The 57,671-nt window shown below is 56.5% G+C and carries 49 protein-coding genes and 2 tRNA genes (2 of these 51 cut by a window edge); 38 read left to right on the top strand and 13 right to left on the bottom strand.

Annotation, left to right across the window (positions count from 1 at the left end):
• Together D2E25_RS04140 and coaD are read right to left on the bottom strand one after the other, a co-directional pair.
• Positions 1 to 572 carry the 5' portion of an ATP synthase subunit B family protein gene (locus tag D2E25_RS04140; protein WP_420897327.1) on the bottom strand. Its footprint begins 325 nt before the window's first position, so 572 of the gene's 897 nt are visible here — the first part of the coding sequence; its start codon is at positions 570 to 572; the stop codon falls past the left edge of the window.
• Between the two features lie 161 nt (positions 573 to 733).
• Positions 734 to 1,222 carry a pantetheine-phosphate adenylyltransferase gene (gene coaD, locus D2E25_RS04135; RefSeq protein WP_125980080.1) on the bottom strand — a complete coding sequence of 163 codons (489 nt, stop codon included), beginning with the start codon at positions 1,220 to 1,222 and terminating at the stop codon, positions 734 to 736.
• A 138-nt stretch (positions 1,223 to 1,360) separates the two neighbouring features.
• Here coaD and D2E25_RS04130 point away from each other — a divergent pair, with 138 nt between their 5' ends.
• Positions 1,361 to 1,702: a DUF3039 domain-containing protein gene (locus tag D2E25_RS04130; RefSeq protein ID WP_241217003.1), complete on the top strand. Its 342-nt coding sequence runs from the start codon at positions 1,361 to 1,363 to the stop codon at positions 1,700 to 1,702.
• Between the two features lie 156 nt (positions 1,703 to 1,858).
• Here the strand turns inward: D2E25_RS04130 and D2E25_RS04125 are convergent, their stop codons facing one another.
• Positions 1,859 to 3,178, bottom strand: coding sequence for a nicotinate phosphoribosyltransferase (locus tag D2E25_RS04125; protein WP_125980078.1), 1,320 nt, complete (start codon positions 3,176 to 3,178; stop codon positions 1,859 to 1,861).
• A 203-nt stretch (positions 3,179 to 3,381) separates the two neighbouring features.
• On the opposite strand from D2E25_RS04125, the gene rph reads away from it, so the two are divergent.
• Together rph and D2E25_RS04115 are read left to right on the top strand one after the other, a co-directional pair.
• On the top strand, positions 3,382 to 4,146 hold the full coding sequence (rph, locus tag D2E25_RS04120; protein ID WP_125980076.1) for a ribonuclease PH: 765 nt from the start codon (positions 3,382 to 3,384) through the stop codon (positions 4,144 to 4,146).
• 40 nt (positions 4,147 to 4,186) lie between these two features.
• The gene (locus D2E25_RS04115) at positions 4,187 to 4,891 is read left to right on the top strand and encodes a non-canonical purine NTP pyrophosphatase (protein WP_125980074.1); all 705 of its coding nucleotides are present in this window, start codon (positions 4,187 to 4,189) and stop codon (positions 4,889 to 4,891) included.
• Between the two features lie 123 nt (positions 4,892 to 5,014).
• On the opposite strand, the gene D2E25_RS04110 is transcribed toward D2E25_RS04115, so the two are convergent.
• Positions 5,015 to 6,016, bottom strand: a complete 1,002-nt coding sequence (locus D2E25_RS04110) for an AEC family transporter (protein WP_125980072.1) — start codon at positions 6,014 to 6,016, stop codon at positions 5,015 to 5,017.
• A gap of 294 nt (positions 6,017 to 6,310) precedes the next feature.
• On the opposite strand from D2E25_RS04110, the gene D2E25_RS04105 reads away from it, so the two are divergent.
• A complete protein-coding gene (locus D2E25_RS04105; protein ID WP_125980070.1) occupies positions 6,311 to 6,625 on the top strand; it encodes a hypothetical protein in 315 nt (104 codons plus the stop codon).
• A 220-nt stretch (positions 6,626 to 6,845) separates the two neighbouring features.
• Here D2E25_RS04105 and D2E25_RS04100 read toward each other — a convergent pair.
• Positions 6,846 to 6,926: transfer RNA gene (locus tag D2E25_RS04100), tRNA-Leu, on the bottom strand.
• A gap of 91 nt (positions 6,927 to 7,017) precedes the next feature.
• Positions 7,018 to 7,093 (bottom strand) — tRNA-Thr (locus D2E25_RS04095).
• Positions 7,094 to 7,352: 259 nt separating this feature from the next.
• Here D2E25_RS04095 and pgi point away from each other — a divergent pair.
• The 5 genes from pgi (at position 7,353) to D2E25_RS04070 (ending at position 14,205) form a co-directional block, all read left to right on the top strand.
• Positions 7,353 to 9,053 (top strand): glucose-6-phosphate isomerase, encoded by a 1,701-nt coding sequence (gene pgi, locus D2E25_RS04090; RefSeq protein ID WP_125980067.1) that lies wholly within the window; start codon positions 7,353 to 7,355, stop codon positions 9,051 to 9,053.
• Positions 9,054 to 9,357: 304 nt separating this feature from the next.
• On the top strand, positions 9,358 to 10,491 hold the full coding sequence (locus tag D2E25_RS04085) for a hypothetical protein (protein WP_125980065.1): 1,134 nt from the start codon (positions 9,358 to 9,360) through the stop codon (positions 10,489 to 10,491).
• Between the two features lie 16 nt (positions 10,492 to 10,507).
• Positions 10,508 to 11,527, top strand: a complete 1,020-nt coding sequence (locus D2E25_RS04080) for a hypothetical protein (RefSeq protein ID WP_125980062.1) — start codon at positions 10,508 to 10,510, stop codon at positions 11,525 to 11,527.
• Positions 11,528 to 11,884: 357 nt separating this feature from the next.
• Entirely contained in the window at positions 11,885 to 12,844 is a 960-nt protein-coding gene (locus D2E25_RS04075; RefSeq protein ID WP_125980059.1) for an alpha/beta hydrolase, read from the top strand.
• Between the two features lie 35 nt (positions 12,845 to 12,879).
• Entirely contained in the window at positions 12,880 to 14,205 is a 1,326-nt protein-coding gene (locus tag D2E25_RS04070; RefSeq protein ID WP_164514707.1) for a PTS sugar transporter subunit IIC, read from the top strand.
• Between the two features lie 197 nt (positions 14,206 to 14,402).
• On the opposite strand, the gene D2E25_RS04065 is transcribed toward D2E25_RS04070, so the two are convergent.
• Positions 14,403 to 15,521 (bottom strand): ROK family transcriptional regulator, encoded by a 1,119-nt coding sequence (locus tag D2E25_RS04065; RefSeq protein WP_125980054.1) that lies wholly within the window; start codon positions 15,519 to 15,521, stop codon positions 14,403 to 14,405.
• Between D2E25_RS04065 and D2E25_RS04060 the strand changes: the two genes are divergently transcribed.
• The 13 genes from D2E25_RS04060 (at position 15,514) to araA (ending at position 29,175) form a co-directional block, all read left to right on the top strand.
• A complete protein-coding gene (locus D2E25_RS04060; protein WP_125980052.1) occupies positions 15,514 to 15,693 on the top strand; it encodes a hypothetical protein in 180 nt (59 codons plus the stop codon). The genes D2E25_RS04065 and D2E25_RS04060 overlap by 8 nt on opposite strands.
• A 100-nt stretch (positions 15,694 to 15,793) precedes the next feature.
• Positions 15,794 to 16,873: an alcohol dehydrogenase catalytic domain-containing protein gene (locus D2E25_RS04055; RefSeq protein ID WP_125980050.1), complete on the top strand. Its 1,080-nt coding sequence runs from the start codon at positions 15,794 to 15,796 to the stop codon at positions 16,871 to 16,873.
• Between the two features lie 44 nt (positions 16,874 to 16,917).
• Positions 16,918 to 18,558: a xylulokinase gene (locus D2E25_RS04050; RefSeq protein WP_125980488.1), complete on the top strand. Its 1,641-nt coding sequence runs from the start codon at positions 16,918 to 16,920 to the stop codon at positions 18,556 to 18,558.
• Between the two features lie 256 nt (positions 18,559 to 18,814).
• Positions 18,815 to 19,717, top strand: a complete 903-nt coding sequence (locus tag D2E25_RS04045; protein ID WP_241217002.1) for a DUF362 domain-containing protein — start codon at positions 18,815 to 18,817, stop codon at positions 19,715 to 19,717.
• Between the two features lie 64 nt (positions 19,718 to 19,781).
• Complete coding sequence (locus tag D2E25_RS04040; RefSeq protein ID WP_125980048.1) at positions 19,782 to 20,363, top strand: ECF transporter S component; 582 nt, start codon at positions 19,782 to 19,784, stop codon at positions 20,361 to 20,363.
• A complete protein-coding gene (locus tag D2E25_RS04035) occupies positions 20,360 to 20,818 on the top strand; it encodes a DUF1893 domain-containing protein (RefSeq protein ID WP_125980045.1) in 459 nt (152 codons plus the stop codon). The genes D2E25_RS04040 and D2E25_RS04035 overlap by 4 nt, the downstream gene beginning before the upstream one ends.
• Positions 20,819 to 21,096: 278 nt before the next feature.
• The gene (rplS, locus tag D2E25_RS04030; protein WP_125980043.1) at positions 21,097 to 21,465 is read left to right on the top strand and encodes a 50S ribosomal protein L19; all 369 of its coding nucleotides are present in this window, start codon (positions 21,097 to 21,099) and stop codon (positions 21,463 to 21,465) included.
• 121 nt (positions 21,466 to 21,586) lie between these two features.
• On the top strand, positions 21,587 to 22,411 hold the full coding sequence (gene lepB, locus D2E25_RS04025; protein ID WP_420897326.1) for a signal peptidase I: 825 nt from the start codon (positions 21,587 to 21,589) through the stop codon (positions 22,409 to 22,411).
• Between the two features lie 12 nt (positions 22,412 to 22,423).
• Positions 22,424 to 23,128, top strand: coding sequence for a ribonuclease HII (locus D2E25_RS04020; protein WP_125980041.1), 705 nt, complete (start codon positions 22,424 to 22,426; stop codon positions 23,126 to 23,128).
• A 129-nt stretch (positions 23,129 to 23,257) separates the two neighbouring features.
• Complete coding sequence (locus tag D2E25_RS04015; RefSeq protein WP_125980039.1) at positions 23,258 to 24,379, top strand: LacI family DNA-binding transcriptional regulator; 1,122 nt, start codon at positions 23,258 to 23,260, stop codon at positions 24,377 to 24,379.
• A 337-nt stretch (positions 24,380 to 24,716) separates the two neighbouring features.
• Positions 24,717 to 26,357, top strand: a complete 1,641-nt coding sequence (locus D2E25_RS04010) for a xylulokinase (protein WP_125980037.1) — start codon at positions 24,717 to 24,719, stop codon at positions 26,355 to 26,357.
• A 270-nt stretch (positions 26,358 to 26,627) separates the two neighbouring features.
• Positions 26,628 to 27,320: an L-ribulose-5-phosphate 4-epimerase gene (locus D2E25_RS04005; protein WP_125980035.1), complete on the top strand. Its 693-nt coding sequence runs from the start codon at positions 26,628 to 26,630 to the stop codon at positions 27,318 to 27,320.
• Between the two features lie 337 nt (positions 27,321 to 27,657).
• A complete protein-coding gene (gene araA, locus D2E25_RS04000) occupies positions 27,658 to 29,175 on the top strand; it encodes an L-arabinose isomerase (protein WP_125980033.1) in 1,518 nt (505 codons plus the stop codon).
• 187 nt (positions 29,176 to 29,362) lie between these two features.
• Here the strand turns inward: araA and D2E25_RS03995 are convergent, their stop codons facing one another.
• Positions 29,363 to 30,736, bottom strand: coding sequence for a hypothetical protein (locus D2E25_RS03995; protein ID WP_125980031.1), 1,374 nt, complete (start codon positions 30,734 to 30,736; stop codon positions 29,363 to 29,365).
• A gap of 4 nt (positions 30,737 to 30,740) precedes the next feature.
• Positions 30,741 to 31,415 carry a response regulator transcription factor gene (locus D2E25_RS03990; RefSeq protein WP_125980028.1) on the bottom strand — a complete coding sequence of 225 codons (675 nt, stop codon included), beginning with the start codon at positions 31,413 to 31,415 and terminating at the stop codon, positions 30,741 to 30,743.
• A gap of 229 nt (positions 31,416 to 31,644) precedes the next feature.
• Between D2E25_RS03990 and D2E25_RS03985 the strand changes: the two genes are divergently transcribed.
• Positions 31,645 to 32,385: a hypothetical protein gene (locus D2E25_RS03985; protein ID WP_125980026.1), complete on the top strand. Its 741-nt coding sequence runs from the start codon at positions 31,645 to 31,647 to the stop codon at positions 32,383 to 32,385.
• Between the two features lie 114 nt (positions 32,386 to 32,499).
• Here D2E25_RS03985 and D2E25_RS03980 read toward each other — a convergent pair whose 3' ends face one another.
• On the bottom strand, positions 32,500 to 34,365 hold the full coding sequence (locus D2E25_RS03980) for an AMP-dependent synthetase/ligase (RefSeq protein WP_125980024.1): 1,866 nt from the start codon (positions 34,363 to 34,365) through the stop codon (positions 32,500 to 32,502).
• A gap of 435 nt (positions 34,366 to 34,800) precedes the next feature.
• Here D2E25_RS03980 and pdxS point away from each other — a divergent pair, with 435 nt between their 5' ends.
• From pdxS to D2E25_RS03930, 10 genes are all read left to right on the top strand, one after another.
• A complete protein-coding gene (gene pdxS, locus D2E25_RS03975; protein WP_125980022.1) occupies positions 34,801 to 35,676 on the top strand; it encodes a pyridoxal 5'-phosphate synthase lyase subunit PdxS in 876 nt (291 codons plus the stop codon).
• Between the two features lie 84 nt (positions 35,677 to 35,760).
• Positions 35,761 to 36,381 carry a pyridoxal 5'-phosphate synthase glutaminase subunit PdxT gene (gene pdxT, locus D2E25_RS03970; RefSeq protein ID WP_125980480.1) on the top strand — a complete coding sequence of 207 codons (621 nt, stop codon included), beginning with the start codon at positions 35,761 to 35,763 and terminating at the stop codon, positions 36,379 to 36,381.
• Positions 36,382 to 36,725: 344 nt separating this feature from the next.
• Positions 36,726 to 38,060, top strand: coding sequence for an ABC transporter substrate-binding protein (locus tag D2E25_RS03965; protein ID WP_125980020.1), 1,335 nt, complete (start codon positions 36,726 to 36,728; stop codon positions 38,058 to 38,060).
• 201 nt (positions 38,061 to 38,261) lie between these two features.
• Positions 38,262 to 39,203: a carbohydrate ABC transporter permease gene (locus D2E25_RS03960; RefSeq protein ID WP_125980018.1), complete on the top strand. Its 942-nt coding sequence runs from the start codon at positions 38,262 to 38,264 to the stop codon at positions 39,201 to 39,203.
• Positions 39,204 to 39,300: 97 nt separating this feature from the next.
• A complete protein-coding gene (locus D2E25_RS03955) occupies positions 39,301 to 40,278 on the top strand; it encodes a carbohydrate ABC transporter permease (RefSeq protein WP_125980016.1) in 978 nt (325 codons plus the stop codon).
• A gap of 162 nt (positions 40,279 to 40,440) precedes the next feature.
• Positions 40,441 to 42,576: a beta-galactosidase gene (locus D2E25_RS03950; protein WP_125980013.1), complete on the top strand. Its 2,136-nt coding sequence runs from the start codon at positions 40,441 to 40,443 to the stop codon at positions 42,574 to 42,576.
• Between the two features lie 148 nt (positions 42,577 to 42,724).
• Complete coding sequence (locus D2E25_RS03945; RefSeq protein ID WP_125980011.1) at positions 42,725 to 43,783, top strand: LacI family DNA-binding transcriptional regulator; 1,059 nt, start codon at positions 42,725 to 42,727, stop codon at positions 43,781 to 43,783.
• A 184-nt stretch (positions 43,784 to 43,967) separates the two neighbouring features.
• Positions 43,968 to 44,852 carry an aldo/keto reductase gene (locus D2E25_RS03940; RefSeq protein ID WP_125980009.1) on the top strand — a complete coding sequence of 295 codons (885 nt, stop codon included), beginning with the start codon at positions 43,968 to 43,970 and terminating at the stop codon, positions 44,850 to 44,852.
• A 189-nt stretch (positions 44,853 to 45,041) separates the two neighbouring features.
• Positions 45,042 to 45,779 (top strand): HNH endonuclease family protein, encoded by a 738-nt coding sequence (locus D2E25_RS03935; RefSeq protein WP_125980007.1) that lies wholly within the window; start codon positions 45,042 to 45,044, stop codon positions 45,777 to 45,779.
• A 192-nt stretch (positions 45,780 to 45,971) separates the two neighbouring features.
• Positions 45,972 to 47,285 (top strand): Nramp family divalent metal transporter, encoded by a 1,314-nt coding sequence (locus tag D2E25_RS03930; protein WP_125980478.1) that lies wholly within the window; start codon positions 45,972 to 45,974, stop codon positions 47,283 to 47,285.
• A gap of 92 nt (positions 47,286 to 47,377) precedes the next feature.
• Here the strand turns inward: D2E25_RS03930 and D2E25_RS03925 are convergent, their stop codons facing one another.
• Entirely contained in the window at positions 47,378 to 49,018 is a 1,641-nt protein-coding gene (locus tag D2E25_RS03925) for an MDR family MFS transporter (RefSeq protein ID WP_125980005.1), read from the bottom strand.
• 252 nt (positions 49,019 to 49,270) lie between these two features.
• On the opposite strand from D2E25_RS03925, the gene D2E25_RS03920 reads away from it, so the two are divergent.
• Positions 49,271 to 50,725 carry a flagellar basal body-associated FliL family protein gene (locus tag D2E25_RS03920; RefSeq protein WP_125980003.1) on the top strand — a complete coding sequence of 485 codons (1,455 nt, stop codon included), beginning with the start codon at positions 49,271 to 49,273 and terminating at the stop codon, positions 50,723 to 50,725.
• 329 nt (positions 50,726 to 51,054) lie between these two features.
• Here D2E25_RS03920 and D2E25_RS03915 read toward each other — a convergent pair whose 3' ends face one another.
• Positions 51,055 to 52,056, bottom strand: coding sequence for an aggregation-promoting factor C-terminal-like domain-containing protein (locus tag D2E25_RS03915; protein ID WP_125980001.1), 1,002 nt, complete (start codon positions 52,054 to 52,056; stop codon positions 51,055 to 51,057).
• Positions 52,057 to 52,340: 284 nt separating this feature from the next.
• Positions 52,341 to 52,712: a thioredoxin gene (gene trxA, locus D2E25_RS03910; protein ID WP_420897323.1), complete on the bottom strand. Its 372-nt coding sequence runs from the start codon at positions 52,710 to 52,712 to the stop codon at positions 52,341 to 52,343.
• A gap of 161 nt (positions 52,713 to 52,873) precedes the next feature.
• Here trxA and D2E25_RS03905 point away from each other — a divergent pair, with 161 nt between their 5' ends.
• From D2E25_RS03905 to D2E25_RS03890, 4 genes are all read left to right on the top strand, one after another.
• Positions 52,874 to 53,500 carry an NUDIX hydrolase family protein gene (locus D2E25_RS03905; protein ID WP_125979999.1) on the top strand — a complete coding sequence of 209 codons (627 nt, stop codon included), beginning with the start codon at positions 52,874 to 52,876 and terminating at the stop codon, positions 53,498 to 53,500.
• Positions 53,501 to 53,531: 31 nt separating this feature from the next.
• Positions 53,532 to 54,392, top strand: a complete 861-nt coding sequence (locus tag D2E25_RS03900) for an alpha/beta fold hydrolase (RefSeq protein WP_125979997.1) — start codon at positions 53,532 to 53,534, stop codon at positions 54,390 to 54,392.
• A 21-nt stretch (positions 54,393 to 54,413) separates the two neighbouring features.
• Positions 54,414 to 55,511, top strand: a complete 1,098-nt coding sequence (nudC, locus tag D2E25_RS03895; RefSeq protein WP_125979995.1) for an NAD(+) diphosphatase — start codon at positions 54,414 to 54,416, stop codon at positions 55,509 to 55,511.
• 295 nt (positions 55,512 to 55,806) lie between these two features.
• Positions 55,807 to 57,671, top strand: the 5' portion of a protein-coding gene (locus tag D2E25_RS03890) for a L,D-transpeptidase family protein (RefSeq protein ID WP_241217001.1). It continues 232 nt past the right edge of the window; the window shows 1,865 of its 2,097 coding nt (coding positions 1–1,865); the start codon lies at positions 55,807 to 55,809; its stop codon lies beyond the right edge, outside the window.

Raw genomic sequence — 57,671 nt, 5'->3', positions numbered from 1 at the left:
GCGTTCGCCTGCGTTTGCGCGGATTCAAGACGACGCTCAGCTTCACGCATGAGTGCAGAAGCGCGCTCAAGCTGTACCGGTAGCATCTTCTTCAGCTCATCCAACTGGCCCGCGAACTCTTCGCGATCCACGCGCACCATACCCGGCGCAAACAGGCTGGATTTCGCGTTATCCAACGATTCTTCCAGCGAGTCGATAATGTCATACACCGTAGTGAACTCTTCGCGCGACTTCGCCTCCTGCGGGTCCATCGGCGTATCTGGGTCGAGCGTTTCGCGCAAGTCCGGCAGCTGGTTAATCGGGAACGTTGGCTTAGACGGCTTCGCATAGTCGGCAACATCTGCTTCATCCTGCGCGGAAGGAATCGGATGCGCTGATGCAGCTGCTGAAGCTGCCGGCGGATCAGCTGGCGACGCGGGAGCTGCATCATACTGCGAGGCAAACGGCGCGTCAGCAGTCGCTTGCGCCGACTCGCCAGCAGTATTGCCTGCGTTTTCGGAGCTGCTCGCATCATGCAATGCTGCGGCTGCTGCATTCGTAATAGACGGAATATCCAAGCTTGGCACATTCATGTCCCCGCTCGTACCGTTGACGAGCTGCTGCGCTTGCACATACGTGGTGCTGTACGCGTTCGTCTGCTCATCGGTCTGTGCGCTGGTCTGCTCATTGGCCTGCGAAGTTGCAGAATCGTCAGGATTAGTGGTGTTGTTGAAATCTTCCATAATGCTTTCCTCTATCGTTCTTCCTGCAATGCCTGCTGCAGCATTGGTACCACACAGTCGGGCACCATGCCGGTTACGTCGCCGCCGTGGCGCGCTACATCTTTCACAATCGAACTTGAAATATGTTCGAGTACTGGGTCTGCTGGCAGAAACAGCGTCTCTATGCCAGCGAGCTTACGGTTGACAAGCGCCATGCCAAGCTCTGCCTCATAATCACCGTTCTGGCGCAAGCCTTTGACGATAACCGTTGCCCCCACCTGCTTGCAGTAGTCGGTAATCAAACCGGTTGTTGACGACACCTGTACTTGCGGGTATCCGTCGCTGTCGAGTGCGCGGCGAATGACCTCGACGCGTGTAGCGGCGGAGAACATGGGGGTTTTCGCGGCGTTGACGGCCACCACCACATGCACTTCGTCAAAGAAGCGCGCGCAGCGCTCGATGACGTCCAAATGCCCCGCGGTAACGGGGTCGTACGATCCTGGACATACTGCGATAGTCATACGCTCTAGCCTAGCGCGTGACGGCGAAGAGGTGTGAGAAAGCTGGCAAGGGCTCGCCAACAGTCGCATGAGGTCCTATGATGAGGGCTACATAAGTCGTCTCCGCTGTGAGCGGGGCGCGTCGAGAATGGAGTCGATATGTCACTGTCGTCTGTGTCGCCGTTGACTGGCGATGCTATTGAAGCGCACGGAACGTTCGTGGGACTCGCCGACCCGGTGTCGCCGCTGTCCAACCCTGATCACAGCTCTGGAACTGCAGTGCTGGAACGCCCTGAAACGAAAGAGCAAACCAATCGTAGTGATGATGGTGATGCGGATCGTTTCGCACACTACGTATCGCGTGAGCGTATTGCCGAGTCGAAGCTTACGGGCAGGCCGGTCGTCGCATTGTGCGGCAAGGTGTGGGTGCCGAAGCATGATCCTTCCCAGTACCCGGTGTGCCCTGATTGCAAGCGTATTTATGAGGAAATGATGCACTGAGTTGCAAGGCGCTGAGTTGCAACTCACAGCGTGCAGTGTGCTGCAGTAATACGTAAGCGGTGCCGATCGTGTGATCGACACCGCTTACGTATCACTGATGCGTTTGTTGGTGACCGTGCTGGTTTATGCACAGTCGCAGTGCGCTACTTGCAGAACTTATAGAACGGTGATCTCCGTGTTGATTACCGGCTCACCCTTCATCAGGCTTTGCGCAGTTACCGGCAGCTCAGCAAGCGCTTGAGCGCGGTATTCGTGCGCGGCGACGATAGCGTCATGACCCTGATACTGCTTATTGATCTCACCATGATCCACGTAATCAACAAGCAGATCCTTCCAACCATCCTTCGGCTGATAGGCGGCGAGCTGATCTTCTGAACCGGAGACCACGTGCTCGCAATCTGCCAAACCATACTCGTAGGAACGGTAGGCGAGCTTGCGGCCGGGCACGCTCGCCTTGTCCTTCGACTTCTTTGCTACCGGTTGCATTACGCCATTGCTGTTTTCGCGTTCGGTGAGCTTGTACACCATCGCACATGTAGGCGCGCCAGAACCGGTGACCAGCATCGTGCCCACGCCGTACGAGTCAACCGGAGCAGACTGCAATGCGGCCAGCGCGTACTCATCAAGATCATTGGTGACGGTGATCTTCGTATTCGTAGCTCCCAGAGCGTCCAGCTGATTGCGGACGCGCTGAGCCAACGAAGCCAAATCACCGGAGTCAATACGCACGCCGCCAAGCTCAGGGCCGGCCACTGCTACAGCAGTTTTGACCGCTTCTTCAATGTTGTACGTATCTACCAGCAGTGTCGTATTGCGACCGAGTGCATTAATTTGCGAAGTGAATGCGTCACGCTCAGAATCATGCACCAGCGTGAAGCAATGCGCCGCAGTACCGATCGCCTTCAAACCATACATTTGCGCAGCCAGCAGGTTGGCAGTTCCCTTGAAACCGCCGACTACAGCAGCGCGCGCGGCGGCAACCGCAGCCCACTCGTTGGTGCGGCGGCCACCCATATCCATGCACGGGCGGTCTTTGGCTGCGGAAACCATGCGGGAAGCGGCAGAAGCAACCGCTGAATCGTAATTCAGAATGCTCAAAACCAGCGTTTCCAGCAGCGTGCACTCACCGAACGTGCCCTCGACTTGCAGAATCGGCGAGTTCGGGAAGAACATTTCGCCTTCACGGTAGCCTTTAATAGAGCCTGAAAAATGCAGGTTTTCAAGCCACTTAATCGTCTCAGGGCTTACCACGTTGCGATCGGAGAGGAATTTCAGATCCTCATCATCCAAGTGGAAGTGCTCCAAAGCGTCGAGAATACGGCCCACGCCAGCCACAACGCCATAGCGGCGGCCTTCAGGCAGATGACGTGTGTATACCTCAAACACGCATTTGCGGTTAGCGGTGCCGTCGCGCAAGCAAGCGTCGAGCATCGTGTATTCATACATATCGGTCATCAGGGCCGGTGAGTGGTCCATGGAATCTCCCTCGTTTCGTTTGCATACCAGACTACTCGTCGGCGCTCCCCGCGTTGTACGCAACAGGCAGGGGAGTGGCGGTCGTCATATCCGCCACACAATAATAGTCCTTGTGACCATATATCGGCACGCGTTGTTTCGCTGACTATATCTACAGTGCCGCAGACTGTGCAGCTTCGCTAGCTGGTGCTAGGTTGGGGTGCATGGCTCAGATTAAAGATTTGCTTGCTCAGGATACTGTGATTCGCGCGGATGGCCGCGCAGTAGACGAGTTGCGCCCGGTGAAAATCACCCGTCATTTCACCGACGTTCCAGAAGGCTCTGTACTGATTGAATGCGGCAACACGCGTGTGATGTGCACGGCCACGTTCACGCCGGGCGTGCCACGCTGGCGTAAGGATTCCGGCCTTGGTTGGGTAACCGCAGAATACTCAATGTTGCCGCGCGCGACCGCAGAGCGCACCGACCGCGAGTCCGTTAAGGGTAAGATCGGTGGCCGTACGCACGAGATCAGCCGTCTGATCGGCCGCTGCCTGCGCGGTGTTGTTGATATGAAGGCGCTCGGCGAAAACATGGTGCAAATCGACTGCGACGTGCTGCAAGCTGACGGCGGTACGCGCACTGCGTCAATTACCGGCGCATACGTGGCGCTTGTTGACGCGATGCACTGGGCAGAAAAGAACAAACACATCAAGTCCGCTGATCGCGTGCTCAAAGATGTGGTGTCAGCTGTGTCTGTTGGTGTGATCAACGGTACGCCGATGCTTGACCTGCCTTACATTGAAGACAGCCAGGCTATGACCGATATGAATGTTGCAATGACCGGCTCCGGCACGTTCATTGAAATTCAAGGCACTGCTGAACACCGCCCGTTTAGCCGCAGCGAGCTCAACGTACTGCTTGACTTGGCAGAAAAGGGCAATAAAGAGCTGCAGGCTGCTCAGCGCGCGGCGCTCGCTCTGGACTGAAGTAGGACTGAAGGCAACTCAACAAGAAAACGGGATCGTTATGAAACTGATCGTCGCTACGCACAACGAAGGTAAACTCGCTGAGATCCGCCGCATTCTCGCGGCTGACTTAGGCGCCGACGCCGACCGCATCGAACTCGTGTCCGCTGGCAGTATGAACCTGCCTGATCCGGTAGAAACTGGCGTGACATTCCAGCAAAACGCGCTGCTCAAAGCGCGCTTTGTTGCGGCGCTCACTGGACTGCCGGCGCTCGCTGATGATTCTGGCCTGATTGTGGATGTGATGGGCAATGCGCCTGGCATTCTTTCCGCGCGTTGGGCTGGCGTGCATGGCGATGATGCGGCAAACAATCGCCTGTTGCTCGCACAAATCGCTGATATTCCTGATGCGGCTCGTACGGCGCGCTTCCGTTGCGCGGCCGCATTGGCTGTACCGGGAGACGAGTTGGCTGAGCCAACTGCTGCTCCCCAGGTGGAATCAGCTAACGGCGAACCAGTGTTGCTGCGCTATGCGATTGCTGATGAAACCGTGGAAATTGGTGAAATGCCGGGCGTGATTATTCGTCAGCCGCGTGGTGAGCATGGCTTTGGCTACGACCCATTGTTTGTGCCCGATGATCAGCCGGCTGGTGCAGATCATCCGCTCACTAGTGCAGAGATGTCTGCAGAGCAAAAGAATGCGATTTCTCACCGCGGCAAGGCTATTAAGGCTATTGTCTCGGCTGTAGATCAGCTGCTCCACTAGGATTGATCCTCAATAGGTCGATCCTCAGATCCTCAATGGATAGTGTGCATATCCGGACCACTTAAATACCCCCTTAGGGTTCTACGTGGTCCGGATATGCACACAACCGTGTAGGAGCCCGGGTTAGGCAGGAATTGCGATGTTGACGATTGTCATCAGAATGATCGCGATAATCGCAGATGTAGCTAAGGTAAACCCGGCCAACTTGGCATTACCGAGCACCTTGTCAGTAAATAACGTCGAGAACACAGCAGTCGGCGCCAACGACAGCATTACTACAGCCTTGCGCACAGCAGCGTCAAACGGGAGTACAAACCAAGCAAACGCTGCGAAAAGAAATCCCAACGGCAAACGCCATGCCAGCACGCGCGCCACATCGCGAATATCTTTCGCGGTGTGCGGCAAATCCATCAGCATGCCCACCATGAATACTGAGCAGAATGAATTTGCGTTCGCTACGGGCTCAAGAATTGTTGGCACAAACCCCGGAATGTGCACGTCAAAGAGCATGACCACGATCATCAGCATGTACACATCGAACGGCACTGAGGTAATAAACCCGCGAACAATCTTCGCGGCCTTGGCTCGTCGTGCAAGTCGACGCGCATCGCGGTCCGTTGGGCGCTTATAGGGCAACGTTGGTGCATTGCCCGCATGCTGCTCGGTAATAGGACGATCCATATCAATATGCAACATGGATGTTGTCATCACATTGGTGCCAGCAGTCACCATTACCGAATTGCCAATATCAAACATTGAGGCAGTCACCAGTGCCGAAGGGCCTAAAAACGCTTGCAATACTGGAAAACAGAAATTGCCCACGTTAAAACCAGCAGCATTGAGCATAAGAAACGCGCGATCTGCAGCGGGCTTATGCCGCGAAGCAAGGAACGTGAGCGGTAGAGGAAGCAGCGCGCATACGAATGCAAATACCGAAATTAGCAGCATATTAATCTGATGCGGATTTGTAGCAAATGAGACGATAATCGACGCCGGTAATGTGAAATCGAACACAACTACTTGCATCACGCGATAGTCACGCTGACGGAATAAGCCAGCCCGTTTTACTAGATACGCCGCGGCGATAATCAGCAGGAACGCGATGGGCTTCAAGATAGCAGACATGCGATGTTCTTCCTCCGGGCATAGCATATGACGCCGTTTCCGCGGGCTTGGTTGGTGATAAGAGTATGCGTCATAAGTCTAGGAGGATGTGATTACGCGCGCTCGCGATGTCCGCGCTCGATAAATGGAATAGATTCCGTTTTTTGGAAACGTTACCACCCCCGAATCGCCGGCGACATTGCGTTGTAAATCAAGGGGGTGTAACTGTCTGCGGGTTGTGGGTAGTCTGGGCGCGTTACGTCTGTTCGACCCGGTATAGCCGGTTCGTTCCGTTAAATGGAGGCAGTTTGAACCATGAAGAACGATAAACAGACCGGATTCACTGAACGGCAGCGGGCCTACTTGGAATCGCTGCCTGCGGTACAGAGTGTGGGAGCAAAACGCATTCGTTACACTGAGGCATTTCGTGATGAATGCTTGAAGCGATATTGCGAGGGTGAATCTCCTGCAGAGCTGTTCCGTGAAGCTGGGCTTGACCCGAAAATGCTCGGCTATAAGCGCATCGAGCGCGCGTTTGCTCGATGGCGTCAAGCTGCGCATATTGAAGCTCGAGGTGAAACGTATGGTGGGGGAGCTCCGTCCACTGCGGCACAGGATGAGGCAGAGTAGTGAGCGGAGTGCATTTCTCTATAGTCTGCTGTGATGCGACTATAGAGAGATGGATAAGGGTGATAACTCAACCGTGTTGTGTCGGTGGATATGATACGGGGGCATTGCATGCGGCGCTTTCGATATATCGGAAGCGCCGTTTTGTGTTCAGTGCCGTATGGATCATGATGAACATGGTGAAGAAGGCAGTTGAATCAACGGTGATTCAGTCGTGACTGTGTGCGCGAGACGGGACTTGAACCCGCACGTCAAAGACACAGGAACCTAAATCCTGCGCGTCTACCAATTCCGCCACTCGCGCATGCGCATTGCCACCGGTTGCACCGATCGCCCTGCATCTGCAGTGTATACCGCAGATATGCAAAACCCTAGGCCTTACACCTAGGGTTTTATGGAGCCACTTGTCAGAATCGAACTGACGACCTGCTCATTACGAGTGAGCCGCTCTACCGACTGAGCTAAAGTGGCACATGCGATCCCGCGTAACCGCAAGCAGCGCACAAGAAGAACAGTGTACCGGATGATCTCGACTTGTGCAAATGCCGTGTCGGCATGTCGCCGTAGTGCAAACGAATGTTGTTTTGCTGTTTACGGTGAGTATTTTTTGTGTGGTTCTGTCCACTTTTGTAAGTATCTTGTAAAACGAAGTAAACGGTTTTGTGCTCGTGCGGCAGTTGACGCGCTCGAGCTGATTCCGCTTCACAGTGATGATGAAAGGACCTACACCATGGCCATCAATCCTCCTATCGATGCCACGAAGACCCCAGCGTGGGTTGCTCTGCAGAAGCACTACGACGAGCTGCAGGCCGAGGGCATCAGCCTCAAGAAGTGGTTCGCTGAGGACCCCGACCGTGTCAAGGAGCTGAGCTTCGATGCTGGCGACCTGCACTTCGACCTGTCCAAGAACCTGATCAAACCGGAAACCCTGCGCCTGTTCACCTTCCTCGCCGACGAGGTCAAGCTGGGCGACCGTATCAAGGCAATGTACACCGGTGTGCACATCAACAACACTGAGGACCGTGCTGTGCTGCACACTGCACTGCGTCGTCCGGTTGAGGACGAAGGCAAGTACATCGTCGACGGCCAGGACACCGTCAAGGACGTGCGCGAGGTGCTCGAGCGCATCTACAAGTTCGCTGACGAAGTGCGCTCCGGCAAGTGGACCGGCATCACCGGCCGCAAGATCGAAACCGTCGTCAACATCGGTATCGGTGGCTCTGACCTGGGCCCCGTCATGGTGTACGAAGCGCTGAAGCCGTACGCAGACGCTGGCATCTCCGCTCGCTACATCTCCAACATCGACCCGAACGATCTGGCTGAGAAGACCAAGGGCCTCGACCCGGAGACCACCCTGTTCATCATCGTCTCCAAGACCTTCACCACGCTGGAAACCCTGACCAACGCTCGTGAAGCTCGCACTTGGCTGCTCGAAGAGCTCGAAGCCAACGGCGCTATCGCTGCTGGTGACGACGCTGCTCGCGCCGAAGCCATCAAGAAGCACTTCGTGGCAGTCTCCACCAACCTGGAGAAGGTCGCTGAGTTCGGCATCGACCCGAACAACGCATTCGGCTTCTGGAACTGGGTCGGCGGCCGTTACTCCGTCGACTCTGCCGTCGGCACCTCCCTGGCTGTGGTCTTCGGCCCGGCTCGCTTCGAGGAGTTCCTGCACGGCTTCCACGAGATCGACGAATACTTCGCCAACACCCCGTTCGAGAAGAACGTCGTCGTGCTGCTCGGTATGCTCAACGTCTGGTACCGCAACTTCTTCAAGGCTGCTTCCCACGCTGTGCTGCCGTACGATCAGTACCTGCACCGCTTCCCGGCCTACCTGCAGCAGCTGACCATGGAGTCCAACGGTAAGTCCGTGCGCTGGGACGGCACCCCGGTCACCACCGAGACCGGCGAGATCTTCTGGGGTGAGCCGGGCACCAACGGCCAGCACGCCTTCTACCAGCTGATCCACCAGGGCACCCAGCTCATCCCGGCCGACTTCATCGCGTTCGTCAACACCCCGAACCCGACCAAGGACGGCGACCAGGACGTGCACGAGCTGTTCCTCGGCAACTACTTCGCACAGACCAAGGCTCTCGCCTTCGGCAAGACCGCTGACGAAGTGCGCGCTGAAGGCACTCCGGAAGAGATCGTCCCGGCCCGCGTGTTCACCGGCAACCGCCCGACCACCTCGATCTTCGGTGTGGCTCTGACCCCGTTCGCAGTTGGCGAGCTCATCGCCCTCTACGAGCACATCACCTTCGTTGAAGGCACTGTGTGGGGCCTTGACTCCTACGATCAGTGGGGCGTTGAGCTCGGCAAGCAGCTCGCCAAGCAGATCACCCCGGCGATCTCCCAGGACGACGAAGCACTCGCTGCGCAGGACGCTTCCACTCAGTCGCTGATTCGCTTCTACCGTGCGAATCGCGAGTTCTGATTCCACTTCGTTCCATCAGAACTCGTGATTCGCACTCCGTGCAGTGTTGTTTGGTGAATGATCTGGCGATCATTCATGGTCGCGAGTTCTGATTCCACTGCTTGGCACTTCTCGGCTCCCCTTGTCAGGGGAGCTGGCACGCGAAGCGTGACTGAGGGGTAGTCACCACGATGTCATGGGTGGTGAAGAACCTTCGTCTTCGCGATGTGTCGTGTAGTGCGCAAGCCACGCGATAGAGAATTGGAATCATCCATAATGGGCCCGGCATCTTTAGGTGCCGGGCCCACTGCGTTAGGATAGGGGCATGACAGACCAGTTCGATGAGGGGCAAGCAGACTGGCAAACCCCGGCTCCGCAACCGTCATCATCAGCATCGTCATCAGCATCATGGGAAGGAACTCCGCCAAGCACTGGGCAAGGGGAGCTTGGGCGTGTTCCCTCGTATCCGAATGCGCATCTGAAACCGACAAAGCATCGCAGTCACGCGACACCCATCATTGCCACCGTTTGCACAATAGTCATGATTGCAGCAATGCTGCTCGCCGGTTTCGCTGCCTTCTCGTGGCGCAGATCTACACTCGGCGGCTCGTCAGTTATCTGTAAGCCGTTCGGCGATGAACCCGCCTACTGCATTGGCGGAATTAAACCGGTACAAGCATCCGGTCCAACGCTCACTGCTAGCCAAGCCGGCCCATATTTTTCGGATGCTATCTCTGCTATGCGCAGTGCTGACGACGCCGTCCGGCTCGCTGCTATCGGTGGAGATCTGAACTTGTTGCACAACAAAGCGGCTGCTGCCCGTACTGCCGCTGAGCACACGGTGCAACAGCTTGCAGCACGTACATGGCCAAGCTCTATACGTACAGCAGTCAACATGGTCATTCTTGACTATCAGGAACGCCAGTCGATATATGCGAACTTGGCTGCTAACACTAACCGTGAGGCCATTGACCGCTTAGCAATAGGCGGGTCCAAGGTGTCCGGTGCTGAAGATCTTGTTCGTACACAACTCGGTTTGCAAGCGGCTCCATTTGCTGCCGTTCCCGTGACGATCACCAATGTGAAGGACGCTGGTTCATGTGAAGGCTACGACGGTGGCCAGAAAGTAACCCAGCGTTGCCTTGATGTCACGGTCACGAATGAAGTGCCAGTTGCTGTCACGGACATTGCATTACGCATGACACTGGTTGACCCAGATGGCACGATCCGATCATCCGATGCAGTGACGGCCTACAGTGACGTGTCTGATACCCCAATCGCAGCAGGGCAAAGTGTCACTTTGGAAGCGCAAATCGACCCGTCACTCGTGCAGTCGGGCAGCACGCTTACTGCGGGGCGCTGGGCGGTCACCGATACGAGCAATCAGTACCATTCCGCTGATTTTGGCGTGGGATGGGGTTCGCAAGTCGCTGCACTGCGCGATTTTGCATTCGAGTGAACGCGTGTGAGGTGACATGATGAGTGAATATCAACAGTACGCACAATATTCCAATACGCCGCAGTCGTATCAGGCTGGTCCTCGCCCTCAGCGCAATCGCAATAGTGGTTCACGCCCCTGGAAGTGGGTGCTGGGCGCGGCGGTTGCGGTTGTATTGATCGTTGTTGGCGCGGTAGGCGGATATATTGCAGGCGGTGTGAGCGTGCTTTCTGACGAAATCTGCCCGAGTGACGCCAAAGATGAGTTGGACGATTACGAGTACATCTCCGGCGATTTCACGGAAGCAACAGGTCCCAAACTGAGCCGCGCGCAAGCAGGCGATTATTATCTGCAAGCAATTGACACGTCATGGCAAGCTGTGAACGATGTCATGCTGACATCGTTTGGAGACGATCTGTCTGCAACGCGTGAAGCTGCTCGTTCAGCATCGAAATCGCTCGCGGAAACTGCCACTATGTTGCGTGCGCGCACATGGCCAGATTCGGTAGCAAGCCGCATCGAGTCAGTGGCCCGCGACTATGAGTCAATGGCCAAGCAAGCTACTGCAATATCACGATCAGTGCGCTTGCAAACGGTCTCGCGTTACCTGAGTGCCGATTGGGGGGAACCCTCTGATGATGATGCGAACATTCGCGATGCGCTAGGACTTGATGCTGCAAAACCACATACGATGCCAGTGGAAATTGTCGCATTGGATGATCGCGGCGAAGTCACATCATCGTACACGGACGCCACACACGTTGTTGACGTTACGGTACGCAGTAATGTTCCCGGCACGCTCACTGATGTCTCGCTTGGCATGGATCTGCTGACGAGTTCAGGCGAGCAGGTTAACAACCTGTGGGGTGAACTGAGCCATATTGAATTGGCACATGGCCAGTCGGCGGTGATTTCTATCGATACCAAGGCCGACTACGTCAAATCAGGTATGAAGCTACGGCTCACGCAATTAGCGGTTGTTGGAGCTGAGAATGGTACGCACGCGGTGAGCACGCCTGATACGGTTCCTGCGGTTACGGATTTTCGTTTCCACTGAGTAGATCGCACAGTTGAGTAATTTGCACTGCTGAGTAGTTCACACGGCTGAGTAGTTCGCCCAGTTCGATATAACCCTAGGATTTGCCAGCACACACTGCTGGAATCCTAGGGTTTCTTTGTTTGAGGACTGTTTGAGAACTGGTTGGGAACTGTTCGGGAACTGTTCGGTGACTGCTCGGGGGTGTGTGATCTCGGCTACTTTTTGCATCTCCTCAGCGCGCCGGCTTGTGTCGTTGAATTTGTAATGCTATATTTATGAAAGTCAAATCAATAAATAGAATTACAAAATATGGTTTATGTATTGATTGACTGAACAATACCAACGACGGTATGAAGCACGACAAAGGAGTTCGACATGGAGTTCAGGAAGTACTTTGAGCCAAAATACGGTCCGGTTGCCCCGGAAGTAGAGATTCGCCCGGCTGGCTCGATTGATTTTGACAACCTCGCCACCTTGCGCGTAGTCATTTCTAATCAAGACGTCGCACGCTACCAGTCGCAAATCGAACACTGTAACGTCTACCCCGAACTGACAAAAATCGCCGTAGAAAAAACCACCTTCACCTATGGCGACAACATCACCATTCCAATCTGGATTTACAAGCCAACCGGCGAAGGCCCGCACCCGGTCCTCGTATTCTTCCACGGCGGCTCCTTCATGCTCTACAGCCCGGACTATGCAGACTGGGTGATGCGCTACATCAGCCGCTTCGGCAACGCGGTAGTCATCAGCGTTGACTACCGACTGGCCCCCGAAGTCAAATTCCCTGGCGGCTTGGAAGACAGCTACGCCGCAGTACAGTGGGCTAGCGACCATATCGAAGAGCTCAACGGCGACCCCGATCGACTGCTCGTCGGCGGAGAAAGCTCTGGCGGCAACTTCGCCGCCGCAGTCGCCCTGATGGCACGCGACCGCAAGGGGCCGAAGATCGCCAAGCAGTTCCTATGGTGGCCGCTCACCGATGGTTACCCGGCCGAGCGCACCCAATCCGAACTCAAATACGGCAGTGGTGATCACTACCTGTGGTATGACAGCCGCGTCAACCAGTTCGAACAGTACTACGGCGACGCCGATCGCCGCTCGCCATACGCCTCCCCACTCTGGGCGGAAGACGTGTCCGGACTGCCGCCAGCAGTTATCCTCTCCGGCGAATGCGATCCGCTTCTCGATCAAGCAGTCATGTACGCTGCCAAACTCGAAGACGCCGGCGTCAACGTCGACTACTACCTCGGCGAAGGCATGCTGCACGCATTCATCTTCGAAACGCACGGCAAAAGCTTCGAAGCACTCAACTTCGTCGTAGACCATTTGTGACGGCCGCGGTCGAACGCCACGTCAAGGAGTGCGACATGTCAGATTCCACATCCTCCGCGGCCAAAGCCGGCCGCTCTGCCCAACCGCAAACTTTCGGAGCCAAAGCAAAACAGGCCTACGACACAGCAATCAACGTCGTTACCGAAATCTTCACCCCAATTCTTCCCGTCCTACTTTCGATGGGCGTGCTCAAAGGCATCCTGCAGCTACTCACCATCGTCAAAGTACTTTCTGATAAGAGCGACCTCTACCTGTTCTTCTACAACATGTCAGACGCGTTCTTCTACTACCTGCCAGTCATGGTGGCGTTCACTACCGCAAAACGCTTCAAACTCAACCCGTTTGTCTCGGTGATGATCGCGCTCGCCAGCCTGTATCCATCAATGAGCGAAATGCTCGCCAAAGGCGGCGGCGCATATTTCCTCGGCCTTCCAATCCCGAACGTCAGCTACAGTTCCGTGCTGATTCCAATCTTCTTTGCGGTAGCACTGCAATGGGTATTGGAAAAGCTCTGGCGCAAGCTACTCGGCGAAATGCTGTTCGGCCTGCTTGGTTCGCTGTTTTGCCTCGTGGTCATGCTGCCGTGCATGATGCTGGTCTTTGGCCCGGTCGGCTCCGCGATTTCTGAAGGCATTGCTAACGGATATAACGCAATCTACGGATTCAGTCCGATTCTGGCCGGCGCGGTGCTCGGTGCGCTCGTGCAGCCGATGATCATTGTGGGTTTGCAATACGGTTTGATCCCGATTATCCTCACCAATTTCGCTGAGACTGGAACTGATACGATTCTGGCGTTCTTCGGACCGACTGTCTTCGCGATCGTGGGTATGTCGCTAGCGTACGCGCTGAAGGTGAAAGACCCTGGCCAGAAAGCGCTTGGCTACAGTTCTGCAGTATCGGCAGTGTGCACGATTTCTGAGCCAGCACTGTTTGGCTACATGCTGCCGCTGAAAAGGCCGCTGTACTACGCGTGCGGTATTGGCGCGGTCGGTGGTGCGGTAATCGGTGCGACTGGAGGACGCGCGGTGGCGTTCGCTGTGCCGGGCTTCATTACGCTGCCGGTATACGTGGGCGACGGTTTCGTATGGTTCCTGATTACCTGCCTGGTGTGCATGGTCGCTGGATTCCTTGTGCTGACCGTGTTCGGCTACGGATCCGAAAAGGATTTGCAGCGTCTGATTCGCGAATCGGCGCAAGCTGAAGCGGAAGATGGCATTATCGTTCAGCCTGCTACTGCGGAAGCGCCGAACGCTGAGAGCGTAGCAGCTTCGGATAGCGCTGCGGCAAGCGCTACGACTGCTACCGTTATCACACCGAGTGCGCCTACTCCAGTGGGGGCGGCAGTTCCTGCGGCGGTCTGATGTGCGGCTTGCTATAACTATGACCAGCTGCATGTTCTATAGAGTTCTATAGATCATGATGGTGGCCTGAACTCCCTAATCACAGGAGTTCAGGCCACCATCATGCGTATATGGATGTGCACAGTGTGCATCGTGCTTGCTGCGTTCGCGTGCGGCGAGGTGCGAATGCGATAGGTACGAGCGCTAGGGGAGAGCGGCTAAATAGTCTTCCAATACTCTTCAACAAACGGCAGTGCTGCGCCGAGTGTGGAAGCATTATCGCGTACGGTGCAGGCGCGAATCGCTCCTACTGGCAGTTCGTATGGGTCGATTGCGCGCACGGCTTCTTCAATACGCTGCACATACGGTTCCAGTTTGGCGCCAATGTACCCGCCGAGCACGATCGGGCAATCGTAGAGCAACACGATGCTTTTGAGCGCTCGCGATAGGTGACGAATGTAGTCGTTCCAAGTTTTCTCAGCAGCGCTGTCGTGAGCGTTGAGCTTGGTGAAGAAGGTATCCAAATCTCCGCCGGTCTCAATCAGTGCGGAAGTGCTGCAATAGCAGTCTAGGCAGCCATATTGCCCGCAATAGCAGTGTTTGCCCTTCCATTCGACGGCGATATGGCCGATTTCGCATGCGCGATTATTGGTGCCCTCATAGCGGTTGCCGGCTACGAATGAGGCGCCGCCAACATTGTTGCTCAGGCACACGTAGAACAGGTTGCCATTGACGCCGGTATCGTGCACTTCGGCGTAGCAGGCAGCGTCGGCGTCGTTGTAAAGGCGGCAAGCGTAGGGTGCTTGAGCTTCGATACCGTCCATTGTGAACTTGCTGAAGTCCATGATTTTGCTGTATGAGGGGCGGTTGTCGGTGTTATCAATGAGCGCGGGCACGCTGATGCCCATGCCAAGCACGCGCTGCTGGGGAATGTGATTGGATTCGCGCAGATTGGTAATGTCGGCGATGAGATTCTCGATGTATTCGCGACTGTTGCTGAACGGGATGGTGCGTGTTCTGGAGTCGGCAACGTTGCCGTTGAGGTCAAGAAGCAGCATGGACCATGCGTTTTTCGTGAGGTCGATGCCGATCGACACTTTGCTCAATGGGTCGACGGTGTAGGCCACGGCGTTACGACCGACGCTTGCGTTGCGCAGTTTGCCGTCCTCGCGAATCAGCCCTTCTTGCTGCAATTCAGCAATGTTTTTGACGATAGTGGGCATACTGAGTCCCAGTGCGCGCATCAATTCTGGTTTAGAAATACCGCCGGTTCGGCGAATGTGATTGAAGATGCGATTGCGGTTGAGATTGGCTGCATTGAGCTGCTGGGTGGTCATTATCGTTCCTTCCGCGCTGGTTGCCGGTGTGCTTGTGGCGTCTGCGGTGACTGCCGGAATTTATCAAAATTATTTTATTAAAAATTATATCGAAAATGCCGGCCGTCGGCGTTTCGTGCTTGACGGCGCTACGCAATACATTAAACTTAATTTCATAAACACGATTCAATAAATATTTAGAATAAATATATTTGAGGATCGAGTTTTGTTACCACTGGGTCGCCGACGATGTTGCCGACGGTCCTCCACAGCATCAACAAAGGAGTTACATCATGTCGAACCTGCCCAAAACCATGAAGGCCCTCGTCGCGTACGGTATTAAGGATTACAAGCTGGAAACTGATTTCCCGGTCCCTGAGTGTGGCCCGGATGACATTATCATCAAAACCGAAGGTTGTGGCGTGTGTGTCGGCGACATCAAGTGTTACGACGGTGCTGCAGCTCGCCTGTGGGGCGATGACATTCAGCCTTGCTGGGTAAAGCCGCCGTTTGTTCCTGGCCATGAGTTCCTCGGCCGTGTTGCTGAAGTCGGTGAGAACGTTACTGACTACAAGATTGGCGATCGTATTACCGCCGATCAGATTGCTCCTTGCGGCAAGTGCCGATTCTGCACATCCGGTCGTTACTGGATGTGTGAGCCGCACAACATGTTCGGCTACCAGCACACTAACAACGGTGGAATGGCTGAATACGTGCGCTACCACAAGTACGCGCACATCACCCGTGTTCCCGAAGATATTCCGCTCAAGAAGGCACTGCTCGTTGAACCGTATGGATGCGCTAAGCATGCAGTTGACCGCGCTGACATTCACGCCGAAGACGTTGTAGTGATCTCCGGTGCTGGCACGCTGGGTTTGGGTATGATCACCTACGCGCGCACGCGCAACCCGTTCAAGCTGGTCGTTCTCGACATGAACAATGATCGCCTGCGCAAGGCAACAGAATTCGGTGCTGACATCGTGCTCAACCCGGGCGAAGTCGATGTCGTCGAAGAAATCATGAAGCTCACCGACGGCTACGGTTGCGACACGTACATTGAAGCAACCGGCAACTCCTCCTCGGTGCGCCAGGGTATGAAGATGATCCGCAAGCTCGGCCGCTTCGTTGAGTTCGGCGTCTTCGTTGATGAAACCTCGCTCGATTGGTCGGTAATCGGCGATGGTAAAGAGCTCGACGTGCTCGGCTCCCACCTGAGCCCATACGCTTACCCGTACGTGCTCGAAGGCATTCGCAACGGCACGCTGAAAACCGATGGCGTGCTGGAGCACACCTTCCCGCTGGAAGAGTGGCAGACCGCCTTCGAATACGCGCACGGCACGCATGGCGATTTCAAGGTCGCCATCACGTTCTAACCCATTGCGATTCGAATTGGGAAAGCGACAATGACATGACCGCAATGCATACGGCGGCGGGCTCTTCCGCCGCCACAGACATCGCCGCCATCGCCGAGCGTATTCGCAGCGGTGGCACATCACTGGGCATTGAACTGGGGTCCACGCGTATCAAAGCGGTGCTCATCGACGATCACTATCGCGTTATCGCATCGGGTGAACACCAGTGGGAAAACCATCTCGAAAACGGCTTGTGGACATACCCACTTGAGGAAGTATGGCAAGGCGTACAAGCTGCTTACGCAGCGCTCGCGCACGATGTGAAAACCGCGTACGGCGAAGATATTGTGCGCGTGGGAGCGATGGGCTTTTCTGCGATGATGCACGGCTATCTCGCGTTCGATAGCGACGGCGAGCTGCTGGTGCCATTTCGAACCTGGCGCAATACCAATACTCGTCAAGCGCACGAGAAGCTGTCCGAGCTGTTCCAGTACAACATTCCCGAACGATGGTCGGTAGCGCACCTCTACCAGTGCATTCTCGACCATGAGCCCCACGTGCCGCGAGTGGCCTACATCACCACGTTGGCGGGTTACGTACACTGGCAGCTCACTGGGCGCAAGGTAATCGGCGTGGGAGACGCGTCCGGCATGTTCCCGATCGATCCAGAAACTCGCACGTGGGATGCTGAACTCAGCCGCACCTTTGATGAGATTCCTGAAGTTGCAGCACAGCCATGGAGTTTCCATGACGTGTTCCCGACCACGCTGGTTGCCGGCCAAGATGCGGGCATGCTCACTGTTAAAGGTGCGCGGCTGCTTGACCCAACCGGCACGCTCAAGCCCGGTGTGCGCATGGCTCCTCCGGAGGGCGATGCTGGCACTGGTATGGTGGCCACCAATTCTGTACGCGTGCGCACGGGTAACGTGTCTGCTGGCACGTCGATTTTTGCGATGGTGGTGTTGGAGCATAAGTTGAAGGCACTGCACCCTGAGGTTGATTTGGTGACGACTCCAGCTGGTGATTTGGCTGGTATGAGTCACGCGAACAATTTCACGTCGGATTTGAACGCGTGGGTTGGCCTGTTTGGCCAGTTTGCTCAAGCTGCCGGATTCGAAATCGATGCGGGAAGCCTGTACGGTGCGCTGTTCCGCGCGGCTATTGCTGAAGGAGTGCCTCCGGATGCAAAGGGATTGCTCAACTTCCCCTTCTACTCAGGCGAGTTTCTTGCTGGCCTTGACGAAGGGCGCCCGCTGTTTGCTCGCAGCCCTGAAGCAGCCTTAACGCTTGGCGCATTCATGAGATCGCAACTGTTTTCTGCGTTTGCACCCGTACGCATTGGTATGGATGTGATGACGAAGCAGGAGCATGTGCAGATTGATTCGCTGGTTGGTCATGGTGGTATTTTTGCGACGCCGAAGGTGGCGCAGAGTATTTTGGCTGCCGCATTTAATACGCCGATTAAGGTGATGGCGACTGCGTCTGAAGGTGGCGCATGGGGTATGGCAGTCCTCGCCGACTACCTATGGCATGCGGAAGAGCCACTTGCTGACTACCTTGACGATCGCGTATTCAGTGACGTGCAATTCACCACAGAGCAACCAATACCTGCGGATGTGGAAGGCTTTGAACAGTTCTTCGAACGCTTTGTTGCTGGGCTGCCTATTGAGCGCGCTGCTATCGAAGCAATACCGCTCAGTCAATAAAGTCAAACGCGGTCAATACACGCATACAAGCGCGTATACCCATTGTTTGCATTCGTGATTCCCCGCACACCGCCGGTTCGTTCCGTGAGACATTGCCCTCATAGAACGAACCGGCGTTTCGCATTCGGGGGTATAGTGTGGCGGCGTTTGCAGGCTGTGAAACCACATGATGACGCTACGCATTCTCGGGGCTCGGCGGTATCGTGGAGGCGGGATTAATGATCAATTGATAGTCATGATCGGCAAGGAGGCACGCATGACATTGGAACATGAAACCAATTATCCAATGGCTGCCAAAGTCTTTTTCACACGCGATATTAGCCCCGCAGGACTCATGCGCGTCTATGAAGCGCTCGGCGCTCGCCCGAAAGGCAAAGTCGCCGTCAAACTCAGCAGTGGTGAAGGCGGCAACACGCATTATTTGCAGCCGGCACTCATCAAAGACCTCGTGCAGTCGCTCAATGGCACCATCGTCGAATGCAACACAGCATATGCTGGCACGCGCGATACATCCGAACATCACTGGCAAACCATCCGCGAACATGGCTTTATGGATATTGCCCCCTGTGATATTCAAGACGAAGAAGGCGAAATCGAAATCCCCGTTGAAGGCGGTCGCCGCATTACCAGCGATATTGTCGGCTCGCACTTTACGAATTACGACTATTACGCAGTGCTCTCGCACTTCAAAGGTCATATTATGGGTGGCTTCGGCGGAGCGCTGAAGAATATTTCTATCGGCATGGCCTCTTCGCGTGGTAAAAAGCGCTTGCATTCCGGCCAGCAAGAGATTCTCGCTCAGCCATTCAGTGGCGATCAAGACGCGTTCCTTGAAGCAATGGCAGAAGCGGCAACCGCCGTATTCAACGCGCTCAAAGGCGAAATGTGCTTCATCAACGTAATGAACAACCTTTCAGTTGACTGCGATTGCGATGGTCACCCGCATGCGCCGGTGATGAGCGATATTGGCATCGCTGCCTCGCTTGACCCGGTGGCTGTTGACCAAGCGTGCGTGGACATGGTGTATGTGTCTCAGGACAATAAAGAGCCGTTGATTGAACGCATTGAATCGCGGCATGGCATTCATATCATCGAACACGCTGTTGAAATGGGGCTCGGCTCGCGCGACTACCATCTGATCGATCTTGACGCTCGCTAACCCGAGCTGGTCACCTTCATCAAGCGATCGCGCATTCATTCAGTAATATTTAAGGAGTTTCATCATGCAATCAACTGCAGCAGCACGCACTCGTGCCCTGCCATCCATCACTGTTCAATCCGCGGCCACGGTACTCGCTGTTATCGCAGCCGTAGTCTTGCCGCAAATCTTCCACGTTGCTGGCGCGGCACTCGGCTTAGGCACAGGACTTGGGCAAGCCCTCCTGCCTATGCACTTGCCAGTATTGCTCGTCGGTTTGCTCGCCGGCCCATTCGCAGGTCTGGCTACTGGTGCGCTCGCTCCAATCGTCAGTTTCTTGCTCACTGGTATGCCAATGGCGCCGATGGTGCCGTTCATGGTGATCGAGCTTGCTGCTTACGGCCTGTTTGCGGGTCTGCTGCGCGGCTTGAGCGCGTTGGATGCACTGCCATCGCCGCTGGCTTGGCTGATCAGGCTCGTTGGCGCGCAGATAGCTGGCCGACTCGTTGACGCGCTCGCCATTGCCGTAGCGGTGTATGTACTCGGAAACGCGCAGATGTCTGTTGCGTCCGTGTGGACAGCAGTCGGCGTTGGCTTGCCTGGCTTGATTCTGCAATGGGTGCTTATTCCAGTGGTTATGTTCGCTGTTGATCGTCGCCGGCAATGATTGACGCCATCGTGACGAGCGATCTTGACCGCGCGCGGGCCACGCTACTCGCCGATCCTGCCATCGGCTGCGTGGCCTGCGGTGGTGGAAGTGGAGAAACGCAGCTACTCACCGGTTTTGGCCGTGGGGTAAAGCCGTTGCTGCAATGGTTGGCTGCCGGGCAAAACCTGCACGGCTACTGTGCTGCCGACCGCGTAGTTGGCAAAGGCGCAGCATTACTGTACGCGCGACTCGGCGTTACTGCTGTGTATGCCGAAACGATGAGTGAAGCTGGGCTGAGCGCATTGCGGGCGCACGGTATTGAAGCCTCATATGGCACATTAGTGCCGGTGATTTTGAACCGGATGCACACGGGCATGTGCCCGATTGAGCAATCGGTGGCAGCGATCGACGATCCAGTCGCCGCTGAGACTGCTATACGTGCAGCCGTAGCGCGTCTGATGCGGCGATCATAGGCGATTATTCGGTGATCTGTTTTTTTTAAGGTGCAGTGTCGCTTGGTGTCCGCAATCTGCCGTACAATAATCGATTGCTGTGTCGAGAAGCAGGCCGCCGCATAAGCCCACTTCTCCACGAGTCCAGTCGAACGGCCGCAAGGCCCGACTTTCGGCGGATTGACAGGCATCCCAAAGGCAAACCTGCGGGAGCAACGAACGTGATTCGCATGAAGAGCCACATGGCTGCGCGAATCCCCAACATGTGCGCTGATATGCGGCAGTGACAGGAGATAGCAATGGTTAACGCTATTGAGGCATTTGACGCCAAGCACCTGAAGCCGGCCGAGGAAATCCCGGCATTCCGTCCTGGCGACACCGTCGAGGTCAACGTCAAGATCAAGGAAGGCAACAACTCCCGTCTGCAGGCGTTCACCGGCGTGGTGATCGCTCGTCAGGGTGCTGGCCTGCGTGAGACCTTCGTGGTGCGCAAGATCAGCTTCGGCACCGGTGTGGAGCGCCGCTTCCCGGTGCACTCCCCGTCCATCGACTCCATCAAGCTGCTGCGTAAGGGTCGCGTGCGTCGCGCGAAGCTGTACTACCTGCGCTCCCTGCGCGGTAAGGCTGCTCGTATCGTCGAGCGTCGCGACAACTCTGCTAAGGCCTGAGTTACAGCGGCTTTGCGGCCGTGACGTTCAGCCCGGAACCGCTGTGTTCCGGGCTGTTTTCATATGGTCATGATTGTGCGAGGATTGCCATACAGTACAGACAGCACAGACCGGTAAGATGATGGATGATCCCGTGATGATGGAGGAGTTTATGCAGTCAGACGATTTCCAGCAGCCCGACGGCGTCGATCGTTCAGAAGGCAGCCGGGACGAGCGTATCTTCGCCGTCGCCGACCATGGCGTTGACCCCTCTCCAATGAAGCCAGTGTCTTACGCACAAAGCAATAACGCTGTAGCAAAACACAAAGCTGCGGATCATGGTAACGATGATTCGACGTTCGGCTGGCGTGACGCACTCATCTGGTGTGGCGTTCCTATTCTTATTTTCGTTCTGCTGCGCGTCTTCCTGTTCGGCTTCTACGTGATTCCCTCCGGTTCAATGCTGGACACCATCGAAATCAAGGATCGCGTTATTGCCAGCAAGATCGCTCCCAAGTACGTGGATTTGCAGCGCGGCGATATCGTCGTCTTCCACGATCCAGCAAACTGGCTAACCGCCGAGCAAAAAAGCGGCAACGATGACTATCTCATCAAACGCGTAATCGGCATTCCCGGTGATGTAGTGGAATGCGCGGGCGCTGGCAAACCTATCACAGTAAACGGTGTTGCTGTAGATGAGACCTCGTACATACGACCTGGTGTTGACCCATCGAATTTTGCGTTCCGTGTGGAAGTAACTGCGGGCAACATTTTCGTGATGGGTGATAATCGCGCAAACTCCTCCGATTCCCGGTACCACCAGGATGACGGCAACAATGGCCTCGTGCCTATCAACAATGTGGTTGGTGTGGCATTTGTGCGCTACTGGCCGCTCAGCCGTTTTGGCCTGCTTGATTCGCATCATGATGTGTTTGACGGCGTGCCAGCTGGTACGAGCGCACAGTAAAGCAGGCGCACTATGACGGTGACCGTGACTCCGACGCTTGACCTTGAACGTGATCTTGCTGCCGAAGGATACGATGTAATCGTTGGCTTTGACGAGGTTGGTCGCGGCGCGCTTGCTGGGCCAGTAATGGTTGGAGCTGCTGCAATATGGACACGTGATCTGCCGCAATTAACAGTGCCAGAAGGCGTGGCTGACTCCAAAATGCTCACCGAACATCGGCGTGAGCATATTGTTGCACCGCTGAAAGCATGGTGTGCAGCTTATGCTGTAGGCCAGGCTAGCAATGTGGAAATCGACGAGTGGGGTATTTCGTACGCGCTGGGCGTTGCCGCATTGCGCGCGTTGACTGCTGTTGAACATGATCTTGGACTGAGTGATGGGTTGAGCGGCCACAACGTGCGCGTTGGCGCAATTCTTGACGGTCCGAATGATTACATCACCAAAGCACTCAATACCTTCGATGCGCCCGATGTGCCTATTCCAGCGCACGTAATCACCAAGGTAAAAGGAGACCGCTACTGTGCAACCGTTGCTGCAGCAGCGGTTATCGCCAAAGTCACTCGTGATCGACTCATGGTAGACATTGCTGGTAGTAACCCGCAGTATGCGCCCTATAAATGGGAACATAACAAGGGATATGGCTCCGAAGCGCATCGCGAAGCGATCGCCCAATTCGGCCCTACGTCGCTGCATCGGCTGAGTTGGCACTTGAAGTAAAGACCCATGCTATGGAATAGCAGTGGCAAAACATCACGTCATCGATGTAATGTGTGAGCGCTCACGAGTGTCGCGTGTAACTCGCGCTAAGCTCGAAGAAAACCCGTGTAGTGTAGGGAGGTCGTTGGCATGGTAGCCCGAAGGAGTGGCCAAAAACGGCCTTCAATGTTTGAAGTGGCAAAACTCGCGGGAGTAAGTCATCAAACAGTTTCCCGCGTCATCAACAATTCGCCTGACGTGTCAGACGCTACCCGCGCAAAAGTACAGCAGGCAATCGATCAACTAGGGTATCGCCCCAGTAATTCGGCGCGCGCATTAGCTTCGCACCGTTCGCGCACGATTGGCTTAATCGCTGGCGGTATGCGATTCTTCGGTCCAATTTCTGCGATTTCGTCGATTGAATCAATGGCTCGCGCGCATGGGCTGTTTATTACAGTTTCCATGGTGCATGAAGCATTGTGCACACAGCAAGAATTCGACGAGCTGTGCAGCACGTTTGATGAGCAGAACGTTGACGCGTTCATTTTCTTGGCTCCCACTGATGTCATGTTTGAAGCTGCCTGCCGTGTGCAGGTGAGCCAGCCGCGCGTCATTGTCTCTTCAACGCATGGCACGATGAGCGTGCGCGAAGGCTTGGGTCTTGTACGCGAGCGAGATCGTTCCAAAGTCTCCATGGTTGGTATCGACCAGTGGGGAGCAATGGTTGAAATAGTGCGACTGATGACAGAGTATGGGCATCGGCGCGCACTGTATTTTTCTGGCCCGCACGAGTGGCGTGATGCGGCAACGCGACTGGCTGCGTGGCGTAATTTGTGCGCACAAAACGCGGTGTATTCGAGCGTGGCTTATTGCAAAACGTGGGGTTCGGCTGAAGCGTATGCGACGATGAACCACGTGCTTGATGAGGCTGGCCGTTCAGGCTCGCCACTGCCAACGGTTGTGGTGACTGCAAACGATAGTCAGGCTGTAGGCGTAGCGCGCTCACTGCATGAGCATGGGCTGCGGATTCCGCAAGATATGAGTTTGGTGGGCTTCGATGATATGCCAGCGATGGATAATATGTTCCCGCCGCTGACGACTGTCCGACCAGATTTTGAGCAGCTTGGTGCTGCGGCAATGCGTGAAGTGCTGTATCTGCTAGGGGAGGGCGGCAAGTTGCCGTTTGCTTCTTCGCAGCATGGCGTTGGACTGATTCCTGCGAAGGTGATGTTGCGTAGGTCTTTAGGACCAGCACCGCGCAAGAATCGTTGAACTGCTCACTGGTAGTTCATGATCGACGAAAAGGTGTTTTCGGCGAGATGATACCGTTCAGCCGGCGTGCGATTATAGCGCGCCGGCTTTGTTATAGCTGCGAAAAGCTGCGTATATCGCGCGGCATTATGCGGTTTTTGGACTGGTGATAGTGTGCTGCGCCACGCCGAGTGCGCAGTAATGACACGTCGGAGTTGTGCTGTTTGCGGTCTTTGCGTACAATGACTTATGGAAATTGTGAGCGCTAACAATCTTCCGATGGTGGAAGGCTGTAGGGCTCAAGGGCATACGAGCGGATGGTTAGCCATCCGGTCACGTAAGGAGCTCAGCAAAGAGTATGGCAACGCAAAACGCATCCGATCAGATCGCGTCCATCGCCGAGAAAGTGCGTGCAGGCAAGACCTCGCTCGGTATCGAATTCGGCTCTACGCGCATCAAAGCGGTACTGATTGACGACAACTACAACACCATCGCCTCCGGTGACTACCAGTGGGCCAGCCACCTCGAAAACGGCCTGTGGAGCTACACTATCGACGAAATCTGGAAAGGTTTGCAGTCTGCATACGCTTCCATGGCGAACGACGTGCGCACTGCCTACGGCGAAGAGCTCACGCGCATCGGTCACATCGGCTTCTCCGCGATGATGCACGGCTATCTTGCCTTCGACAAGGACGGTGAACTGCTGGTCCCATTCCGTACCTGGCAGAACACCAACACGCACGAAGCACACGAGAAGCTTTCTGAGCTGTTCCAGTACAACATTCCTGAACGCTGGTCCATCGCTCACCTTTACCAGTGCATTCTTAACAACGAAGAGCACGTGAGCAAGGTTGCATACATCACTACGCTAGCCGGCTACGTGCACTGGAAGCTTACCGGCAAGAAGGTCATCGGCGTTGGCGACGCATCCGGCATGTTCCCGATCGACCCGGAAACGCACACGTGGGAACAGGGGCTGCTTGATCAGTTCGCAGCTATTCCTGAAGTTGCTGCACAGCCGTGGAATATTCGCGACCTGCTGCCCACTCCGCTCGTCGCAGGCACGCCAGCAGGCGAACTCACCGAGCAGGGTGCAGCATTGCTTGACCCGACCGGTACGCTCAAGCCTGGCATTGTGCTCGCGCCGCCAGAAGGCGATGCTGGCACTGGTATGGTGGCCACCAACTCTGTACGCGTGCGTACGGGTAACGTGTCTGCTGGTACGTCGATTTTTGCGATGGTCGTACTTGAGCACAAGTTGAAGGCCCTGCATCCTGAAGTTGATCTTGTTACCACGCCGGCCGGCGACCTTGCCGGCATGAGCCATGCCAACAATTTCACGTCTGATTTGAACGCGTGGGTTGGTCTGTTCGGCCAGTTCGCTGAAGCCGCCGGATTCAAGCTCGACGCCGGCAGCCTGTACGGCACGCTCTTCCGTGCCGCAATCAGCGATGACGCCGACGCCAACGCCGGCGGATTGATCAACTATCCATTCCGCTCCGGTGAATTCCTCGCCGGCCTCGAAGAAGGCCGCCCGCTCTTCGCTCGCAGCCCCGAAGCGCACATGAGCCTCGCCAACTTCATGCGCGCTCAGCTCTTCAGCGCATTCAGCCCTGTCAAAATCGGTATGGATGTGATGACCAAGCAAGAGCACGTGCAGATCGACTCTTTGGTTGGTCATGGTGGTATTTTTGCGACGCCGAAGGTGGCGCAGAGCATTCTGGCAGCCGCGTTTAATACGCCGATTAAGGTTATGGCGACCGCATCCGAAGGCGGCGCGTGGGGTATGGCAGTCCTCGCCGACTACCTGTGGCACACCAATGAAGACCACACCAACCTCGCCGACTACCTCGACGGTCGCGTGTTCAAGGACGCTGAATCCGTAACCGAAGAGCCGCAGCCAGCTGACGTCGTTGGATTTGAAGACTTCTTCGCCCGCTTCAGCAAAGGCCTGCCGATCGAACACACCGCCATCGAGACCATTCCACTCGAAGGCTGAGCCGTTAAGCAAACAGCCCGGTGGGCTGTTTGTAGGCGAAGCGCGAGCGACAGCGAGCTAGCAATGAGTCAGCCGAAGGCTGTCGGTAATTGCGGATTGAGCCATATCGCGCTATGCGCGATGCTGTGCTGACAGGCGGTCTCCGACCGCGACGCTCCCTCAGTCACGGCTATGCCGTGACAGCTCCCTCAGCCGAGGGAGCTAGGGGCCCGTCAGCTTCATGAACTTAACCAACATCAATAATCTGTTGTAGTGAAAGGACAATAAACTATGGCAACTCTGGCTGATTACGGTCCGGAAGTCCGCGCTGAAGTCAAGCAGGTGCGCGAGGTCGTCGCCACCCTGCACGAGCAGCTCATCAAGTGGAACCTCGTCGTATGGACCGCTGGCAACGTCTCCCAGCGTCTGCACACCGCCGACCTCATGGTCATCAAGCCGTCCGGCGTGCGCTACGAGTACCTGACCCCAGGCTCTATGGTCGTGTGCGATCTCGATGGCAACGTTGTCGACGGCACTGAATCCCCGTCCTCCGACACCGCCTCCCACGCGTACATCTACCGTCACATGCCGAACGTCTACGGCGTCGTGCACACCCACTCCACTTACGCCACCGCGTGGGCAGCCACCGGCCAGAACATTCCATGTGGCCTGACCATGATGGGCGACGAGTTCGGCGGCCCTGTGCCGGTCGGCCCGTTCCGTTTGATCGGCTCCGAAGCCATCGGCGAAGGCGTCGTCGAAACGCTCAAGAAGTACCCGAAGTCCCCGGCCGTCCTCATGCAGAACCACGGTCCATTCACCATCGGCAAGGATGCTGAAGCCGCCGTCAAGGCCGCCGCCATGACCGAAGAAGTCGCACACACCATGTGGTCTGCCAAGCAGCTCGGCGACATCATCGAGATCCCGCAGGCCGACATCGATAAGCTGAACGACCGCTACCAGAACGTCTACGGTCAGCACTGACGCAATGGAGCGCCTCCTGCGTTGCGGGAGACTCGAAGTACCGTTGCGCTTCGCGCAACCGTCGCGGCAAGCCGCTCCCTTCGCCTACAGACAGTCCACTGGACTGTCTGTTAGACGGCTCAGCGTCTTCGTCTCTCGCGCCTTGGAGTCGCACGCATTGCGCCAGCGCTGACTTCGTCAGCACTGATTTGGCGGAGTGTCCGCGGCGTTGCTCCTCGGTCGACGTGCCTTCGCACGCCTTCCCTCGGTGCGCCTTGCGGACACACGCGCCAAAACACTGCTGACAGTGTCAGTGAACTTAATCCAAAATCCAAACAACGAAGTAAAGGAAACCAACATGGCATTCGAAAACCCCTTCGAAGGCAAGGAAATCTGGTTCGGCGTCGGCTCGCAGGACCTCTACGGTGAGGAAGCACTCCGCCAGGTCGCCATCCACTCCGCCGAAATGGTCGACTACCTCAACAACACCGGCAAGATCCCGGTCAAGCTCGTGTTGAAGCCAACCCTGAAGTCCTCCGACGGCGTCAAGCAGTTCATGGTCGAAGCTTCCGCCAACCCGAACGTCATCGGCGTCATCACCTGGTGCCACACCTTCTCCCCGGCCAAAATGTGGATCCGCGGCCTCGAAGTCCTCACCAAGCCGCTGCTGCAGCTCAACACCCAGCACCACAAGGAAATCCCGTGGGAAACCATCGACATGGACTTCATGAACCTGAACCAGGCCGCACACGGCGACCGTGAGTTCGGTTACATCGTCTCCCGCCTCGGCATCAAGCGCAAGGTCGTCGTCGGCCACTACACCGACCCCGAAGTCGCCGAAAAGATCGGCACCTGGGCACGCGCCGCCGCCGGTTGGGACGCTTCCAACAACATGAAGGTCATGCGTTGGGGCGACAACATGCGCAACGTCGCCGTCACCGAAGGCGACAAGACCGAAGCAGAACGCGTCTTCGGCGCCTCCATCAACACTTGGGCTGTCAACGAGCTCGTCGCCGCCTACGACGCCGTCAAGGACGATCAGGTCAAGGCCATCATCGAAGACTACAAGGCCAAGTACGACATCGACCCGGCTCTCCTCGACGCCAAGTACGACTCCCTGTTCATCTCCGCCAAGGAAGAAGCCGCCATGGTCAACATGATGACCGCCAACGGCTGCACCGCCGGCGTTGACAACTTCGAAGACCTCGGCGCACTCCCGCAGCTGCCAGGCGTTGGCCCGCAGCGCTTCCCCTCCGAGTACGGTTGGGGCTTCTCCGCTGAAGGCGACTGGAAGACCGCCGTCCTCGTGCGCATCGGCGCCGTCATGGGCTACGGCCTCGAAGGTGGCGCCTCCCTCATGGAGGATTATTCTTACAATTTCACCCCGGGCAACGAACTCGACATGGGCTCCCACATGCTCGAAGTCTCCCCGGCCATCGGCACCATCGCCAAGCCCAAGCTGGAAATCCACCCGCTCGGCATCGGCGGCAAGGCCGACCCGGTCCGCCTGGTCTTCACCGGCGCCCCCAAGAAGGATGTCGTCGTCGTCTCCATGTCCGACGTTCGCGAACGCTTCCGTCTCCTCATGGACGTCGTCGACGTCGTCGAGCCTGGTGGCTCCCTCAAGGAACTCCCATGCGCTCGCGCCGTCTGGAAGCCGCGTCCGTCCCTCAAGACCGCTGCTGAATGCTGGATCCTCGCCGGTGGCTCCCACCACACCTGCATGACCACCTCCGTCGGTCGCGAAGCCTGGGAAGACTTCGCCCGCATGGCCGGTGTCGAACTCGCCGTCATCGACGAGAACACCACCGCGCGCCAGTTCGAGAAGGAACTGGAGTTGTCCGAGATGGTCCACCGCCTCGACAACCGTCACTGATTGACGGAGCGCCTTCAGCGTTGCTCCTCGGTCGACGTACCTTCGTACGCCTTCCCTCGGTGCGCCTTGAAGTCGCACGCGTCAATCAGTGACGGCAAGCCGTCATTAAATAACGGAGTAAGGAGGGCTGTTCCGATTGTGGAACAGCCCTCTGTGTATTGTGGCGGAGCCAATGGTCAGCCATTATTCAGGTGAGAGGCAACTTAAGCAGAGTCGTCCAAGTGCTGCCGGTGGAGTCGACGGTGAATTCGCCGCCGAGGGATTCGGCCGTGGTGCGGCAGCGAACGAGACCGGTACCGCCGCTGAGCACTGATTGTGCATACGCGGCCGATTTTGTATGGGTGGGCGATTCCGTAGACGCGGCTAACTTGGTGCTACTGGCCGCTTCGGCGTCGGCAGCCGGTTCCGCGTTTCTCATGCCGTTCGACGATGACAGCGTTGCCAGACCGGCCTCCAGTGTGACGACGATGCAATAGCCGGCCGTCGCGTCCGCGTACTTCATCATATTGCCGACAATCTCATGCAATACGTCCAATAGTGCCGACTTACGTGCAGCCGTGCAGGAACAGCGCACAAGGCCGCCGATGATGATGTCGCCATCCAATCCCTGCGCATACAGGCGGGCATGATACCGGTCGGCCAGTTCGCGCAGCTCGTCGGCAGTGAGCAGATCAAGCGGTGCAGCATAGCCATAATCGTTACGATGCTCTGCGCCATGATCGGCACCAGCGGTGGAGGCATTCTCATGTTCGCCAACGTTGCCATCGATGACAGCGTTGCCAGCATCCGATACAGCTCCGGACGGCGACGAGGAAGAACCATCCAAACCAGCGATCAGCGTGCGTACTTTGACCAAGGAATCCTGTGCGCTTTGCACGATGAGACTGACGATTGAAGCAATCGACGCAACGTCGCTGCCGTCGCGAGCGTTGTCATCATTGGAAACGCTGTCATCATCAGAACATGTTGGCTCCAATTGACGCGCGAGCAGCAGAATCGTCGTCAAATCATTCGCCACCGAATGATGTAACTGCGCCGCCAGCTGCTGATCAGCCAGCCGCCGTAGCAATACGGCCCGTTCGCGCTCCTCGCGCTCATGCCGCTCCTGCCAGCTCATCGACGAGCCAATCCACAGCGCTACCATCAGGAACGCTGCGGTGGCGCACACCGTGGTAATCACCGCCGAATCCCACGGATACAGCCATATGCGCGATGCAGCCGCCGCCTCCGCCATAACCGATGCGGCCAGCGCTGAGCCGATGCGCAGGTACGCCATCACCGTGATTGCCATCAGCAGGCAGAACAGCAGCGAGAACGCTGTCGTTTGCGGGATGACACAATGCACGACCCAGAGCAGCACAATCGTCCACCCGCCGATGCGTGGCGCCAGCGACATCAGCAGACACGCGCACACTGACAGCATTGCGAACAGGATGCCCGTGTCGCCAAGATTGCCCTGCGAATACAGGTACACAGTTTCGATAATCGCTGGCAGTGACGAGCAGGCCAGCAGCGCCCGCGTACGCCCATCGGCGAGCAGAAGCTTATCGTTCCTCGCCATCGTGTTACATCCTCAAATATCGGCGGCACAACGCGACCGCTTCATCGCGATCGCGAGCATGGAGCTTATCGCGCACGCGAGCCACTTGCGCGAAAATCGTGCCTTTGGAGATGTGCAGCGCGTCGGCGATCTCATCGGTGGACCGGCCGTCGGCATACAGGCGCATGATGGCGGCCTGCTGCGCAGATAATGCAAACGATCGCTCCACTGGGGATGTTGCGGGCTCCGAAGAATCCGTGGACACCGAGGAAGCTGCGAGCGAGGCAGATGATGGACGCGCGGGCGCGGATTCGCGTCGCAAGTCGCCCACTGTTGCTCGAATCATGGCGGTAATAGCGGCGATATCGTCTTTACTGATCACATCCCGTGCGCCAGCGGCACAGGCGGCGTTATGGTACACCTGCGGATCGTAGGCAGTCACGCCGATCATCGCGAGATCGGGCGCCCACCGACGTACGGCGCGGCACACGTCGATGCCGGTCATGTCAGACAATGCCATATCCACCAGCAGCACATCGGGGCGATCATGCGCGGGGATACATCGCTGAATCGCGGCGGCGCCCAATTGCGCAGTCCAACGCAACGCAAACCCTTCACGGGCAAGCAGCGACGATAACGCCATTAATGCCATGCGATCGTTGTCAACAATGGCGATGCTCGTGCGCGCTGTTTCCGTCATGGCTCAAGTCTATGCCGCACATGTATGCACGCTGGTATTGATGTCATGCGGCGCATGTCACGCGCTGTCATGCGCCGTAGCCGCCGCCGTACGCTGAAGATATCAACGATCAACGGGGCCAGCAAAGGCCACGGGAATCGGGAGCGGGAAAGACGCCTGCGTACACGAACTATGCAGTTCGCGCGAAAACGCTATATGAGCTGTCATTCCCCGCGGAAAGGAGGCTGACATGGACGGCAAGACGACGAAGAGGCGCAACGGCGAGTGTTTTCATGATCTTGTAAACCGGATGCGCGGTGACGCGCGCGGCAATGATACTGGTGGTGAAGTCACACGTGGTAAACGCCCCGCATGGTGGTATCTGCTCGCGGCGTTCCTCGTATTCGCGCTGTTCGTGACGGGTGCGTTCGCTTGGCAGACCTCTACGATGGTTACCGCGCAGAAATGCTACGACGAGCTGGTCTCACTCGACCCGAACATCACTGTTGACGAGCTGAAAGCCAAGGGTTACATCTACAACGGCCGCGCCGAAAGCGGCTGGGCGGGCGTCGACGACCGCGACTACCCATGGTATGTGCTGCGCAAGCCGAGTGCGCAGATCAATAAATTCATCAGCGACGTACGAGCGAACCGGGAGTCGGTGCTCAGGCTCTACACCATCGATGAAGATAATGAAATCGCCGTACGACTACTGTGGTACGACCCGACGGTTGAAGATTCGTGGGTGAGCGGCTGGACAAATTCCAGCGTGACCGTCAAGCTTGACGGCAATGGGCAGATCCGCCAATGGTGGTGGAAGCACGGCGGTATGACCGACCCAGACAAGCGCTTCTCGCGTGACATCGAACAGCAGTCAGACGGCGATCGAACCACGATAGTGTTGCACAACCGCCCCAAGCAGTATACAGACGGCTCGGCGACCATGACCGTGCATCCGTTGGCTGCGGATGAGGTGCTCTACAGCTACTGACATGCAGCTAATGAATTACATGTTGTGCAACAGCATTAATACACTGGTGGCGATCATTGCAACTCAATTGCAACGATCGCCACCAGCATGTCAGCAAATAATCAGCGCACGCACTCAGTGCTTGCCGGCATACAGTTCATTACTAATAACACCCGCAAACACGCGATTCACCGCAGGGCGCACCACCTTCAGCGACGGCGTCAAACACTTGTTATCCTGCGTAAACCGGTCGGCCAACACCACAAACTTACGCACCGATTCAGCACGCGAAACCGTCGCATTCGCACGATCCACATACTGCTGAATCTCATCATGCACTTCAGTCAGATTTGCAACCTGCGCAATCGGCATGTCAGCATCGAACCCATGCAACGGCAGCCAAGCCGCCAGCCCCTCCGGATCCAGCGTCACCAATGCGCCAATAAACGGGCGGCCATCACCCACTACAACCGCATGCTCAACAATCGGGCACTTGACGATCTCCTGCTCCAGCGGAATCGGCGAAACATTCTTGCCGCCGGCGGTAATAATAATGTCCTTCTTGCGGCCAGTAATCGTCAAACGACCATCAGCATCCAGCGAGCCAAGATCACCCGTGTGCAGCCAACCATCCGACGTAAACGCTTCCGCAGTCTTCTCAGGAAGATTATGGTAACCGCGGAACACGTTCTCACCACGCACCTGCACCTCGCCATCATCAGCAATACGCACCGACGAGCCCGGCGCAGGCTGACCAACCGTGCCAATCACATTGTCATGCACGCGCGTCACCGTAAACGGTGCGGCCGTCTCCGTCATGCCATAGCCCTGAATCATCGGCAAGCCAATACCCGCATAGAAATGCGCCAAATCAGGGCTGAGCGGAGCTCCACCACACGCCACATAGCGAATATTCGGTCCCAATGCGCCACGCACCGTGCGATACACCAGAGCCTCATACGTTGCACGCTCAGCAATCGCCTTCGCAGAATGCGGCTCGCCAGCCTGCTGAGCGCGGCTCCACGCGCGCGCCGCTTCGGCAGCCTTCGCAAACAAACGGCCCTTAAAACCAGCGCCAGCCTTACGCGAAGCCGCGTTATACACCTTCTCAAACACACGCGGCACGCCAAGCAAATACGTCGGACGGAACGAACGCAAATCCGGTAGCAGCGACTTCGTATCCGGCAGATAGCCCACCACGCCATCATCAGAACCAATCGAACAATACTGGATGTAGCGCGCGAAGCAGTGCGCAAGCGGCAAGAACAGCAGCAGACGCGGATGATCGTCACAAATCACTTCAGACAAGCACTCATAACCCGCGCGCACAATCGACAGAAAATTACGATGCGTCAACTCCACGCCCTTCGGCGCACCCGTTGAACCAGACGTGTACACAATCGTGGCGAGATCATCCGCACGCGTGGCCTCAATGCGCGCATCCAGTTCCTCATCAGAAACCGTCACGCCAAAGCCCTGCAATGCGCCAAGCGCATTACCATCCAACATCAGAATCTGCTTCAACGCCGGGCAATGATCCTTCACCGAGTCAAGACGGTCGAAGCGCTCGCGATTATCAGCAATAGCAAGCTTGACATCGGAATCATTAAGAATGCGCTCGGCTTGCGCGGCGGAATCAGTATCGTAAATCGGCACGTTCACAGCGCCAATCGCTGCCAGTGCAAAATCGAGCACACCCCACTCATAACGCGTGGAAGAGAACAGTGTCACCGCATCGCCCTTGCCAATGCCGAACGCGATCAAGCCTTTAGCTACATCGAGCACGAGCTGGTGGAATTCGCCGGTGGTGATATCGTCCCAGCGGCCTGGTCCGAGCTTGCGCGAGGCGATAATCGTGTCTTCGCCGGTGCGTTCGATGCGCTCGGTAAGCAGGCTGTACAGCGTTTCGTCGTCGTTGACGATAATCGAGCCGGGAGTAGTGTATTCGCGAATGGTGCCAGTGGAGGGGTTGGTAACGATGCTGGCGGATGCTGCTGTCATAAAAGTCCTTCGTGCGGTGTGCCGCGGATAATGATGGTATTCGTATGCCGTCTTGTTCCACCGTTCAGGTTACGTTACCGTAGCCGCGCGTGACGTTGTGAGGTTGTACGAATCGGGGTGCGGGGTTTTGTGGCCGGCATACAAGGGTGGGTGCAGCTGGCAGAGTGAGTGAGGGCGCGCGCGGGGATGGCGTGTTTACAAGGTACGAGCGGCGGCGCGCATGCCGACGTAAAGGGATATTGAGTGTGTTGATAACCGATTATCGATTTTCATTATTGTCGCAATTTGGGCGTCGGGCGTGTTCGCTGTGCGCGCGCACCTAGCATTGTGGCTTGTATGCCCGCGCATGGATGGAATCATGCCGGCAAATCGCCGGTGGGGGATGCGCGGGCACAAAGGAACCCAGGGCGTTTGGCGCCCGGAAAGTGGGAGAATATGGCTGAAAACCGAGCGGAGCTCAACAAGAACCTCGCACAGATGCTCAAGGGCGGCGTGATCATGGATGTCACTACGCCTGAGCAAGCGCGTATTGCCGAGGATGCGGGCGCGTGCGCAGTGATGGCGCTGGAGCGTATTCCTGCTGATATTCGTGCGGCTGGCGGCGTTTCGCGCATGAGCGACCCGGCGATGATTAAGGGCATTCAGGAGGCCGTTTCTATCCCGGTGATGGCCAAGGTGCGTATTGGCCACATCGCTGAGGCGCGCATTCTGCAGGCGATTGACATCGATTACATTGACGAGTCTGAAGTGCTCTCTCCGGCTGATGACGTCTACCACATTGATAAGACCCAGTTTGACGTGCCGTTCGTGTGCGGCGCGAAGAACCTGGGCGAGGCGCTGCGCCGTATCGCCGAGGGCGCTGCGATGATTCGTACCAAGGGCGAGCCGGGCACTGGTGATGTGATTCAGGCCGTGCGCCACATGCGCACGATGAACAAGCAGATTCGCGAGCTCGTTGGTCTGCGTGACGATGAGGTGTTCGAGGCTGCTAAGCAGCTCGCAGTGCCGTACGATCTCGCCAAGTACGTGCATGACAACGGCCGCTTGCCGGTGGTCAACTTTGCTGCTGGTGGCGTGGCTACTCCGGCCGACGCGGCCCTGATGATGGAGCTTGGCGCGGAGGGCGTGTTCGTCGGCTCCGGCATCTTCAAGTCTGGCGACCCGGCTAAGCGCGCTGCTGCTATCGTCAAGGCGACCGCTAACTGGCAGGATGCTGACCTGCTCGCGAAGCTCTCCGAGAACCTGGGCGAGGCAATGGTTGGCATTAACGAGGACGAGATCCAGACGATTATGGCCGCCCGCGGCGAGTGAACTTTCCTGCACATTCCATACGCCCGGTGGTGGTGCTTATGCATGCCGCCGGGCTGAGGATTAATGGTTCAGAGAGGAAAGCCAATGGTTGTAGCCGTTGAATACATTTCCAAAGAGGAATCTGACGACGCTGAAAGCGCCCAGCATGGTGTGACCGGCATTCTTGCAGTGCAGGGCGCGTTTGCGGAACACGCGGCTGTGCTCGATAAACTTGGCGCGCCGTGGAAGCTGCTGCGCGCGGCTGAAGATTTTGACGATTCGATCGATCGTGTGATTCTGCCCGGTGGTGAATCCACTACGCAAGGCAAGCTGCTGCATTCGACGGGCTTGTTTGAGCCGATCGCTGCTCATATTGCTGCTGGCAAGCCGGTATTTGGCACGTGCGCGGGCATGATTCTGCTGGCTCGCCGCTTGGAGAACGACGATAACGTGTACTTTGGCGCGCTTGATGCAACGGTGCGCCGCAACGCGTATGGTCGCCAGCTTGGCAGTTTCGCAGGCGTTGGATCGTTCGGTGATATTACCGATTTTCCGCTGGTGTTCATTCGTGGCCCGTTCGTTTCCGAAGTTGGCCCTGATGCCACGGTAGAGAGCGAAGTCAATGGCGATATCGTGGGATTGCGTCAAGGCAATATCATTGCCACCGCATTCCACCCCGAATTGACGAGCGATACTCGTATCCACGAGCTGTTTTTAGGGCTGTAACCCTTCGAGGTGGGGCAACCCATAATGCAGTTAAGGCCGTATGCCTGCTTGTTTGATGATGCAAGCCGGGCATACGGCCTTTGTTATGCCTTGAAACGGCAGTAGGCCCGGAAGTAGGTTGGGTTTCCCCGGGCTTACGGTCACTTTGGGGTGCTGAAGTGGCATTATGCCCGGGAGAGATTTCAGGGTTTATGCTAATCCGCTATTTTTGCGGTGTGTCTCGCGTTTTGACAAAGTGGTACATCGGTGTATCATAGAGGCATGGTACACGGGTGTACCAAACAAAACACCCAAGGAAGGTGCCTGACGGAGAACGGACTTCGCCAAGCAAAAAGGAGACAGAAATGCGCAACGTCAAGAAGGTCATCGCGGCAACGGCAGCCGTGGCAACCCTCGTCGGTCTGGCCGCCTGCGGTTCCGGCAGCAACGGCTCCTCGGCTGATACGGATACCGACAACGCCAAGGGCGAGATCGTATTCTGGGGCTGGGGCAACGGCATCAAGGAGACCATCGCCGCCTTCGAGAAAGCCAACCCCGGTATCACCGTCAAGTACAACAGCACCGGTACCGCCGCTGATACCGCCACCGCTCTGCAAAACGCCATCTCCGCCGGCAAGGGCGCTCCTGACGTCGTGATGCTCGAAGACCCGACCGTCACGCAGTTCGCCGTCGACGGCAGCCTCATCGACCTCTCGCAGTTCGGTGCCGACAAATACGAGTCCGACTTCGCCGCCGGCCCGTGGAACAAGCTGCAGTATGGCGGCAAGCCGTACGCGCTGCCGATTGATTCCGGCCCGGAAGTCTTCTTCTACAACAAGGCCATCTTCGACAAGGCCGGTGTGGACGGCGAATCCATCAAGACGTGGGACGACTACTACGAGGCCGCCAAGAAGATTCACGCCCTCGGTGACAACTACTACATCACCAACAACTCCGGCGATGCCAACGCCTACCAGCCGTTCACCGCACAAGCATGGCAGGCCGGCGCCAACCCGTGGAAGGTCGATGGCGAGAACATCACCATCAACATGACCGAGGATGCGGGCATGCAGAAGTACATCGACTTCCAGCAGAAGCTCATCGACGAAGGCTTGGTCAACACCAATATCGCCAACTGGTCCGACGATTGGAACCGCTCGCTGAACGACGGCACCACTGCTTCGCTGATCATCGGCGGTTGGATGCCTACGAACCTTGAATCTGGCGCTCCTGATCAGAAGGGCAACTGGCGCGTTGCTCCTCTGCCGCAGTGGAGCGAAGGCGATCAGGTTTCTGCTGAAGACGGTGGCTCCGCACTGGCCATCCCCGAGCAGTCGAAGAACAAGGCTGCAGCTTACAAGTTCCTCGAGTTCCTCACCCACGGTGACGGCGCGCAGGTTATGGCCGACAACGGCACCTTCCCGTCCCTGAAGAAGATCCTGAATGATTCTGACTTCCAGAGCGCTGAAAACGAGTACTTCGGCGGCCAGCAGGTCAACAAGGTGCTGTGCGAGGCTGCGAACCTGCCTGTGACCAAGTTCCAGTACCTGCCGTACAACCCGTACGCACAGTCCCAGTACGGTGACGCGATCGCTCCGGCCTACCAGGGCAAGATCACCCTCAAGGAAGCTATGGCCAACTACGCCAAGCTGCTGGGCGATTACGGCAAGCAGCAGGGCTATAACGTCACGGTGAAGTGACGCTTGGCGCTGGAAAACCAGCGTCATGGATAACGAGCATGCGGCCGGTCTTACCTCTCCTTCACCCGGCCGCAATGTAACTAGGGCGGGGGCGCCCTGTGCGGCGTCCCCGTTTTTTCATGCCCGCGAAAGAACGCGGGAACGTCAAGGATTGTGGCGGCGCGCAGATACGCGGCGCAACGTATACCAAGGAGTGACATTATGTCTCAGTCGTCAGCGACTTCGTCAGTGGGTCAAGGCGCCGCCCTGCAGTCGTCTTCTGCGCGTGTGAATCGGCATCGTGCTGATTGGCGTGGTTGGAAGTTTATGTGGCCGTTTGCGGTTGTGTTTGTGTTCGTGTTTATCGTGCCGATTGTGTATGCGATCTATATCAGTTTCTTTCAGAAGAAGATGATTGGTGGCACGGTATTCGTGGGGCTCGCGAATTATGCGCGTTTGTTTGGCGATACGCAGTTCTGGAGCAGTGTGGTTAGGGTCGCGTTGTTTACGATTGTTCAGGTGCCGATTATGTTGTGCCTGGCTGCTTTGATGGCGTTGGCGTTGGATTCGATGAAGCTTCATGGTACGAAGTTTTTCCGTATTAGTACGTTTTTGCCGTATGCGGTGCCTGCTGTGGTGTCGACCATGATTTGGGGTTTCGTGTATGGCGCGAAGTACGGTCTGGTTGGAAGCCTGAATGACTTGTTGGGTACGAATATTGACGTGTTGGCTCCGAGCGTCTTGTTGGCCAGTATTGGCAATATTGTGACGTGGGAGTTTACGGGTTATAACATGTTGATCTTCTACTCCTCGTTGTCTACGATTCCGCATTCTTTGTATGAGGCTGCTTCGATTGATGGTGCGTCTGAGTGGCAGATTGTCAAGTCGATTAAGTTGCCTGAGTTGCGTGGTTCGTTGGCGATTACGGTGATCTTCTCGATTATTGGTTCGTTCCAGTTGTTTAATGAGCCTTCGATTTTGCAGAATATGGTGCCGGGTAATGCGATTACGACGTATTACACGCCGAATATGTATGCGTATAACCTGAGTTTCACTGGTAACCAGAGTAATTATGCGGCAGCACTGGCGATTGTGATGGCTGTGATCACGATGGCGATCGCGTATGCGGTGCAGTTGAACAGTATGAAGGAGCAGATGAAGTGATCTGCCGAATACTGGTTTCGGACGTAGTGAAATCGCAACAATTGAAATCGTTCGTGCTGACGATGTCGTCAGCCAAAATCGCGAAGGAGCGTGCGTGATGAGTGAAAGCATGTCGCTAAAAGAGCAAGAAAAAGCCGCTAAGCGCGCTGAAAAAGCACGTCAAAAGCGCGTCGAACTCGACGAAAAAGCCGAGCGCAAGCGTGCTGAAAAAGCTGGCTTCGCCAACGTCAACAATCCGCGCCGCTCGAAGCTGCTCACCTTCGTCTGCGCTCTGTTCGCCGTATACTGCCTGTTCCCGTTCGTATATCTGATGATCAACGCGACGAAAACACAGGCTGATTTCACCTCCACATTCGGTATGGGCTTCGGCCGCAGCTTCGCCCTGTGGGACAATATCGTCACTGTCTTCACCTATCAGGACGGTATCTTCGCGCGCTGGCTGCTCAACACGCTGCTATACGTGGTGATTGGCGCTGGCGGTGCAACCTTACTGTCGATTATGGGCGGCTACGCTCTCGCGAAGTTCCGCTTCCCAGGCCGAAAGCTCGTGTTCGCGATCATCATCGGCGCAATCTCAGTGCCAGGCATCGCGTTGGCTGTTCCGCAGTTTTTGTTGTTCGCGAAACTGGGGCTCACGAACACGCCATGGGCCATGATTATCCCAAGCCTGGTCTCAACGTTCGGCTTGTACTTGATGTGGATCTTCTCCGATCAGGCCGTGCCAGATGAACTACTCGAAGCTGCGCGCGTTGACGGTGCCGGCGAAATGCGCACCTTTTTCCAGATCTCGCTGCCGCTGCTCGCGCCCGGTATTGTTACGACCGCATTGTTTACTATCGTGGCGACGTGGAATAACTACTTCCTGCCGTTGATCATGTTGAAAGATGCCGACTGGTATCCGTTGACGATTGGTTTGAACCAGTGGAAGGATCAAGCCAGCACCGCTGGCGGCCAAGCCATCCAGAACCTCGTAATCACTGGTTCTTTGATTACGATTATCCCGTTGGTGATCGCGTTCCTGTGCTTGCAAAAGTACTGGCAGTCCGGTCTCGCCGCTGGCGCCGTCAAGGAATAATCCTCACGGTTTCACCAAATCACAGCACCCCACATACACTCGTTGCTGGCGGATCGTGATCGGAGCTTTGCCACAAAGCGCAACGCCAACCGGCACGATCCGCCAGCAACAGTCTCATACGCCGTATCCGGCATTGAACAAGGAATTGAAAAAGGAGCCATCATGGCCGAACGCAGAACGTTTCGCTGGCCGGCACTGCTGACGCCCGACGGGCGCGGCATCGCGTACGGCGGCGACTACAATCCCGATCAATGGCCGGAAGAAGTCATCGACGACGACATTCGCCTCATGCAGCGCGCGCACGTCAACACCGTAGCCCTCGCCATCTTCAGCTGGGACAAGATCGAGCCGCGTGAAGGCGAATTCACTTTCGACTGGCTCGATCACGTCATCGACAAACTTGGCAACGCTGGCATCGCCGTCGACCTCGCCTCCGCCACTGCCTCCGCGCCAATCTGGCTCTATAACCAGCACCCCGAAGTACTCCCCATTGACCGGTATGGGCACGTTGTCAACGCTGGTTCACGCCAATCGTGGCGCCCTACTAGCGCAGTCTTCAAGCATTACGCGCTCACCCTGTGCCGTCAGCTCGCGCAGCATTACAAAAACAATCCATACGTCACCGCTTGGCATATGGGCAACGAGTACGGTTGGAACAATCGCTACGACTATTCCGACGACGCACTCGCCGCCTTCCGCACATGGTGCGAGCGCAAATACGGCACGATCGAAGCGCTCAATAAAGCCTGGGGTACCGCGTTTTGGTCGCAGCAGGTGAACTCGTTCGACGAGGTGCTTCTACCGCGCCACATGGGCGGCGATGCTATGGTCAACCCGCCGCAACAGTTGGATTTTGAGCGTTTCGGCAACGATATGCTACTCGATTTCTACCGTGCTGAACGTGACGCAATCGCACAAATCTGCCCCGACAAGCCGTTTACTACAAACTTCATGGTCTCCACCGACCAGTGCACGATGGATTACGCGCAGTGGGCTGACGAAGTGGATTTCGTCTCCAACGACCACTATTTCCATGAGGGCGAATCGCACGTGGACGAACTGTTCTGCTCTGATGCATTAATGGATTCGCTGGCGGCCGGCAAACCGTGGTATGTGATGGAACATTCCACGTCCGCAGTGCAGTGGAAGCCGTTCAACGCGCGCAAACGCAACGGCGAGCTCATGCGCGATGCGTTGGCACACGTGGCAATGGGCGCCGATGCGATCAACTTTTTCCAATGGCGGCAGTCTGCCTCTGGTGCAGAAGCGTTCCATTCCGCGATGGTGCCGCACGCGGGGGAGGATTCCAAGATTTTCCGCAGCGTATGTGAGCTTGGCAAGACGCTGAATGAGCTGTCCGAGGCTGGCATGCAAGGCAGTGTGCTGCAGCGCGGTGATACGGCGATTCTGTTCAGCGCCGAATCCGAATGGGCTACGCGCAGTCGCACGCTGCCAAGCAGCAAACTCAACCATTGGCATGATGTGCGCGACTGGTATCGTGCCGCGTTGGACGCTGGCATGCGCGCAGACGTAGTACCGCTGGCCTACGACTGGTCTGCGTATCACACGATCATACTGCCTACGGTGATCGTGCTCGCTGACGCAGATGTGCGCCGTATCGCAGATTTTGCCGCGGCTGGTGGCACGGTGATTATCGGATACGCTACCGGCTTGGTTGATGACTGTTTCCATGTTGGACTCGGCGGCTACCCGGGTGCGGGCGGCGGTTTGCTGCGAGAGATGCTCGGCGTGCGCGGCGAAGAATTCAATATTGTGAACGAGTCGAGCGTTGCGCGTGACGGTAGCGACGACGATGCGTGCGCAGCTGCCGATGACCCGGCTGCCATCGCACTGTCTAATGGTGCGATGACTCGCTTGTGGCAAACCGACGTGACCACTATCGCGCCACATACGACCGTACTAGCTTCCTACCAAGGCGCTGCAGCTGCCGACTGGGAGTTGGATGGTACGCCTGCTGTAACCAGTCACCCGTATGGTGCGGGTACGGCGGTGTACGTTGGATGCGATCTTGAGCGGCATGACATTGCGCAGTTGCTCGAGTCACTGGCGAACGTGATGAATCATACTGAGACGGCGAACCCGAGCGTTGTGCACACTGTGCGCGAATCAGCTGACGGTCGCATGCGATTCGACTTCTATGTCAACAGAGTTAGCGCGCCGATTGCGCTCGCAAACGTTGTCGGTGAGCCGATCATCACATACCGTTGCGATCGCACATCCGATGGCACGTTTGCGTTGGCGCGCAACGGTGTACTCGTGACCAAAACGATGCGATAGTCATACGAACGGCTGGCCGGCTCGTGAAAACACTGAGACGCTGGGCAGCCGTTGATATTGGCGCTGTGATCGGCTCGTCGCGCTACCCAATGGGTAGAATGGCGACGTTGGTGTATCGCGTTGGTGGGTGTATCGCAAGGAGGATGCCGTGAGCGAGACCAAGTCGGAGCCGAAAAAGCGCGTTACTCTGCGTGATGTAGCGCAGGCTGCTGGTGTTTCGCTCAAAACCGCGTCAAACGTGATTAACGGATCCGGTCGCATGACCGACGAGACGCGCGCCAAAGTACAGCAGGTCATCAAAGATCTTGACTATCGCGTTAACGTGGCTGCTCGCAATCTCAACCGTAACCATACCGGGTTCATTACGCTCGCTGTCCCTTCGCTGACGCCATCCTATTTAGCTGAACTGGCCAATCGCGTCATCGACGCCGCGCGCCAATTCGACTATTCCGTTTACGTCACTACCTACGCGGAAGGCTCTGCTAAAGGTGCTCGCACGCTGCTGGAAAAGTTTAATTCCACCGTGTCTGATGGCATGATCCTCTCGATGAGCGAGGTGGAAGACATTAGCCCTGAAGATCTCGAGACTGATTTTCCCCTAGTCGTAGTAGGCGCGCGCACCACGTGGGGCAAGGCTGATCACGTAACCCCTGATGATGTTGACGCGGCTGCGAAGGCTGCCGGCTACCTTTTTGACCATGGTGCTACATCGCTTGCCGTGGTGGGTGCGCGTGGCAAATACGATGAGGCGACGCTGTTAGGGGCTGTAGAAGGCAACGCGCAGCTGCGTTTGCGCGGTGTGATTGAAGAGTGCCGCCGCCGCGGTAAGCATCTTGACCCGCGCTTGGTGGGCAATGTTGAGCAAGTATGGACTATTGGCTCGGGTGCGCGTGCCGCTCAGCAGCTTATTGATACAGGGGTTCCGTTTGATGGCGTGGTGGCCTTTAACGACCAGCTGGCTATCGGCGCGCTGACGGCAATGCGCGCGCACGGCATTGATATTCCTGGCCAAGTGCAGGTGATTGGCTTCGATAACAGTGAGGAAGCGCAATACTTGCAGATTCCACTTACCACGATGGATTCGCGACTTGATTGGACGGCTCCGATGGCGGTCAAGCGCATTCTTGGCCGTATTCGCGGTGAGATCACTGAGCCGGAGCTCATCACCACCGAATCGCAGGTCATCGCACGCGACAGCACGCGCTAACATCCCGGGCATACGGTCGGTTTGCACGCTAATAGTGGCCGTATGCCCGGGGGTGCCCAGAAACGAAGATGAAGTGTGCACGATGTGGCGCGCGGTACCGTCAACAGCGCAGCACCGTATATGATGACGTATTAGCTATGTCGAACATGGACGCATGGAACACCCAAGCATAAAGGAGTCGAGTATGATCGGGACCAGCGACCTTGCTGCGGCCGCCGCAGCTGCAAGCGTGCCTCAGATTGAGCTGAACGACGGCAATAGAATCCCCCAGGTTGGCCTGGGTGTGCTGCGCATCGATGATGATGACGTGGCGCCAGTCGTAGAAACAGCTCTAGCTATTGGCTACCGTCACATCGACGGCGCTGCTGGCTACAACAATGAGGGTGGTCTCGGCCGAGCGTTCGCTGAATCCGGATTCAATACTGAGCAAAAGCGCGGCAAGCTGTGGGTAACCACTAAGCTGCGTGATTCCGAGCAGGGTTATGATTCCGCGCTTGAAGCATTCGACCGTCAGATCGGTTTGCTGCAGCTCGACTATGTCGATATGTACATGATTCATTGGCCTACGCCGTTCGATTGGCGTTCTGCTGATACGTGGAAGGCGTTTGTGAAGCTGCGCGATGAGGGCCGCGTGAAGACGCTCGGCGTGTGCAACTTCCTGCCTGAACACTTGGAGCGTTTGCACCAAGAAACCGGTGAATGGCCGGCTGTGAACCAGATCGAATTGCACCCGACCTGGCAGCAGCGTGACGTAGTCGCCTTCTGCAAGGAGCATGGCATCGCTGTCGAAGCATACTCGCCAATGGCTCGCGGCGCTGACCTCAACGCTGGCGACGGTGTAATCGCAAAGATTGCGAGCGCGCACAACGTGTCTCCGGCTCAGGTAATCCTGCGTTGGCATATTGAAAACGGTACGATTATCATCCCGAAGTCCGTGCACACTGAGCGTCTCAAGCAGAATCTCGACCTGTTCGGTTTTGCGCTCACGTTGGAAGAGCATGCGGCGATTGATGCGCTTGACGGTCCGAAGCGTGCGGGTCATGATCCGCGCACGTTCAGCTACTCGTGATCTTGTGATTTTCTGATCAGCGCGAGCCACTCCGGCTTGTGAGAGCATACGCAGGCATTACTGGCTTGCGCGTCTGATATGCTGTTGGCCTCCCCATTCACGGGGAGGCCAACGTGTTGTTGGGGCACGTTGTATCAATGACGATGACGTTGTGATCTTGCAGATCGTGCAAGCAGGAGGGGATAATACATGGCTCGTCGTACGCATTTTCGTCCACGTCGATTCCGCGGTACTGGGCCGTTTGAGCGCCTGCTGATGCTACTCGTCATCGCTGCGGTAGTAGGCATTACCGCAGGTCTTATTCTGCCTAAAGTCAGTCCGACTGTCGGCGAGATCACCGGTGAATACACGGCGTCCGGCCCTGCTGCTGACGCGCTCGAACAGCTCACTATTGACGATCAGCAAAGTGGTGCCGGCTACGATCGTGACTCATTTGGCTTCCGTGAAACCGACGATGATGGCAACGGGTGCGATGTGCGCGACGATGTGCTCGCACGCGATCTTACGAACGTGATCTTCAGTGCAAGCAAACGTTGCCGCGTAGAATCCGGAACCTTGCAGGACCCGTATACTGGCCAAACGATTGACTTTGTGCGCGGCGCAGGCACGAGTTCTGCCGTGCAAATCGACCATGTGGTAGCGCTTGAAAACGCGTGGCAATCGGGTGCACGTGACTGGGATCGTGCTAAGCGTGTGCGATTCGGCAATGATATGGTCAACTTGCTTGCAGTAGATGGTCCTGCCAACCAGGAGAAAGGGTCAGCGTCTGCTGCCTACTGGCTGCCGACGAACAGTGAGTACCGATGCGATTACGTTGCGCGCCAAATCGGCGTAAAAACCAAGTATGCGCTCACAGTTACTACGGCAGAAAAGCGCGCGATGTTGGCAGTATTACGATCCTGCCCCACGCAGCAGCTACCGCAATAAAGGGTTGCCGCATTCGCGTCAGTGAACTGCGTCCACGAATTCCCGCATGTTTCCCCGATGTTCACACGTGCGCGCTATAACAGTGCGCTGGAAACACGATAAGAGGGGATACGCCGCAAGATGACGAATGAAATCGGTGGCGAACACAGCACGCACATCGAACACGACACGGGAACACCATCAGTAAGCACAATGCCTGAAGCGCCGGGTGAATTACGCACGCCGGATACTCCGCCGACGCCGCAAATCGATATCGAACGCCAGCGTGCCGCTGAAGCTGGCACACACCAGCATCATGGTCACGCGCTCGCATCCATTCTCGGCCCTGCGTTCGTGGCTGCCGTCGCCTACGTGGACCCGGGTAACGTGGCCGCGAACATTACTTCTGGCGCGCGCTACGGGTATTTGCTGGTGTGGGTGCTCGTATTGGCGAACGCGATGAGTGTGCTGATTCAATACCAGTCTGCCAAGCTTGGCATTGTGACCGGCAAATCGCTGCCGGAATTGCTTGGCGAGCGCATGAGCGATGCTGGCCGATTCATGTTCTTTATGCAGGCGGAAGTTATCGCTATTGCTACTGATTTAGCTGAGGTGATCGGTGGTGCAATCGCGCTAAACCTGCTGTTTGGTTTGCACTTGTTCGTTGGCGGACTGGTAATTGGTGCGATTTCCACCGTGTTGTTGTGGTTCCAGGGCGGGCGCACGCATCGACTGTTTGAAAAGATTGTTATCGCGCTGCTGCTGGTGATCACGTTCGGCTTCGTGTTCGGCCTGTTCATCGCGCCGCCGAATCCGCTTGATGTGCTGGGCGGTCTTATCCCGCATTTCACTACTACGGATTCGGTACTCATGGCATCCTCGATGCTGGGTGCCACGGTGATGCCGCATGCGATCTACATGCATTCCACGCTGGTCAACGATCATTACGCGCCGGGGGAGAAGAAGCCGACAGTGCGCCAACTGCTGCATGGTTCCAAGATCGATGTGGCGTGGGCGCTGCTGCTGGCTGGCACGGTGAACGTGGTGCTGTTGATCATCGCAGCGAATTCACTGCATGGTATGGCCGGTACGGATTCGATCGAAGGCGCGCAGCATGCGATCGTGTCAGTGCTCGGCCCGGTAGTTGGCACAATCTTCTCGATTGGCTTGCTTGCTTCGTCGCTGAGTTCAACGTCGGTTGGTACGTACGCTGGTTCGGAGATTATGCACGGTCTACTGCGTATTAAAGCGCCTATGTGGGCGTGCCGCGTGGTGACGCTAGTACCAGCACTGGTAGTGCTCTGGTTTGCGCCGAACCCGACGATGGCTCTGGTGATTGGCCAGGTGATTCTATCGATTGGTATTCCGTTCGCGATTATTCCGCTCATGCGTTATACGCATGATCGCACGTTGATGGGCGAATATGTGGATGGAACAGCGAAGCATGTGATCTTTGTTGCAGTTGCGGTACTGATTGTCGCTTTGAACGTGCTGCTCATCGTGTTGACGCTGTTGGGCAAGGCGTGAGCTGAGCCGCACGCACTACAGAGCAGCATCAATGCAATTGGCCGGTATGATGAACGCGCATCATACCGGCCAATTGTTTGTGTTATGAGGATTTATGCACGCAGTTTGGCGAGCGCACGCTGAGCGGCTTCGCGCGAAGAGCCTGCGCCAGAACCCTTGACGCCAAAAATGACGATAAGCATCTGCAAGAACACGAGGAACGCGCTAAATCGCAGTGTCCACTGTGTGCCGAAAATACCGGCGAGCGCGGGCGAGCCGCCATGCATGCGCGTGAGCGTTTCCAGCATGATGACGAGCACAGGAGCGCCGATTGCGCCGGCGATTTGACGCACGGTGTTAGTAACGGCTGAACCTGCCGATACTTCGGTGTGATCGAGGCAGTTGAGCGACCATGTGGTAATCGGCATGATGACGAAACCCATGCCGATCTGCCGGATAAACTGCCAGATTGACACCCACCAAATCCACGTGTGTGGGCCAATCAGGCTCATCATAATCGTGCCAAACAGCAGAACAGTCGTACCAGTGATTGCCACCGGGCGTGCGCCAAGACGATCGAGGAGTTTGCCGCCGAAATACTGTGAAATACACATGCCGAACGCGCCTGGCATCATGACCAGACCGCTGATTGTGGCGGAATAGCCGCGATCGTTTTGAATATACAGCGGCATAATCACCATAATTGAGCTGAATGCGAAGAAGCTCAACGCGGCGCACACGGTGCCGGTAGTAAAATTGCGGTTTTTGAGCACGCCAAGGTTGAGTAGCGGCGGATTGGGAGTAACGCTGCTGCCGGTTCGTTTCGCAGCGTCAGCGTTGGCTGCGGCTGTGTTGGCGGCTGCGGCTGCGGCTGTGTTGGCGGCTGCGGCTGTGTCGTTGGTTGCAGCTGCGGCGGCAAAGCGTCGCGCGCTGTGAATCTGCCGCATCACAAACCAAATAATGCCCAATACGCCGATCAGCATTGACAGCCACACCATCGGATGCGTGAACGGATACGATTCAATATTGGTAAAACCGAACATCAAACCGCCAAAACCGAACACTGACAGCGCTACAGAGAAGAAGTCTGCCTTCGCATGCTGATCAGTGACGCCGAAGTTGCGCAGCCCAAAAGCTGCCATCAACAGTGAAGCTATGCCGATCGTGGTCAGCGTGCAGAAAATCGAACGCCAGCCGAACATGTCGGTTTGCATACCGCCGATAGTCGGGCCAAGGGCAGGTGCAACACTCATTGCCATACCAACCGTGCCCATCGCCATACCGCGTCGCGACAGCGGGTAAATCGAAAACACGGTAATTTGCAGCACTGGCCACATCACACCAGTGCCAATCGCTTCAAGCAGTCGGCCAACAAGCACCATCAGGAACGAGGAGCCAATCCAAGCAAGCAAAGAGCCGATTGTGAATACGCTCATCGACACGAGCACAATCTGCCGCGTGGTAAACCGGCGCGTAAGAAACGCGGTAAGCGGCACCATAACGCCCATCACCAGCTGGAAAATCGACGTAAGCCATTGACCAGTGGTTACAGAAACGCCGAATTCAGTGACGATCGTGGGCAGCGCGGCACTCAACTGCAATTGCGTGAAGTTACCGACGAATGTAATAAACGTCAAAATCGCGATCGAAGCAAACGCGGTGCGCGTCAAATGACCGTCGACATAGCTTTCCTCGCTGGTAAGCGCCTGCGATAACGCTTTGCTGCGATTGCTGAGCCGTGTCGTTCCGCTCATGTGCCACGTTCCCTTCGCAACCTGACGCCACCGTTGCGTCGGGTTTGTTGTATATGCATCATTAATCCGACGTAGATACACTACTCCCAACGGTGGGCAAGTGTTCGTTTGCGGGTCGGCGGTTGGGCAGGAGAGTCGGCGATGAGTGAGGCATAAAGCCGTGTGATGGGCGGTATATATAAAAGGGAATACGCAAAAGTATGCACGATCGAGCATAATGGATGCCGTTGCAAGCATTACGGGGGTAGTGTGATGAGTGAACTGAATGATTCGACCAATGATGACGTCGAACAGCAGCGTGGCCGTACTGGCTCAAACGGCCACACGAACCATGCTGGTAACACTGACGCTAATGCGCCTGAGCCAATGATCAACCCCGATGTAGTGGATGAGGCAGCGTGGGATATTCCTTCACTTGAATTCCCGCAAGTAGGCCATCCGCTGGTACCTGATATGCCGTCAATTCCTAATCTGAACCACCACACGCATCATCATGATGCGGCGGCTTCAGACGCTGCTGCGCAAGGTGGTGATCCGCTGGGGCTGGCAGATGTTGCTGATATTCCTGCAGAGCCTGCACAGCCGCAGCCCAAGGCTGATAATGCGGTTACTGTAGTACTCGAACCCGTCAGTCAGAGCGAGGCTGATGCGGCGGTGGCTGCCACGCGCGCAATGGCTCCAACTGGTACGCCTGGCAATGGTGGTACTGCGGTTTTCAATCCGCTTGCAGGAGCAAACGGCAACACCCCCACGCCGCGCAATCCAGCAAAGCCTCCGAAGCGTTCCCATGTCGGTAGGAATATCGCCATCGTGATTATCGTGCTGCTGGTTCTTGCAGCACTCGCTGGCGGCGGCTACGCGTTGTGGCGCAATCGTCAAGCGCAACAGGAGCATCAGCAGGCGATGAGCCTATGCACGCAGGCAAAGTCTGATGTTGATGACGCAGTGAAAACATTGAACGCTGCGCTCACCAAGGGCAAGACTGCACAGCAGCAGGCGAGCGGGCTTGACCAAACGATTACCGACAAGCTCAACACGGCTATCGACAATGCTTCGAACTTGGATGCTGCCGATAGTTGCGACGCTTCGCTCAATACGGACGCGTTGACGCGCAATGCTGATTCCAACACCACGCTTGCTGGCAAGATTAACGATGCTGCCAAGGCAGTCACTGACGCGACGAAGTCTGTTACTGATGCGCGTACGGCAAAGATCAGCGAGCTCAAGCAGCAGCTGCAAACCACGGTGACTACCGCGCAGCAGCTGCTGAACGACAGTGAAGGCGCAGTGTCTGACGACACCACGCGTGACACATTGCGTCAAGCGATTGAGAGCGCCAACGCGCAGTTGAAGGAAAGTGACGCGAAGCTTGACGCTTCTGCGCTGCAGCAGTCGATTGATACGATTGGCGCCGCGAGCACTGCAGTGAACGATTCGATGAGCTCCTACACGGCTTACCGCCAGCGTCTCTACCAGCAGCAACAGCAGGCTCAACGGCAGGCGCAACAGCAGCAGAATAATACGACGACCGGCGGCACTGCGGGCTCGGGTTCAGGAACCGGTACGACGACCGGCGGCAGCACGGGCACGACGACGGATGGTACCGGCACTGGTACTGGTACGACGACTGGTGGCAGCACGGGCACGACGACCGGCGGCACCACTACGACCACGCCTCAGTCCACTACCGATGGTGCGACGAACTGATCTGACTGATTGATTGATTGGGGTCACTGGGTCGGGTTGGCTTAGTGACCCCCATCTTAGTTGGGCTCTAACCACCCAGTTAAGGTTCAGTTAAGGCTCTGCAGTTAAGGTTCTGATAGTTGAGGTTGACCAGATCTGGCCCCTTCTCGTTGTGTGCATATCCGGCTCACTTAAACCGCTAAGGGGGTATCCGAATGGTCCGGATATGCACACAACCTTTAAGTGCTATAGAGGGCTTGCCCTTAGAGCGGAAATGAAAAAGCCTCCACAGTGTTAGCTGCGGAGGCTTATGTGGTTCAGGCAGGTCAACCGATCAGCCGATCAGTCGATCAGTAGCTGTGGTGGGACAGCCAGTAGCTGTACGCGCCAGCCAAAGAACCGTAACGGCTGTTGCAATAGTTCACAAACCACTTGAACTGGGTCTGGTAGTTGGTAGCCCAGTCAGCGCCAGCAGAAGCCATCTTGCTGCCAGGCAGAGCCTGCGGCAGGCCGTAAGCGCCGGAGCTTGGGTTTGTCGCGTTCACGCGCCAACCAGACTCGTGGTTGATGATGTAGACGGCGGCAGTAAAGTCACTTTCCGTGTAACCGTTGGCGAGCAGATAATCATGTGCCCACTGCTGCATTTCGCCTGCTGGCACCGTATCGCCAAGACTGTTGCTCGACGTAGTGGCGGTCGAACCAGTACCTACGAGAATCACCTTATCGACTGGTGCTTTCTTCACGTAGGACGTGAACACGTTCGAAGAAACAACCGTATCGCCAGAGCGAGTAACCAAGCTAGTGGTTTCCATTACGCCCTCTTCGCCTTCGGTTTCAACCTTTTCCTGGCCCTTAGGCAGTGAGGAGGTTTCCTTCTTGACGATGTTGAATGCAATCGGGTCGTCAGAAGTTTCTACCTGCGTGTTGGCGCGCGTAATAGTAATAACGGTGGATTCATCCACCTTGGTGTCTAGCGAGGGGGAGACAGAATCGTCTGGTTCAAGAGTGATGTCGCCTGCATCCAGCACTGACTTGACATTCGTGAAATCAGTGCCCAGTACAACGCGGGACTTGCCGTTGATTTTCACCGTCACATAGCTGGTATCTCCGTTATCTCCGCGCAGTTCGGTACGCGTCGATCCACGAGAAACCGTGCTGCCAGCCAAATCGGTGGCTGAATATTCCTTCACCGTGGAGGCAGCGGTGCCTTCCTTATCGGCGTAGAAATTGCGGGAGACAATGCCAGCGGCAATTACCATGATTACCGCCGCCATGATCGCGACAAGACGAATCCACTGACGCTTGCTGAGTGAGAGCAGCGTAGGTGTATGCGCTCTGCGATGGCTGGCCATTATGCTCCTTGATCGTCCAATAATCCTCAGTGTGACTGGATTTCGATAGGGAAGTCCACGTCGGCGTGACGGTCCGCGAGGATCGCACTGGCATGCACGCACTGCTCAACAGTTTAGACCAAGGGGATTACCTTTTGTTCCACATCTGCAATGCATGGGAGCGGAGAGACCGGCAATGAAACCGAACTTTCGTTCATTACATCGGAGGTTTTAGTCCAATAATCGGGGGTGCAGTCCGCTCCAAGCCTTCTCAGATGCTCATTACTGGGCTTGGCTTAACCAGCTCAGGCAGTCTGCTCGGAATTAGCAGCAGATGCAGACTCAGCAGCTGCGCTCATATCCAGCGCTTTCGCCTGGCTAATCAGATCGTCAAGCGCTTCAGCGTTCAATGCGCCAGCCTGCTGGAAAATAATCTGACCCTGCTTGAGAATCATCAGCGTAGGCACAGCCTGAATACCAGCGGCAGCAGCAAGATCCTGGTTAGCGTCAATATCAACCTTGGCGAACGTAATGTCCGGGTTCTGCTCAGAGGCAGCCTCAAAAATCGGGCCGAACTGGCGGCACGGTCCACACCACGTTGCCCAGAAATCAACGAACACCAGCTCATTGTTCGTAATCGTCTTCTCAAAATCCTGCGTATTGAGCGCAATAACCATAATATTCCCCTCGCTTTCAAGCACGTTCGTTATTGCTCTCCAGCATCCCAGTACCACTCAACAACTTCAGCTTGAAGACGAACGAAGCGTGTCGCCCTACGCCGAGCGCCGAATAGAAGCGCGATACACTGCGGTCACGTGCTTGGGGCCATAATGAAGACATGCCAGTTTTGAATGACGAGGTACCCGACGACGGCGATTTCGATGCCGGCCGCCGCCGCGGCGAATTCGACGACATTACGCCAGAAGACTTCATCCACGGGTCTAACCACAGCAACCCGCCTGGATGGTTGGGCCCAGCCGACATTAGTCGTGCGCGCCGCCAAATTCCGATCGCATACGTAGAAATCGTGCCAGTGCGCACCGATGACATGGGCCGCGTATCGCAAGTCGGCTCGTTGCTGCACGTGTCTGATGACGGTTCGATTGAACGCACGCTGATCACCGGCCGCGTACTGTTCCATGAGACATTGCGCGAGGCAATCGCACGCAATATTGCCAAGGATTTGGGCGATATTGCGCTGCCGATGCTACCGCAGAATCTCCAGCCGTTTACTGTGGCGGAATTCTTCCCCACACCCGGTTTAAGCGAGTTCTACGATCCGCGCCAGCATGCGATCGCACTGTGCTATGTGGTGCCTATCGCCGGCGACTGCAAGCCGCAGGATGAGACGCTGGACGTCGAATGGGTAGACCCGCGCGGCGATGTGATGGAAACGTTTATCGGCCAGATGGTGAACGGGCACGGCAAGATCGTACGCCAAGCGCTCGCATGGCTCGGCGTATGACATATTGATGTGACGTATTGGAAGGAATCGGATGATCGAACTGAACAACACGGTTTACTGTGAAGGCGAAGGGGTGCCACTGGTATTAGTGCACGCGTTCCCAGTAGATCACCGCATGTGGGATGGGTGCGCGGGCCGTCTGATCGCGCTCGCTGCAGCGCAAGGTGATGCTGCGTTAACCATCTGGGCGCCGGATATGCCCGGTGCTGGCGAAGGACCGATTCCTGACGCGCACGATAGCGGCCGTGTTGACACTGATGGCGCATACTTGGATGCGCTTGACAATATGACCGACGCGTACGCGCAGCTCGTGCGCGACGCAGGCTACGAGCGCGCCGTATGGGCAGGACTGTCGATGGGCGGCTATGTGGTAATGGACATGCAGCGCCGCCACCCAGACATGATCGCTGGAGTAGCATTGTGCGACACCAAAACCAGTGCAGACAGTGCTGATGCTCGCGCACACCGTATCGCCGTTGCGGAACAATGCGAGCGTGACAACAACGTTGACGCAGTCATGGGATTCGCACAAGCCAGCGAATCAGATTCCAGTTTCAAACGTTCTGCTGGCGGCAGTGCAATGCTCGCGCGTTGGATCGCCTCGCAGCCGCCGCGCGGAATCGCATGGCGTCAACGCATGGCAGCCGGTCGTGAGGACTTAACGGATCAGCTTGCCAACATCAGCGTTCCAGCCGCAGTAGTCGGTGGTGACAAAGATCCATTCAGCCCGCCGGCCGCTATGGAAGAGCTCGCTGCCGCAATGACCAGCACCAAGCCAACATTTACCATGCTTGAGGATTGCGCTCATTTCAGCGCTGTTGAGCACCCGGATGAAGTAGCTCACGTATTGCTTGACCTGATGCGTCGCGTGCGCGCAGGCGAGAACGCCTGAACATCCTGAAGCATAAGGAGCATGACCATGTTTTCACCATTGGCGTTAACGCAAACGCTGCCATTCCTGCCGCTCGCGCAAGGCGATATTGACTATCAAGTCGACCGTCGTACCGACCCGAACCTGTTCGACGACCTGTTCGCCGACCCTGCCACCAAGGTCATTCTTGTGCGCGATGGTCTGCTCGCAGTTCCACGCGGGCAAGGCGGTTTCGTGGACTATGAGGCTGCAAAAATGCGCTTGTCTACGCTACCGGGCGCATACATGGGCGTGCAGCTCGCCGCTCACCCTGAAGCAGTCGCCATGTTCCTCGGCTCGTATGGTGGCGCTCGCAGCGAACATGTTGTTGCGATCGACATCACGCGTATTCAAGGACCGCGCTCGCCCATGCTTGCAGATTCTGCAGCGAATAGTGCGGATGGCGCGTTCGATGATGGCGGCTCTGAAGAACCATTAGCTCACCACAGCAAAACGGATTTGCTCGTGCAAGCAGTTGACCGTTTTGATTGGGTGGATTTGCGTGGATTTACGCCCCACGCGAGCGCGCGTGAAGCAGGGCAGGCGACCAGCGCAGTATCGCTGAGCATGTGGCATAATCGCCAACGTTTTTGCCCCACCTGCGGTGCTCCAGTCGAATCAGTGAGCGGCGGTTGGGCGCAGCGTTGCACTAGCGAAGCAGATGGTAATCGCATGCTTTTCCCGCGCATTGAGCCGGCGGTGATTACTGCAATTGTTGACTCGCAGGATCGTTTGCTGTTGCAGCACAATGCTGCGTGGCGTAATCCGAAACTGTATTCGGTGTGCGCTGGTTTTGTGGAAGCCGGTGAGAACCTTGAGCATGCGGTTCGCCGTGAAGCGAAGGAAGAAACGGGCATCGACTTGGGCGAAGTGCGCTACCTTGGCTCGCAGCCGTGGCCATTCCCGGCTTCACTGATGATGGCGTTTAAAGCGCAAGCGTTGAGCACTGATGTGACGCCAGATGGTGAGGAAACTAAGATCGCTCGGTTTGTAACTCGCGATGAGTATATGAACGAGTTGATTACCGGAAAGCTTGAAGCTCCTGGCAAGGCTACGATCGCGCGATACATGATCGAAGAGTGGTACGGCCGCGAACTGTGAGAGCTGCTGCGGCGACTGTGGAGACGACCGCGGAGATACTCGCACTGACGAGATATTCGCGTTATCTGCATGCTGTTCGCCAACGGCTGAGATATATGTCACAAAGCGCATAAAAAGCGGATATACGGGCCATATTGCGTACTGAATATGCGAAGCTGAAGGGAGCAAATGCGCCGATGATGGCGATGAGTGTTACTTGCCGATTGCATATCGATCGCATATTGGTAACACTGCCGCTCGTATTGGTGCTGGGCGTAGGTATAGTAGGCGCGAGAACCTGAAGTAAGGAATGGATATGGCTGACGAGTACACCGATAACGGCGTGAACGTGGGCGATAGTGCACAGCAGGCAGACGACGCTGTAAACGCTTCGCCGGCATTTGGCGAGCCGATGATTGACATCCCGTCCCTGACGATGCCGACGCTGCATGATGGCGAAGATGAACTGGCAGCGCAGCAGGCTGCAGCGAGCGTAAGCGAACCGGCTGAAGGTGAGCGTACGCAAGCGTTCAATCCGCTGGCAGATATCGCCGATGAGGATACTGTTGCACAGACCGAGTCTGCACCGGCTGAGTCTGCACCGGCTGAGTTTGCACAGACCGCGCCCGTAAGCGCGCAGCCATTTGATGAGCGCCCGTCAATCTTCCCCGCAGGATCATATGCGGATGTCGCTTCACAAAACGGTATTCCTGTCGATGTGCCCGTCGAAAACGAACAGCCGAGTGCCGCGTACGGATCGGCCTACGCAGGCGCTTACGATTACGGTGCACAGGCTGGCGCAGTGCCGCCACCGCCCGCTAGCGCAGCACAGGGTATGCCGCCGGCTGACGATGTTGCCACTATTGCTTTTGAACCAGTAGCGATGAGTGCTGCTGACGCTGCCGCGCTTGGCGCGGGCAGTGCCCGCGGTGGTAATGGAGGGAATGGAGGCGCAGCTGTGGCATCCAAGTCACCTAAATCTCACCGCGGCCGTTTTATCGTATTCGGTCTTATCGCAGCACTGCTCGTAGCGTTCGTAGCCGCATTCTTTGGCGCAAACTGGTACTTCCAGAATCGAGTCGCACCCGGCGTGCACTTTGGCGGTGTGAAAGTCGTTGGCCAAACCGCTGACGAGCTGAAAACCACTGTGCGTCAAGCCGTTGCTGATTCAGCAATCACCGTCACCGATTCTGATGGCGGCAAAGTCAAAGCAAGCCTTAAAGATCTCGGCGTAACCGTCGACGTCAACAAAACGGTCAACAAGCTGCTCGCAGCAAAATCCGACAGCATGTTTGCACGCGTCAACCCGTTCGCCCGCCAAGATGTAGCACTGGTTGCCAATACTGACGATTACGTGATGAGCACGTACCTTACCAAGCAGTTGGTCAAGGAAGATGATCGCGCAGTCGCCTCCACTATTGCCTACGATGAATCATCCAAGACGTTCACCGTCACCGATGGTAAGGATGGCAAGGCGCCGCAGTCGAAGTCGGTTACTAATGCAATCGAGCGCGCAGTCAGCGATCCTGGCCAAGCACAAAGCGTCTCTGTCACGTACGCAGATGTGACGATGCCAGTCACGGTTGATACGGCTACCACCGCCGCTGGCGAAGCAAACCAGCGTCTGAGCGCGCCTGTGACGATCACGAATTCGAAGAGCAAGTCGTTCACGCTGCCTGCCGACGAAATCGCCAAGTGGATTAAGCCGACTACTGATCTGCAAAAAGGCACGATTACGCTCTCCTACGATCAGGACGCTATCAAAACCTATTTGGCAGCGAACCTGCCTTCACAGCTCAATCAGGAAATGGTTGCTGAGAAGAATGTGACCAACGCTGACGGCAGCAAGGTGCTGTTCACCCTGCAAAAGGGTACGGATGGCGTGGATGTGGAGAACACCGACCAGACGGCGACGGACGTGGTGAATGCGCTGACTGCCGGTGCGGAAACGACTATCGAAGCCAAAGTGAAGGTGACCGATCACACGGTTGAAAGCCGCAAGGTAGACTACGAATCGCCAGACGGCGACCCGCACATGGTCATCAACTTAAGCGAGCAGACCGCTTACGCATACAAGGGCTCCACGCTGGTCAAGAGCTTCCCCGTGTCCACTGGCAAGCAGTCCACGCCTACCGACAATGGCACGTTCTTCGTACACACCAAGTACGAGGTGCAAACCAT

The organism is Bifidobacterium goeldii (assembly GCF_003951095.1).
GTDB classification, from domain to species: Bacteria; Actinomycetota; Actinomycetes; order Actinomycetales; family Bifidobacteriaceae; genus Bifidobacterium; species Bifidobacterium goeldii.
Note: the sequence above shows the minus strand (reverse complement) of the source record. Positions and strands in the feature narration are given on the sequence as shown.

Excerpts from the sequence above, each read along its gene's own strand:
- coaD (WP_125980080.1), bottom strand. The coding sequence starts at position 1,222 with ATGACTATCGCAGTATGTCCAGGATCGTACGACCCCGTTACCGCGGGG.
- D2E25_RS04130 (WP_241217003.1), top strand. The coding sequence starts at position 1,361 with ATGTCACTGTCGTCTGTGTCGCCGTTGACTGGCGATGCTATTGAAGCG.
- D2E25_RS04125 (WP_125980078.1), bottom strand. The coding sequence starts at position 3,178 with ATGGACCACTCACCGGCCCTGATGACCGATATGTATGAATACACGATG.
- rph (WP_125980076.1), top strand. The coding sequence starts at position 3,382 with ATGGCTCAGATTAAAGATTTGCTTGCTCAGGATACTGTGATTCGCGCG.
- D2E25_RS04115 (WP_125980074.1), top strand. The coding sequence starts at position 4,187 with ATGAAACTGATCGTCGCTACGCACAACGAAGGTAAACTCGCTGAGATC.
- D2E25_RS04110 (WP_125980072.1), bottom strand. The coding sequence starts at position 6,016 with ATGTCTGCTATCTTGAAGCCCATCGCGTTCCTGCTGATTATCGCCGCG.
- D2E25_RS04105 (WP_125980070.1), top strand. The coding sequence starts at position 6,311 with ATGAAGAACGATAAACAGACCGGATTCACTGAACGGCAGCGGGCCTAC.
- pgi (WP_125980067.1), top strand. The coding sequence starts at position 7,353 with ATGGCCATCAATCCTCCTATCGATGCCACGAAGACCCCAGCGTGGGTT.
- D2E25_RS04085 (WP_125980065.1), top strand. The coding sequence starts at position 9,358 with ATGACAGACCAGTTCGATGAGGGGCAAGCAGACTGGCAAACCCCGGCT.
- D2E25_RS04080 (WP_125980062.1), top strand. The coding sequence starts at position 10,508 with ATGATGAGTGAATATCAACAGTACGCACAATATTCCAATACGCCGCAG.
- D2E25_RS04075 (WP_125980059.1), top strand. The coding sequence starts at position 11,885 with ATGGAGTTCAGGAAGTACTTTGAGCCAAAATACGGTCCGGTTGCCCCG.
- D2E25_RS04070 (WP_164514707.1), top strand. The coding sequence starts at position 12,880 with ATGTCAGATTCCACATCCTCCGCGGCCAAAGCCGGCCGCTCTGCCCAA.
- D2E25_RS04065 (WP_125980054.1), bottom strand. The coding sequence starts at position 15,521 with ATGACCACCCAGCAGCTCAATGCAGCCAATCTCAACCGCAATCGCATC.
- D2E25_RS04055 (WP_125980050.1), top strand. The coding sequence starts at position 15,794 with ATGTCGAACCTGCCCAAAACCATGAAGGCCCTCGTCGCGTACGGTATT.
- D2E25_RS04050 (WP_125980488.1), top strand. The coding sequence starts at position 16,918 with ATGCATACGGCGGCGGGCTCTTCCGCCGCCACAGACATCGCCGCCATC.
- D2E25_RS04045 (WP_241217002.1), top strand. The coding sequence starts at position 18,815 with ATGACATTGGAACATGAAACCAATTATCCAATGGCTGCCAAAGTCTTT.
- D2E25_RS04040 (WP_125980048.1), top strand. The coding sequence starts at position 19,782 with ATGCAATCAACTGCAGCAGCACGCACTCGTGCCCTGCCATCCATCACT.
- D2E25_RS04035 (WP_125980045.1), top strand. The coding sequence starts at position 20,360 with ATGATTGACGCCATCGTGACGAGCGATCTTGACCGCGCGCGGGCCACG.
- rplS (WP_125980043.1), top strand. The coding sequence starts at position 21,097 with ATGGTTAACGCTATTGAGGCATTTGACGCCAAGCACCTGAAGCCGGCC.
- lepB (WP_420897326.1), top strand. The coding sequence starts at position 21,587 with ATGGATGATCCCGTGATGATGGAGGAGTTTATGCAGTCAGACGATTTC.
- D2E25_RS04020 (WP_125980041.1), top strand. The coding sequence starts at position 22,424 with ATGACGGTGACCGTGACTCCGACGCTTGACCTTGAACGTGATCTTGCT.
- D2E25_RS04015 (WP_125980039.1), top strand. The coding sequence starts at position 23,258 with ATGGTAGCCCGAAGGAGTGGCCAAAAACGGCCTTCAATGTTTGAAGTG.
- D2E25_RS04010 (WP_125980037.1), top strand. The coding sequence starts at position 24,717 with ATGGCAACGCAAAACGCATCCGATCAGATCGCGTCCATCGCCGAGAAA.
- D2E25_RS04005 (WP_125980035.1), top strand. The coding sequence starts at position 26,628 with ATGGCAACTCTGGCTGATTACGGTCCGGAAGTCCGCGCTGAAGTCAAG.
- araA (WP_125980033.1), top strand. The coding sequence starts at position 27,658 with ATGGCATTCGAAAACCCCTTCGAAGGCAAGGAAATCTGGTTCGGCGTC.
- D2E25_RS03995 (WP_125980031.1), bottom strand. The coding sequence starts at position 30,736 with ATGGCGAGGAACGATAAGCTTCTGCTCGCCGATGGGCGTACGCGGGCG.
- D2E25_RS03990 (WP_125980028.1), bottom strand. The coding sequence starts at position 31,415 with ATGACGGAAACAGCGCGCACGAGCATCGCCATTGTTGACAACGATCGC.
- D2E25_RS03985 (WP_125980026.1), top strand. The coding sequence starts at position 31,645 with ATGGACGGCAAGACGACGAAGAGGCGCAACGGCGAGTGTTTTCATGAT.
- D2E25_RS03980 (WP_125980024.1), bottom strand. The coding sequence starts at position 34,365 with ATGACAGCAGCATCCGCCAGCATCGTTACCAACCCCTCCACTGGCACC.
- pdxS (WP_125980022.1), top strand. The coding sequence starts at position 34,801 with ATGGCTGAAAACCGAGCGGAGCTCAACAAGAACCTCGCACAGATGCTC.
- pdxT (WP_125980480.1), top strand. The coding sequence starts at position 35,761 with ATGGTTGTAGCCGTTGAATACATTTCCAAAGAGGAATCTGACGACGCT.
- D2E25_RS03965 (WP_125980020.1), top strand. The coding sequence starts at position 36,726 with ATGCGCAACGTCAAGAAGGTCATCGCGGCAACGGCAGCCGTGGCAACC.
- D2E25_RS03960 (WP_125980018.1), top strand. The coding sequence starts at position 38,262 with ATGTCTCAGTCGTCAGCGACTTCGTCAGTGGGTCAAGGCGCCGCCCTG.
- D2E25_RS03955 (WP_125980016.1), top strand. The coding sequence starts at position 39,301 with ATGAGTGAAAGCATGTCGCTAAAAGAGCAAGAAAAAGCCGCTAAGCGC.
- D2E25_RS03950 (WP_125980013.1), top strand. The coding sequence starts at position 40,441 with ATGGCCGAACGCAGAACGTTTCGCTGGCCGGCACTGCTGACGCCCGAC.
- D2E25_RS03940 (WP_125980009.1), top strand. The coding sequence starts at position 43,968 with ATGATCGGGACCAGCGACCTTGCTGCGGCCGCCGCAGCTGCAAGCGTG.
- D2E25_RS03935 (WP_125980007.1), top strand. The coding sequence starts at position 45,042 with ATGGCTCGTCGTACGCATTTTCGTCCACGTCGATTCCGCGGTACTGGG.
- D2E25_RS03930 (WP_125980478.1), top strand. The coding sequence starts at position 45,972 with ATGCCTGAAGCGCCGGGTGAATTACGCACGCCGGATACTCCGCCGACG.
- D2E25_RS03925 (WP_125980005.1), bottom strand. The coding sequence starts at position 49,018 with ATGAGCGGAACGACACGGCTCAGCAATCGCAGCAAAGCGTTATCGCAG.
- D2E25_RS03920 (WP_125980003.1), top strand. The coding sequence starts at position 49,271 with ATGAGTGAACTGAATGATTCGACCAATGATGACGTCGAACAGCAGCGT.
- D2E25_RS03915 (WP_125980001.1), bottom strand. The coding sequence starts at position 52,056 with ATGGCCAGCCATCGCAGAGCGCATACACCTACGCTGCTCTCACTCAGC.
- trxA (WP_420897323.1), bottom strand. The coding sequence starts at position 52,712 with ATGGTTATTGCGCTCAATACGCAGGATTTTGAGAAGACGATTACGAAC.
- D2E25_RS03905 (WP_125979999.1), top strand. The coding sequence starts at position 52,874 with ATGCCAGTTTTGAATGACGAGGTACCCGACGACGGCGATTTCGATGCC.
- D2E25_RS03900 (WP_125979997.1), top strand. The coding sequence starts at position 53,532 with ATGATCGAACTGAACAACACGGTTTACTGTGAAGGCGAAGGGGTGCCA.
- nudC (WP_125979995.1), top strand. The coding sequence starts at position 54,414 with ATGACCATGTTTTCACCATTGGCGTTAACGCAAACGCTGCCATTCCTG.